Origin of the sequence: Zhongshania sp. R06B22 (genome assembly GCF_040892595.1) — a bacterium.
GTDB classification, from domain to species: Bacteria; Pseudomonadota; Gammaproteobacteria; order Pseudomonadales; family Spongiibacteraceae; genus Spongiibacter; species Spongiibacter arctica.
Genome location: NZ_JBFRYB010000001.1, coordinates 1093617 through 1151287 on the forward strand (window position 1 = coordinate 1093617; position 57671 = coordinate 1151287).

Below are 57671 nucleotides of genomic sequence, written 5' to 3' on the forward strand. Positions count from 1 at the left end.
GTAGAGTAATGAGCCAAAAGGCTTGCAGTGGCGTTGCGCCAAGGTCGCGAGCTGCCTCAATGAGACTTTGATCCATGCCTGATAGCCGGGATTGCACGGCCAGTGCAACAAAGCCGATGCAAAAACTGACATGGGCAAGAATGATGGAAGTCATCCCCAAGGTCATGTTAAGCAGAATAAACATAAGTAGCAGGCTGACACCGATTAAAATGTCGGGCATTGCTATGGGGCCAAGGACTAGCGCCGACAGCCATTTCTGTCGGAAGCGATAAATAGCGAGGCCAGCCAAGGTGCCTAATATGGTTGCGATGAGGGCACTGATACTGGCGATGATGAGCGAGTTAGCAGCCGCGTGAAGAATGTCACCGTTTGCAAATAACTTTTGATACCACTTCCACGTAAACCCCACCCACTCGGCATTGAGTTTAGAGTCGTTAAATGAAAACACCACGACCACTATAAGTGGCAGGTACAAAAACAGGTAAACCAGGGTGCCAACGCTGCGCAGTATTTTGCTGGGATAGGCATTACTTTTTACCATTGCTCTCTCCCGGAGGGCGACCTAGCTTAGCGGCTAAAAGCACCAATAGCAGCGTGATCGCAGTCAGAACCAGCGAGAGTACGCTACCGAACGGCCAGTCCCGAGATTCTACAAATTGCTGTTTTATCACATTGCCAATCATGATTCCGTTGGTACCGCCGAGTAGATCGGGAATCGCAAAAATACCTAATGACGGGATAAATACCAGTACTGCGCCGGCGTAGATGCCGGGTAGTGATAATGGCCAAGTAATTAGCCAGAAGCATTTAAACCGATTGGCGCCGAGGTCTTGTGCCGCTTCCAATAGGCGATGGTCGTGTTTTTCTAGATTCGCGTACAAAGGCAAAATCATAAACGGAAGATGGACATAAACTAAGCAGGTTACGACGGCCGTGGTACTGAACATCAGGGTAATGGGTTCCATTCCCAGACTGCTTGTGAGGGTGTTCAATCCGATAGTAAGTGCGCCCTGCGGACTGAAAATAATCATCCATGCGTAAATCCGCACCAGAAAATTACTCCAGAAGGGGAGTATCACCAATAGTAGTAATAAGTCGCGGTAGCGTTTGTTACTGCGAGCAATCATTAGCGCTAGCGGGTAGGCCATTGCAAGGCAGATTAGGGTCGTGATCAGTGCGTAGCTGAGCGATTTTATCAGTAGGCTCAGATAAATATCAGACTCAAATAGGCGCTGCCAATTCTCTAGTGTGAAGTCGAGGGTAACGCCGCCATCTTCAATGTAATACCAAGGCGCTAGACCGCCGTACTCGCCGGGAAAGCGGAATGAAGCAAATAGCATCATCAGGCTGGGGACAGCGAAAAACAGCAGCAGATAAAGCCCCGGTGGCAGAGACAGTAAAGCGCGAGTAAGGCGATCGCCGCGGCTTATGGTCTTGGTGCTCAGTGTGTTCACCGGCTAAGGCACCAGATGGCCGGCGTCGGTGCGCCAGGCAATTTGAACGGCATCGCCGCTGTCGAAAAGGCGTGTGCGACCGGGTGCGTCATTGGCGAGCATGGCTTCAATTAAAACGCCGTTGGCCAGTTCAATGATATAGACCGTGACGTCGCCTAAATACAACATATCGTGGACGCGGCCATTGAACTGGGCTTCTCCGGCGGCAGCATCCAATTGTGCGGCCAAGCGAATCTTTTCAGGCCGCAGCGTGAGAGCGCAGGAATCCCCTGGCGAGAGTGTAATTTCAGGATTGGTGCAAGCGTCCAATTCACCTAGACCCTGGATTGAAATGCGCAGGTTTTGGTCGCCAACGCTGATGACTGTAGCATCAAGCAGATTGCAGTGACCGATAAAGTCCGCCACAAAGCGGTTATCTGGGCAGCTATAGAGTATGGAGGGCTCATCAATTTGACTTATTTCACCTTTATTCATTACCGCAATGCGGTGGGAGAGTGCCAGCGCCTCGCCTTGATCGTGGGTGACATAAACGAAGGTGATGCCCACTTCTTTTTGTAAATTGATAAGTTCGATCTGCATTTGTTCGCGCAGCTTAGCGTCCAGAGCTGACAGTGGCTCATCCAGCAGTAATAGTCGCGGCCGATTTACCAAGGCGCGGGCGATAGCAATACGCTGTTTCTGGCCCCCGGAGAGTTCGTCCGGGTAGTGATTAATCTTGTCAGGCAGTCGAACGTCTTCGAGGATGCTGCGGACCATTAAATCGATATCCGGCTTGGCTATATTGGCCATGCGCAGCGGAAAGCCGATATTTTCGGCAACGGTCATGTGGGGGAACAGGGCGTAGCTCTGGAAAACAGTATGTATTGGGCGCTGCTCAGGCGTCAGGGCGGTGATGGATTTACCGTCCAGCAAAATTTCGCCCTGGTCAGCTTGGTCGAAACCGGCAATGAGTCGTAATAGCGTGGTTTTACCGCAACCCGAGGGGCCGAGTAGAGTGAAAAACTCACCTGACTGAATGTGCAAATTCACTTTGTTTAAAGCCACAAAGTCGCCAAAACGGCGCGAAACATCAATGATTTCTAACACTGTTCGGTGGGCTTCCGTGGCGGATGGCAATGCGTGCTATTTTTTACGCTGATGATTGCCGCGTCAATAGTTATTATCTCTCTAATTTGGCTTGATTATGGGTATATTGCAGGTGTTTTAACGCGGCATGGCGCGGCGGCGCAAAGACCGGTAAAATGGCGCTCTTTTTCATCCCGCAGGCATGGCGTTTTGCGGGGCTTCAGCGGAGTGTGTAATGTCGGATATCAACAAGGTTGTGTTGGCCTATTCAGGTGGCCTCGATACCTCAGTTATTGTCAGGTGGCTGCAAGATACCTATAAGTGTGAGGTGGTAACGTTTACCGCCGATATAGGTCAAGGCGAGGAAGTTGAACCCGCCCGCGCCAAAGCCAAGGCACTTGGTGTGCAAGAAATCTATATTGATGACCTTCGTGAAGAGTACGTTCGTGATTTTGTCTACCCTATGTTTCGCGCTAATGCGATTTATGAGGGTGAGTATTTGCTGGGTACCTCTATTGCGCGGCCACTTATCGCTAAGCGACTGATTGAAATTGCCAACGAGACCGGTGCTGATGCAATTTCTCACGGTGCGACCGGTAAAGGGAATGACCAGGTCCGTTTTGAGCTGGGTGCATACTCATTGAAACCTGGTATTAAAGTGATTGCGCCTTGGCGCGAGTGGGACCTAACCTCACGTGAAACCTTGATGACATATTGTGCAGAGCGCAATATTCCAGTGGATTTTGCCGGCAAAACCAAAAAGTCGCCTTATTCAATGGACGCCAATTTACTTCATATTTCCTACGAAGGCGGCAAGCTGGAAGACCCATTCTGGGAGCCGGAAGAAGATATGTGGCGTTGGAGCGTAAGCCCAGAGGCGGCACCAGATACGCCGACCTATATTGAAATTGGTTATCAAAAAGGCGATCCGGTTACATTGAATGGTGAGGCATTGAGCCCGGCTACTATGTTGGAAACCCTGAATAAAATGGGTGGTGATAACGGTATCGGTCGTCTAGACCTCGTTGAAAACCGCTATGTGGGAATGAAGTCACGCGGTTGCTATGAAACACCGGGCGGCACCATTATGCTTCGTGCTCACCGGGCAATCGAGTCGATTACTTTAGATCGCGAAGCGGCGCATTTAAAAGATGAATTGATGCCTCGCTACGCCAAACTGATCTATAACGGCTATTGGTTCAGCCCCGAGCGTCGTATGCTGCAGGCTGCCATTGATGAGTCGCAGGATTTCGTCAACGGGATCGTTCGCCTGAAACTCTATAAGGGCAATGTGGTCGTAGTGGGTCGCAAGTCAGATAATTCCTTGTTTGATGAGGCGATTGCGACCTTTGAAGATGATGCTGGCGCATATAATCAAAAAGACGCAGAAGGCTTTATAAAGCTTAATGCCTTACGCTTGCGCATCGCAGCGAATAAGGGACGGTCTCAGCTGTCTTAGTGGCAAGTAGCAAAAAGGCGCGCGGTTGCGCCTTTTTGTTTTAATGACAAAGAAACAATGACGGCCGGATTGTCTGGCCACTATGCTTAAGCTCCGGCGCACGTTTGTGCTGACTGTATTTGCAAAATGGGACGCTATTGATGACTTTTTTTGAACCGCAGAATTCCACGCGCAGCATTAAGACGCTGTCGCTCGCCATAGGTATCGTGACGCTTGCGGCCTGCGGTGGTAGCAATAATAACTCGTCGGGATTCTCCGGTACTGAGCCGAATTCTAGGCAGTTTACTATCACTGAAAGTTTAGCAGCTGTGTCATTTGCTGGCGGTTCAACGCTAGATCTCACTGAGAACTTTGGCAGCGGCGCATTTCGCCCCATCGGCGAATCGAATAATGTGTTTTACACCATTAGCGATCGCGGCCCGACCATTGACTGTGCTGATAGCCAGGCAGCCATTGGGGTGAGTAATTTCTGCGGCGCCAATAGCGGTTCGATTTTTGCGATTCCGACTTATACCCCTAAGATTGTTAAGTGGCAGCTAAGTGGTGTCGGTACGCAATTGAAACTGGAGCAAACTGAAGTCATCACCTTAAAGGGTGATAGCAACGGGCAGGCTCTAAACGGCTTGCCAAATACGTTTAGTAATTCAAGTAATGAGAAAGCCTTTGGACCTGACGGCGCAGAGTTAGCGGCATCGGCAAATGGTATTGATCCAGAGGCCCTGGTCAAACTCGACAATGGAAAATATTGGATTGCCGAGGAAAATGGCCCAAGTCTGCTGCTTGCCGATGAAGATGGTCGAGTTCTGCAGCGACAAGTTCCGGCGGGAGAGGCCAATGACCTCGGCGGTGCAAATTACGTGGTTAGTGACAGTATTTTACCGGGTATTTTTTCCCGTCGTAAAACGGGTCGCGGAATCGAAGCCTTGGCGGTGACTCCAGATAATTTGTATTTGTATTTTATTATGCAGAGTCCGCTGGCGAATCCTGACAATGCGAGCGCCGACAGTTCTCGTATAGTGCGTATTGGTAAAATTGAGCTTAATAGCGATGGCACACCGAACGCGATGGTCGGCGAATATTTGTACCGTCTTGACCCGGCGTCGAATTTTGGAATCAAATCGACTAGCACTGGCGATCTAGATGGCAACGGCGATTTTCTCGATCAGAGTGTGGTTACTATTAATGAAGCCATTGCACTCGCTGAAGATTACCTAGTCGTCGTAGAGCAAGCGAAAACCATCAGCAAGTACTTCCGAATTAACCTTGCCAATGCCGATAATATTCTCGGTACTAACTTCGATTCTGTCGGTACTGTGCCGAGCTTGGAGCAACAGGAAAGCCCGGCTGACATCAAGTTTGCCACCAAGCAATTGGGCTTCGATTCACTTACTATGCCGCTGCCTAGCACTATCGATCCATTAGCTGAAAATATTGAAGCGATGGCCTTGCTGGATACTAACTTCGCAGTGCTGCTCAATGATAATCAGTACGGTATTTATGGTGATGCGAGTATTGCTGCCGTTGTGCCTATCGGCGCGTTTGTGGTGCAAACTGCAGCGCCAGTAGCACCGTCGCTAGATTATGCGGATTCCGCGTCTTATGCGCGTGACGATGTCATCAGTGGTGCCAATGCAGCCACCTCAGTGGCTACGGATAGCACTAACGGTCAGATGTTTGTGGTGAATAATCAGGCCAACGTCGTAGATGTTTGGGATATTTCGACCCCGCTTATACCGCCCACTAGCAGTAGCCAGCTAAACCTGGCGGACGCAGCGAATGATGCCGGCATTAGTATTGGCGCACCTAAATGGGTGGCGGTTGGCAATAATTATGTGGCGGTGGCGATTGATAATGCTAATCCCCAAGCCAATGGTATTGTTGCGCTATACGCCCTTGAAGACCTGAGCTTGGTCAGCACCTACAGCGTCGGTGCGGCCCCTAAAATGCTAGTGTTTGGGCTTTTGTCTAACCGCATTTTGGTAGCCAATGAGGGTATTCCCAGTGATGATTACAGCGTTGACCCGGTAGGTTCTGTCACCGTTATAGATATTGCAGATGGTGTTGACGTGCCAACGATCACCACCATCGGTTTTGAAGATTTTAATGTCGGCGGCAGTGAAACATTAGATGCTGGAGTGCGGATTTTTGGGGCCAATAACCCCTCGGTTGCCCAAGATTTAGAGCCGGAACATATTGCGGTCTCACTAGACAACAGAAAGCTGTTTGTGACATTGCAAGAAAATAATGCGGTGGCGGTTATCGATTTAGCTAGTCTGAGTATCGACCGCATTGTTGCCCTTGGAAGCAAAAACTTTGGCGTTGCCGGCAATGAGCTAGATGTAAATGATAATGGCAATATCGACATTCGCACATGGGATGGCGTTTATGGCTTGTATCAGCCAGATGGTATTTCCGCTTACCGCTTTGGTAATAAGAATTATTTTGTGACTGCGAATGAAGGTAAGGTAAGAGCGAACGCCGCGTATACTGAAGCGGTACGAGCGCAGGAGCTGGATGGCGTTGGCGGTAACCCCAGTATTGATACTGCGAATCCAAGCTTTTTGGCGGCGCAAGATAGCGATCAGTTAGGGCGCTTGTTTGCTAGCACTAAAGCGGGCGATACCGATGACGATGGTGACATTGATCAGATTTCCGCCTTCGGTGCACGTTCATTCTCGATATGGAATGAAGACGGAGAATTGATGTATGACTCTGGATCCGATCTAGCCAAAGTTACCCAAGCTATCGCGGCTAGTGGTTTTAATGACGGCGATCAGGGCAGCGATGAAAGTGGCGCTAAGCCCAAGGGTCTGGCCTTGCTGTCTAGCCTAAGCCGTATATACGCTTTTGTAAGTCTTGAGCGTACTGGCGGCATTGCGGTTTACGATATTACCTCGCCGCTGGGCGTGCAATTTGTTCAGTACGTCAATAAACGCGAGGGAGTGGCGGATGTTGGTGAGTACGGCGCAGATGGTATTACTGCCTTCTTCTTGGATGGCAGCGCCTATCTAGCGATCGCGAATGCGGAGACCGGGAATGTTCGAGTTATTCAGATTGACCCGGGCCTAACGCAGTAAGTTTATAGGTTTATGATATAGAAACCGCGCTGTTTTGCAGTGCGGTTTTTTTTGGTCTGAAGCATTCTATTTGCAGTGCTTTATGACTTTACGGGACGCTTTTGTAGCTTGCGTTGCAGGGTACGGCGGTGCATACCTAGTTGACGGGCGGTTTCAGAAATATTGCCGGCGTTCTCTGTTAGTACCCGCTGGATATGTTCCCACTCTATGCGATCCAGGGAAGGGGGGCTAAGGGTGTCGACCGGTGCATCGCTATTTAGTACATTGCCATCAAAAGCCGAGAGAATTTCCCTCGTTCCTGCGGGTTTTTGTAAATAATTTTCGGCACCCATTTTAATGGCATCTACCGTGGTGGCAATGCTGGAATAGCCGGTGAGAACAATCATGCGCAGTTGGGGGAAGCGCTGGCGCAACACCGGAATAAGACTAAGCCCTGAGCGTGTTTCCAGCTTTAAATCGATCACGGCCTTATCGGGCTTGAACTCGTCGCAGCGCAACAGTGCTTCATCTACGCTATGGGCGACAGCAACCACGTATCCCCGGCGCTCCAGTGAGCGGCTTAGAGTGGTGCCAAAGGTGACATCATCGTCAACTAATAAAAACTTTTCTCCACTGTGGCTCATACCTGCCTCTGTACTTTATTTAGCGGCAGCCGCAGCTCTACATGGCTGCCGCCGCCCTCGCGTTGCCGCCAGCTTAAGGTGCCGCCGTAGCGATTCGCGGTAGCGTTGCTGAGAAACAAACCTAAACCCCGCCCCTTACCTTTAGTGCTGACAAAAGCTTTGGTCAGCATGGCCGCTTGCTCTGGGTTAATACCGGGACCACGATCCTTAATAGCAAATATCAGCTCACTATTCGTGTGGTGTAGTTTCATGTGTATCTTATGAGGGCTGACATCGGCGGCATTGTTTAATAAATTGAGGATAGCTTGGGCAACGGTGCCGTCGAGATTCAGCTCGATGGCGGCGGTGTCATCGTCGATTGTGCTAAGGAGTTCGCAGTCTGGGCGTAAGATTTGCCAGTGCGCTATTAATTCCGCCACGTATTGTCCCGCGTTGACGGTGATAAATTCACCTTCGCTAAGGTCGCGAGCGGTGATGACCAATTTATTTAGAATGTGCTTGCACTGATCAATTTGTTGCTCAAGTAAATGAATGTCTCCGCCACTTTCTGGATCTTGCTGGTCGGCCAAATCTTGAAGTATCACTTTCATGGTTGAAAGTGGTGTGGCAAGTTCGTGGGCGGTCCCTGCAGCGAGGGTGGCAACCGCGAGCAATTGCTCATCCTGAAGTCGGTGTTCGCGGCTAAGTGCTAACTCGTTCTCGCGTTGGCGCAGCCGATGAGCCATTTTAAATACGAAATAGCTAATAAGGAGGGCGCTGACCAGAAAGCTCGCCCACATTCCCAATATGTGTGTGTTTGGCGCCATGCCGTGCTGGTGATGAAGTGGTGATACTGCCTCCAGGGGAATGAAGAAAAATAACAGTAAGCTATAGGACAAGGATGCCAGCGCGCTCAAGGTCCACGCGTAGGCCCATGGCAGTGTTGCTGCAGAAATACACAGGGGCACCAGCAAGTAAGAAATGAAGGGGTTGTTGGCGCCGCCAGAAAAATATAGCACGGCACTAAAACCAATAATGTCGACACACAGGTGGACGAATAACTCGATATCAGTCACCGGCCAACTGCGAAAACTACGCCACCAACTGAATAGTGCGAATACCGAAATGGCGCCGAGTAGCAGCTTGAGCATCACATAAGGGAGTAGCCAACCTAGCTGGGATTCAGCGTAGAGTACCGCGCCGAACTGCCCCGCAATCACGAGACTTCTAATAATGCAGAGGCCGCGCAGATTAGCGGTGTTCGGGTTTAGGTCGGTTTTTCGTAATGCCATGTCGGGTCGCAAATATATTCAGTGTGTTATCAAATTCCAAGTATACGCGTGTATTGTGAGCAGCGCCGGAACCTTGATGCGACACTTTGTCGCATCCTCCCAGCGGCACCTGCTTGTTACACTTGCCGTCCTTAATATCATTGACCAAAAAGGCACGCTGTATGCGTAAGACTCTCATTGTGATGACATTTCTTGCCTCGCCATCATTGTTGGCTCACGAATCTACTACTAGTGCGTCATTGGCGTCTGGAGCAATATCGCACGCGCCGCTCGGCGTGATGGGAGATCATACCCACAAGACCGGTGAGTGGATGTTTTCTTACCGCTATATGCGCATGGAGATGGATGGCAATCTTGACGGTAGCCAAACACGTTCTGCCAGCCAGATTACTGGCACCATGATGAATCCGGGGCCTTACATGGTGGCGCCGCGCAAAATGACCATGGATATGCATATGTTTGGGGCGATGTATGCACCAAATGACAAGGTCACTATGATGGTGATGCTGCCTTTACTCAAAAATGAAATGGACCATGTGACCCGGATGGGGGCGATGTTTACGACCGAGTCAGAGGGCGTGGGCGACGCAAAAGTCAGCGCTCTGGTCAATGTCTATCATTCGCTTGACCGGCGTCATCGCGTGCACCTCAACCTTGGCCTAAGCTTGCCCACCGGCTCAATTGATGAGCGCGACGACACCCCTGCCATGAGCAATGCCTTATTGCCTTACCCTATGCAGTTGGGCTCGGGCACCTATGACTTGTTACCGGGAATAACTTATCAAGCCTATTCGAGCCAGTATAATTGGGGCGCACAGTTAATGGTGACTCATCGTCTTTCGGAAAATGATAATGATTACACGCTGGGTGACAGATACGAGCTTAATACATGGTTGGCGCGCAGCTGGTCGCCGTCGCTAAGCAGTTCGCTGCGCCTTAAGCACAGCAGCTGGGACAATATCGAAGGCCGCAACCCTGAATTAAATCCCATGATGGTGCCTACCGCCGATCCTAGCGCACAAGGTGGTGAGCGCAGTGATATAGCCATTGGTGCAAATTACTTGTTCACCGCTGGTAGCTTGAAGGGCCAGCGCTTGGCGCTGGAATACAGTGTGCCGTTTTATCAGGAATTGGATGGCCCGCAAATGGACGTTCAGTCGACACTAAATATTGGCTGGCAATACGCATTTTAAACCAGTTTTCGCGGTAAATTTGTTGCGAGGTATGGGTGCAACTAGGCGAGTAAACAGCGATAATTCAAGGCTATTTTCATTGCTGAGGGTATCGCCTGATGTCGCGCAAACTATTTGTATCTATTCATCTGTACCTAGCAGCTTTTTTCTCACCTATCGTTATTATTATGGCGGTGTCAGGTGGATTGTATCTACTTGATTATAAGGGCGAGACAAGCCGTACGGTGCTTGGGCAAATTACTGGCGCGCGCCTTGATGCTGACAGTGAGACACTCGAAGCCGATGTGGCTGCCTTATTAGCTTCCCTAAATATCGAAACCCGGGTTGAAGAGGTGCGCGCGCGCGGTGACAGCTTTAATACCCGTCCTTCAAGTCGAGTAAATTATACCTTGAGACAAACAGATACTGGTGTCGAGGTTGAAGAGCTTAATCCTAATTTGCAGGCCATTATGATGGAGCTCCATAAAGGCCATGGCCCTGCAATCTATGTGGTGCTACAGAGAATATTTGCGCTGGGCTTGGTGTTGATTATGCTGAGTGGTTTGTACTTGGGGTGGATGTCCCCCATGTATAGAGGCAAAACTCTGTTACTCAGCGGACTTGGCGTGTTGGTATTTTTCTCCTTAGTGTTGATTTAGTTGCTAAGCAATACCGGTCTAGATTCACTAATGACCTGCGCAGCCCCAGTGCAGGCTCCATAAGCTTAGGGCGCGCCAGGGGCTTATTTTTCACCTTCATGCTTTCTCTAGTTTGAGGGTGAACACAAATAATGCCGCCTGTCGTCCCGCAGCCCTCTTTCAATATGTTTCTTATTTTAATGCCTCGGTATTTTAATCTGCTAGGCTATCTATAGACCGCTGGATCCGTCTAAGCATAGATCCGGCAGGGATATTTTTAAACGTTTAAATATCCAATTACCGCCTATCTACGTACTGGAACGAGCGAAGTCTTCAGCGATTGTGGCAGTCAGTAGTCTGCACACAATAAAGAGGTATATATCGCGTTTCTAGAAACATTGAGTGCAGCTAAGTCAGATAGCGGTGGCTATACGCTCACACGGGAGGAGTGTGATGAAGGTATTAATAACAGGCGGAACAGGCTTGATCGGATCCGCATTGATAAGCAGTGCAGTGGGTTTTGAATTTACGGTGCTTACTCGGTCTATTGCTAAGGCAAAATCGATTCTGCCTGCGTCGGTGAAATATATAGACTCCCTCGCTAAGCTTCACAATTTAGATGGATTTGACGCTGTTATTAACCTCGCCGGTGAGCCCATCATTGGTAAGCGCTGGAGTGAGCAGCAAAAAGACCAGATCTGCCAAAGTCGCTGGCAGACTACTGAGGAGTTGGTTCAACTATTTGCTCACAGCAAGATGCCGCCCAAGGTCTTTATCAGTGGTTCCGCCATTGGAGTGTATGGAGACCGGGGGGATGAGTCCTTAACGGAAGTGTCTTCTATTGCAGAACGAGATTTCTCTACTATGCTATGCCAGCGCTGGGAGACTATCGCCAAGCAGGCAGAGCCTTATACTCGGGTGGTTTTACTTAGAACCGGTATTGTCTTATCGGCGCAGGGGGGAGCATTGGCAAAGATGCTGCTGCCTTTTAAGTGTGGTTTGGGTGGACGTATTAGTACTGGGCAGCAATATATGGCGTGGATTCATTATCGCGATCACATCAACGCTATCCACTTTCTGCTAAACGAAACTAATATTTCCGGGCCGGTAAACCTGGTTGCGCCGAATGCTGAAAAGAACATGGTTTTCACTCAAGTACTCGCCAAGACTTTACATCGTATGGCGATTTTCCCCATGCCTAAAATAGTCTTACGCGTGTTGTTGGGGGAGGCCTCAAGTCTGCTTCTGGATAGTCAAAAAGTATTACCGCAGACCTTGTTGAACCGAGGCTTTGTTTTTAAATTTAATAAGTTAAAACCAGCGTTGCTGGATTTAGTGGGCTAGAGCGATATGGAGCTGGCGCAAGAAGGCCGGAATTAAGCTCAATAATAGAACGTTTTTTTCTGAGCACATTACTAATTTTGGAAAATAAAGCCGATGAATGTTGAATTATGTTCCGATATAAGGGGAGAGTTATGAATGATAAATCGGCTCGACTGCCATGTAGGGGTTGTATGAGTAGCTGCATAAATTATGAAATTTGCGATGGCCGCCTATGGCGGATGGGCCTAGGAAATAATGTTTCCAATAAAACTGCTACGGATAAATCAGGGGATGCCGAAAAAGGGAAAAAGGCGGCACAGTAAACAGTGCCTCATCCACCGACGCCCATGATCGCGCAGGTTTAAGTGATTGATACAAGATGTTGGCTAATATCTTCGCTATCAATTCAAGTCAGAAAATTTTGCCATAAAGCGTCGATCTATGGCGTCTTTCCATAGCCACACCCAGCGCCCGTGTATGGCTGGCCAGAATCGTCGATGGGCGATGGCGTCTTTATCGCCAAGGGCGAGTATCCCTAAAAAATGGCGCTGCGGACGATGTGATTCTAGGTGCTGATTTTTTAATTTATTCTGTAAATTTCGAAACAGTACGGGCCCTTGCCTAACAGCGAAAACGCCGGCGTGGGGCCTTGGGTGGTTGTATTGCTGGGCAATGTCTCCGGCGGCGAAAACAAAGTCATGGCTGCGAGATTGCAAGGTGTCATCGACGCTAATAAAACCGCGATTATCGGTCTCCAGTCCAGATGTCTTAGGCCATGCCGCGGCGTTGGCGTTCGTACACCAAAATATATGGTCACTTTTTATGCTCGGCATTGCATCGCAATGTATTGTGCCGAGACTTAATTTCGAAACATCACAGTTTGTCTTGAGTTGAATGTCTGCATTTGACAGTGCCGAGAGAACTCGATTACGAATACGCGACGGAAAATTTGATAATGGCTCCTCGCCGCGATATACCAGCTGCAGTTTTACTGGGACCTTAATGTCGGGGCGTTGAGATATAGCATACTGCATCGCTAAAACCAGCTCGACGCCGGCAGCACCGCCACCGACTACGGCGATAGATTTTTCCGTGCTGGCAGTGCTGAGTTCTTGCAGGGTATGTTGCCAGCGTGGGTAGAACTCACTGATAGGCTTTACCGCCGTAGAAAAATCCTTGGCGCCGGCAATATCCAAGTTAGGGGTGATGCCGCTGTTTATAGATAATAAGTCAAACTTGATGGGCTGTTCACTATCATCTACCTGTAGTTCTTTTTCCTTAAGATTGATCTCAGTCACACTGCCTTGAATAAACGTCGCACCAGCAAATTTACAGAGCCCGACCAAATCAATGTGAGCGTCTGGTACCGTGTAATGGCCGGCGACGAGGCCTGGCAGCATACCGGAGTAAGGGGTTTGTTGCTGGGAGGATATCAAGGTGATCTTTACACCTGCAAGTGGATTTAAGCCCCACAGCTTAAGGACAAAGACGTGAGCGTGACCACCGCCGATAAGAACCAACTCTTGCGACTTCCTCATTAGTTTGGCGTTTTCCATAAGCTTGTTTTTTCGGCCATAGTGAGTTTAAACAAATTCAGTGGCTTAAGGTCATACTAGCTTGCCTTGGCTAAATGCCTGCCATGGGCTTAATATTCACCACAGCGGCAATGTCCAAGACAGACAGTTTTACTGATTTTTCAATTCCTGCGTCATCAACGCGGCAGCGATAAGTATAAAGACGTATTGGTGTTGCCCGAATGATGAAACTCGCTATATTCACAGGCATTTACGCAATTATTTGTCGCCAGTGATAACAAGGAAATCTGCGACTAAACGACCCAATGCTAAGGGGGCGGCGGTGTTTTGTTCGGATAATCACCTATTGTCGTGACGGCGCCCGCCCAGCATCATAAAGCTTGTAGTGATAAAGGGCTATTGTCTTGATGTGACAAAAGCGTGCTTTTAGCAGAATTGTCTATACTGGAATTTAAGAGGTATTTTGGTGTCAAGGTCGCAGCTGGCATGGTGATGTTTTCGCAGAGCAAGCTAGCGCTGGGTAAAGTAAAACAAGGTCCGGACGAACTTATGTCTATATAGCGACGATCAGTCTGCAGCGAGAATATATTTTTTATTTCTTAAATTGTAATAAAAAAGATAGTATTTGACGCCTCGGGGAGCCATTGTGGGCCAGCTTTGAAAGGGATCTCTTTCTTTTATGTAAAGGCCGTCACGACGGGATGGAATCCTCAAGCGAGTAGCTGGAGATGAAATTCGCCAAATCTTTAAATGGTATGAATAGAAATTTTGATCAAGGCATCGACACGGAGTAGTTGTGTGAATGCCACTGCAGGAGCAGTTGTGAAAAATATCGAAACTTCAGCATGCGCTAAATCATGCAAGTCACAAGTAGCCCCCTTATTAATGTGTGCCTTATTGGCGTCATTTTCTTGCTATAACTACGCCGACGTTACCCTCACCGCCTTTAATGACGGCGATATCGTTGTCTTAACGCATGCAGATGTAAAGACTGGCGAACTTAATTTAAGTAATCTGAGGGCCATATTTTCAATACGTAAAAGAAGCTGGGATAACAAGATTCCGATAAAGGTCTATGTGCTTCCAGATAAAAGCGAAATTCATCAAAAGTTTTGTAAAACCATTCTCAAAGTATATCCCTATGTGCTTCGAGAGCAATGGGATAGGTTGATATTTAGTGGTACTGGGATACCGCCTACTACTGTCGATAGTGAAGATGAGCTGCGGGAAATGGTTGATGCGACCCCAGGCGCCATCGGATATGCCATTATCAATTCTCCTGCGCTTGCCTCAAATCTCGAAATCCGGTCGCCAACAGTCTCAGTTATTGAATCCGCAGGGAGTGCACAATGATGCCAATTATATTCAAACAATATCTTCGGAGCCTGGTGCTGGGAATAGTAGTTTTCTTTATATCCAGCGGGGCACTATCCCAGGAAGATAATGACTTGCAGTTTCACGGATTTCTATCGCAGGCCTATCTGCTAAGTAATGGTAATAATTTCTATGGAGACAGCCTGCGTGGGAGTACGGATTATAGAGAGATGGCCCTTACCAGCACCTGGCGGGTCACTCCTGCTTTAAATTTTGCTGGGCAATTAATAAGTCGAGACGCGGGAAGTGCCGACAACGGTGATGTGAATATAGACTTTCTTTTTGCCGATATTAAAGCCATAGAGAATGACATGTCTGGGCTGGGTTTTAGAATTGGGAGGGTGCGCAACGCCTACGGATTCTACAATGACACCCGCGATGTACTGTTTACCAGGCCAAGCATTTTAATGCCTCAAGCAGTCTACTTTGAAGGCAATGGCTTGCGTGAACTACTTTTTGCCAGCGATGGCGTGCAGCTTTATAGCTACTGGGATGCAGAAGAAAATTCAACGACATTCAATTTTACCATGGGGCGCAATAAGAGTCTTTCAGCAGATGTGCTTAAAAACCTATTTGGCCCCAGTGCAGCTATTATTCATACGGCAGAATTTAAAACGCCAATATTTGCGCAAATTCTTCACTCCAGGAATGGCGGCGATAGTAAGATAGCGTTTTCCATGCTTAATGTTCATCTAGACTTACGTTCTAGTTCTGCGGCCGTCGCCGATATCACGCTAGATGCCACTGGTTATGTTATCTCGGCACAGAAAAATATGGCTACTTGGACGCATACCGCCGAATACAGTTTGATCACTACGGATTTCCGAACGTCGCAAGGCGCTCAGACTACGGAGATTGAATCCGCTTATATACAAACACAGTATCGAGTGCGGCCAGATATTATCTTGACCGGCCGTTATGAGTACATTGTGCTTGACCGTGATCTACGCAATGAAACGGATAGCCATCATTTGGTAGTGGGTGCGCGGTGGACGCCAACACCAAATTGGATTATTGACGTTGATGTCTACGGCATAAGAGGTATCTCAGGCATACCCGGAGTTGATAATGCCAACAATATGCCGCTTGATCAGCGGACTGAAATTTTTGCTGTGATGCTAGGGTATCGTTTTTAGGAATGTTAAAGCGGATTCAAGATTTATTCGCGCAGCCTGCTAATTCTGCGGTTAGTTTTGGTCTGCAGCGAAAATTAAGTATCGTCCTTGTCTTAGGCATGACTTTGGTGATGGTTGCGCGCGGTTATATAAGTTTTGTGCAAATTGTTGATTCGCAGAGGGAAAAGATAGAGTCGGATTTGCTGAAGTTGGAAGAGACCTTTCTCGCTGTAAATGAGCGCTCTAGTAAAGAGCTGTTTCGGCTTGCCGACCAAAAAGTAATCCCGAGTGATGATGAAATCAGTAATGGCGACATTGCTGCTCCGTCACTGATGTCGGGAATTGAGTCAATATACTACATAAGTAATAGTGGGGCCATTTTAGGGAGGTCAGTGCAAGATGGATCTAGCATTCGCCCTAGTGAAAGCCAAATTTATGATGCAGCGAACACATTAAAAACTCGTCAGCGTCCGATTGCTACTTTAAGTTGTGTTTTTCAGTGTTTCCAGAGCGTGTTTATTCCTATCATTGCTGATGACGGGCGCGAACTCATTATCAATATTAATCGCTCCGCTACCCTACTCGTTCAAGATTTTTATGAAATTACTGGTGCTGATATTGCGTTATTCTCATTCGATCCGTCTAGCGATGTGCTGGCTGTAGAAAAGATTTATGCAGCCAGTAATGCTAAAGATGTTCGTTTAGTATTGATGGATATTCTAAATGAAAATAAATTCCCTTCATTAGGTAGCCATAGCTTTTTTGATTCGACGTTTAATGGATATTACAGCGCGCGATTCTTTCGGCTGAGCAATACTGATGGTGTTATTTCCTATGCGGCAGTTATAGAAGATCAAAGCCATATTAGACAGTTACTTAATCACGCAATTAAAAATATTGTATTTTCCGCTTCAATAACCCTCGCACTTATTATTCTGCTTATAAGTCTTGTTCTAAAGCCATCTCTCGATCGACTTATGATGCTGGCGAAGATTCTTCCTATGCTGCCGAGTGGGAAATTTAAAGGTGCGCGGGAAATTCTAGAGCAGCGAATAAGAAAGACAAAATTTTCCGATGAGATAGACGTCGTTCAGTATACCGTGGGTGAAGTCATTGAGTCCTTAGAGGAAATGAATGAAAGTGTTGATCAACATCGAAATCAACTTAGATCAAAGATTGAAGCTCTCACTGAGGCTCAGATTTTTAACGACCTCATATTAGATACTTCACCTCTTGTTGTAATAATCCATGATGGAAACGGAGAGATCCGTAACATCAATAAGTTAGGGCGAGATCTCAGCGGTTTGCGATCAAAAAATCCAGATAACGCGAATATAAATACCTGGGTTAGAAATGAGTATCGTAGTAAAACGCTGTCAGCTTCCCTGCATAATTTAAGTGATGTCGTTGGTAAAAAATTACAGGGACAAATGCCGTTTTTTACTGATGATGGTCGCAAGCTGTACTTTTTATGGACACACGCAAGCTTATACATCAACGCGGAGCCCCACATACTATCGATGGGTGTTGATATCACTGAGCGTAAAGAGGCAGCGGAGAGCTTGTATTGGTTAGGCCGGCATGATCGGATCACAGGTTTATTAAATCGCAGCAGTTTTATTGAGGCGGCGGGCGATACTATAGCAAAACACTGCGATCTAAACGTCATCGAGTTGGCCATGTTTGATGTCGATGATTTTGCTTCATTAAATGATCGTTTTGGTTTTGATTCAGGTGATCGGCTACTGAACGAATTGGCTGCGCATTTGGTCGTTACTCTGCCTCAGGATTGCATTGTTGGCAGCACTGGACCTGGTGAGTTCTGCGCGCTTATTCATCACAGGAAAGATTCGCAGGAAAGTGTTAAAGATCTGGGGCTCGAGAGATTGACACGTTACACCTTTATCAAGGACGTGGTGAAGGAAGAGGTTTGCATTTCTATTGTGGTTGCTAGCTACGATGATACTTTAAGTGGAATAGATGAGTTGATGTCTAATACGACTTCGACAATGGCAAAGGTGAAGCGCAAAGTTAGAGGTAGTTTGTATTGCGCAGCCGACTCGGATGATACTAGTCGGCAGTTGCGCCAAGAAAAATATCGCATGCGAGAGCAATTACAATCTGCGCTGAGTAATAATCGCCTAGTTCTTTTTTATCAACCGATTTTGGATTTGAATACCAATAGTATTAGTCATTGCGAATGTTTAGTGCGAATGCTGGATGATGAGGGGGAGTTTATTTCGCCAGTTCATTTTTTGGGTATAGCTGCTGAATCTGGGTTAATGCCGCAGTTGGATTTTTCTGTTATGGAAAAAGCGATGCGGCAGCAGCGTATTTGGGAGGACGCAGGTATCGATGTTGGCTTAAGTATTAACATTACGGCAATTACTTTGGAGCAAGTTGACTTTGAAACGCGTCTCGCCGACGTTATTACACGTACTGGTGCTAACCCGATTCGCCTTATCTTTGAAGTTCTAGAGACTGATGCCCTAGAGAACTTAGGGCAAGCTCAGCGTCTACTCAATAACTTTAGGAAAGTCGGCGCGAAAGTGGCTCTCGATGACTTTGGGATTGGTTTTACGTCGTTTCAGTATGTGCGGGAATTGCCGGTAGATTACATAAAGATAGACCAGTCATTTATCCGATTTATTCATGAGCGTGAAAGCGATCAGGTTCTGGTTAAGTCGATGGTAGAGATGAGCCATAATCTCGGTAAAAAAGTCATTGTGGAGGGTGTGGAGACCCTTCAGGCGCTTGAGATTGTTCGCGATCTCGGTGTGGAGTGTGTGCAGGGATATTATGTGTGCAGGCCTATGCCGATTAGCGCCCTTGACCTTTCCCTGTCAATTCGTGATTTTGAGCCATCGTCCTAATGTTAGTATTCCGTCTTCGCAACTAGGCATTTCACCGCTTCGCTATCACCTGGCCACTTGATGGCTTGTTCATCATTGAGAGCCTCCTGCCAAGGGCCATGATCGGCCGAAAAGGCTTCGGGTCACGGTATGGTTTATGAGTGCATCTCAGCTAAATATTCTCACCTTGATTGGTAAGTAAACGGACAGGCAGACGGCCCTACTTGATATAAATCAAAATTGGTCTTAATTCTTTTTTTTATTTCTGTCTCGCCATGCAGGTTTTCCAAAGCTGACTATACTTACCGAAAGTTGTCCCCCCTAGGGTATGAGTTCCTAGCGTCTTCGGAGCCATAACACTCGCGTCCTGGGGGTTTAGCGGGTTCGATACAGTAAGTTGAGGAAGCAAGTATGGTGTACTCACGAAGTGATAAAAATCATGCATTGAATCTGGTATTGGGAGCGCTGACAGTTGGGCTCACGATGCCGGCACATGCGGTCAATTTCACGTGGGGCGATATCGAGGGTACTTTCACCTCGAACTTTTCGGTCGGGGCTAGCATGCGAACGGAAGAGGCCGAAAACGATTACTTGAGCCCTGGTAATACCAATGGTGAGGGGCGCGCCTCTGTCAGTACGACCGATGATGGCAACCTAAACTATGACAAGGGCGATTTTTACTCAATGCTCTTTAAGGGCGTTCACGATCTTGACCTCAATGCCGGTAACTACGGTGCATTTACCCGTCTTAAATACTGGTATGACTACGCCCTGACGCAGGACGTCGATCACGGCCATGTTGCTAATAACTATACAGCCGGTAGCTCCTTAGAGACGTCTGGATTTGAGAATCTCGCGCAGGACTCTGGCGCGGAGTTTTTGGATTATTACGTCTATGGTAGTTTTGACTTAGCTAGCGTTCCCTTAGAACTTCGCGCCGGTAATATGGTGCTGAGCTGGGGGGAGAGCACCTTCATCCAAAATGGCATTAATACCATCAACCCCTTCGATGTTACGGCTTTGAACCGCCCCGGCGCCGAAATCAAAGAGGCCTTACTGCCGGTGGGTATGGTTTATGCCAACGCCGGTCTCACCGCCAATTTAAGCTTGGAATTGTTTTACCAATACAAATGGGATCGCACCGTATTAGATGAGTGCGGCACTTACTGGAGCAGTGCCGACGTCTACGGCGGAGGTTGTGACAAACTAACCTTGTCGACGGCGGCTCCAGATGGCGCGCAAATCGGCGCTGGCGCCTTTATGTCGCGGGCGGCTGATGTTGAGGCGTCTGACTCTGGACAGTGGGGGCTTGCTGCACATTATTTCGTTGACTCACTAAATTCTGCGGAACTCGGTGCGTACTATATTAATTATCACAGCCGTACGCCGATCTTAAGCGGGGTGAATGCGACCTCTTTTGCGCCAACAGGTCAGCCAATCGATCCTAAGTACTTCTTCGAATTTCCTGAAGATATAGAAGTGTTCGGGGTGAGTATTGCCACCAATGTTGGCTTGTGGGCAGTCTCTGGTGAAATCAGCTATCGTCCCGAGTATCCGCTGCAGATCAATTCGGTTGAGGTGAGTCAGGTCGTGGCATTGGGAGCACTCAATGAGTGGTCAACCCTCAGGGCGCGAGGCGCTGCCGCTGGCCCTGGCGGGGTAGTACAGGGATATGACAATGTTGAATTCACTCAGGCACAAATGACCTTCATCCGCTTCTTCGACCAAGTTCTGGGCGCGAACCGCTTGTCCTTCGCTGCCGAGATCGGTGCCGATTTCTTGGGCGGTATGGACGACGCGCAAAATTACGGTCGCTCAGGCACCTTTGGTATCGGTTATTTTGAACCCTTCGATAGCCAGTTGGCGGGTCCTGTTCCAGGCTTAAGAGTGACCTGTTCTTCGCACGCCATCTTAGGTTTACAGGGAATAGTGCCCAACACCCAAGCTCAGAATTGCACCAGCGATGGTTTTACCGAGGATTTTTCTTGGGGTTACCGTATGCGCGCCGGACTGGACTACACCGATGCCTTTCTTGGGATCAATCTGACGCCCAATATAGCGTGGTCACATGACGTTAAAGGGTACTCGCCACAACCAAGTTTTATCGAAGGTCGCAAGGCTGCCAGCGTTGGTGTGACTGCGGATTATCTTAATACTTATAAAGCCGACTTTTCGTACACCAATTACTTTGGTGGCAAATACGATGACAAACAAGACCGTGATTTTGTTTCACTCAGTTTCTCCGTGGCATTTTGATAGGGCTGCCGGCCCCAGGGATCAAACATGAAAATAAACCAAGTTAGCATCGGCCCAATCAAGGCTAAAGTTCTCTTTGCCGCAATGGCGATGATTGTTGCAGCATCCGCTGCCACCGCGAAGATTACACAAGAGCAGGCTAATCAGCTGGGTGGTTCAACACTGACGCCGGTAGGTGCCGAGCGCGCCGGCAATGCAGACGGCACAATTCCAGCTTGGGATGGTGGCTTAAAAATCTTGCCGCCAAGCTATAAACCTGGTGGTCGGTTAGTAGATCCTTACGCCAGTGAAAAGCCCCTATTTTCGATTGATGCGAAAAATTACAAACAGTACGAGGACAAACTTAGCCCAGGGCAGGTGGCCCTATTAAAGCGCCATCCCGATAACTACCGGATGAATGTGTACCCAACACATCGCAGTGCAAGGCTTCCAGAATCCGAATACAAATTGATAAAAGAAGGGGCGACCGCAGCCGATATGGTGAAGGGTGGCAATGGCTTGGTGAATTTCTCTGCCAGTGTTTCCTTCCCGGTCCCTCAGAACGGTCTTGAGGTGATTTGGAATCACATCACCCGTTATCGTACGGCCTTGGGTCTTGAGCGACGCTATACCCAAATCCCGGTGCAAACCAATGGTAACTTCAGCCCAGTGGTGTTTAGCGAAAACATCATATTCGCCAACCGGGTTCCTAATAACCCCTATCCTAATCGTCTGTTTGTATTCCTTCAGCGGATACTCGCCCCTGCGCGCCTGGAAGGTGACGTATTGCTGGTCCACGAAAACATTGATCAGATTAAAGAGCCGCGGGCTGCATGGGTTTACAACGCCGGACAGCGGCGTGTGCGACGCGCCCCGAATATTTCTTATGATGGCCCAGGCACTGCTTCCGACGGACTGCGGACTGCGGATGACTTGGATATGTTTAATGGCGCGCCAGATCGCTACGAATGGACGCTAATGGGAAAACGAGAAATTTATATTCCCTATAACAGCTACAAAATGCGCAACGAAAAACTCAAATACACTGACATCATTCAAGCCGGACACCTCAACCCAGATTATCTTCGCTATGAGCTGCACCGGGTGTGGGTGGTAGAGGCCAAACTGAAAGACGGTGAGCGCCACATCTATGCGCGTCGAACCTTCTATGTCGATGAAGATACTTGGCAGATCGCAGTAGCCGATCATTATGATGGCCGCGGCGAGTTGTGGAAAGTGAAGGAAGGCCACGAAATGATGCACTATCAGGCCGCAATTCCTTGGCTAGCCGCCGAAGTATTATACGATTTACTCTCTGATCGCTATGTCGTTATTGGTCTAGACAACGAGGAAGATGGCTATACCTACGACTTTAATTACAGCGGCACCTTTGAAGACTTTACCCCTGCGGCGCTTCGCCGCGCCGGACGCCGCTAAAAAGTGGCCGTGGGCGGGTGGCGGGTAGCGGCGTATAGAGCTGTGGCGATGCGATTGCTCGCCACAATGTCCGTTTGTCTTTGGGCATCAATGACAGTAAGTGCGGCGACGCCGGACTATGAAAGAAGTCCAGCGCTTACAGCGGCAGCTGCGGCAAGTAGTGTGCTATTAGACATTACTCAGGCCGGCGACAAACTGCTTGCTGTTGGTGAGCGCGGACTGATTATTTATTCCGACGACGGGCGTTCTTGGACGCAGGCTCAGGTCCCGCTCAGCGAAACGCTGACCGCAGTATCTTTTGCCAGTGCCGAGCAGGGCTGGGCTGTTGGGCATGGAGGCACCATTTTACACAGCAGCGACGGCGGAAAAAGCTGGCAGCTGCAGTTTGATGGTGATCAGGCTAACCAGCAGTGGCTTAGCTATACCAAGGCAAGACAGGCCGCACTAGATACGCAGATAGAAAACCTTGAGCAAACTAGCTCGGGGGAGGACTCGGATCTTCTTAGCGATCTTAGGATTGAGGCGGAGGATGCTGGGTTCGCGGTGGAAGATGCTGAGTTAGCCGTGACCACAGGTCCAGCCGATCCGTTCTTGGATATCTGGTTCGGCGACGTGAATAACGGCATAGCTGTCGGTGCTTACGGAATGATCTACCGCACTGATAACGGTGGCAAAGACTGGAAGCTTGCCGCAGCGGGCATCAAAAATTCTTACCGCTACCACTATTACAGTCTAACCGCGGACACCGCTGGCCGGCTTTTTCTCAGTGGTGAAGCGGGGCTGATGTACCGTTCTTTGGACGGTGGTAAGCAATGGCAATTACTAGGCCCATTTTACGACGGTAGCTTGTTCGGCGTGCTAAGTCACGGCGATGAAATACTGAGCTATGGTCTGCGCGGTAATGTGTTTCGCAGCAGTGATGGCGGTGACAGTTGGCAGACCTTAAATGAAGATATTCCCTTTAGCCTTTATGGTGGCTCTACCCTGAGCAATGGCAACATTGTGTTGGTAGGCAGTGCCGGTGGTATAGCGATAAGCGAAGATGGTGGCGACACCTTTACCACTCAAGATCATCCAAGTCGCAGTAGTTTTTCTGCGGTAACCGGTGATGCTAGCAATGCAATATACGTCGTCGGCATGTCCGGTGTTGTTTCCATCATTAAGCGAGAAGCGCCGTGAGCGAAAATGAAAACATACAGCTGAGTGCAGAGGACGGTAAGCTGCGGCCGGCGCTTGGGCGAGTGCTTATGCGCCTACGGACGCCTCTGATTGCTCTGTTTGTGATCTTGACGGTTATTTTTGCTTGGCAAATGACGCAGTTGCGGCCGGATGCCAGTTTCGAAAAAATGATACCGGTATCCCACCCCTACATCGTTAATTTTTTGAAAGACCGTGATGATCTGTCGGGTCTTGCCAATTCAGTGCGTATCATTGTCGAGACTACCAAGGGTGATATTTTTACTCCCGAGTACCAGGAGACGCTTCATCAGGTCACTGATGCGGCATTTTATATCGACGGCGTAGATCGCTCCGGATTGCAGTCATTGTGGACTCCGAATGTCCGTTGGCTGGAAGTCACGGAAGAGGGTTTTGTCGGCGGTTCGGTTATTCCTGACGACTACGACGGCTCGCCCCGCACGTTGGCCAAGTTGCGTTCTAACACGCTTAAATCAGGACAAGTTGGTCGCCTCGTTGCCAATAACTTTCAGTCTAGTATTATCGTTGCGCCCCTCACCGAAACTGACCCGGTTACCGGAGAGCGACTGGATTACCAGAAGCTGTCAGCGGATCTAGAGCTCCAGTTACGAGATAAATTTCAGTCAGACGATATAAAAATCCACATTACGGGCTTCGCCAAACTGGTGGGTGACCTTGTTGATGGTGCAAATTTGGTAGCCACGTTTTTTGGTGTGGCATTTGTTATTACCGCCGTTATGCTGTTTTTCTACAGTCGCTGCCCCTGGCTTACGCTCGGGCCACTGCTGTGCTCCACCATCGCGGTAGTATGGCAGCTGGGGTTATTGCGGCTGCTCGGTATGGGACTGGATCCCTATTCCATACTGGTTCCCTTTCTCATATTCGCCGTCGGTATCAGCCACTCTGTTCAAATCATCAACCGCTTCGGTCAATACTGTCACGATGGCATCGACAATAGCGAATCGGCATTTCTCGCTTTTGTGCGCCTTAGCAAGCCCGGTGGTATTGCTCTCTTAAGTGACGGCGTTGGCTTCCTCACTCTGCGAGTGATCGACATTCCGGTTATCAAAGAACTCGCCGTGGTTGCCAGTATTGGCATTGCGGTATTGGTGCTAACGAATCTTATTCTGCTGCCACTGGTGCTGTCTTATACCGGTATCAGTAAAACCTGCCGACGCTATCTTGATCGCAAGGCAAACAGCAAATATTCGCATTGGTGGTATTTATCTGCAGTCACCAAGCGCGCACCGGCGATGACCATCATTGCGGTATGTGCAGTGCTGTTTGTTGGTGGTAGCTGGTTTGGTCAGCAGCAAAAAATTGGCGACCTTGACCCTGGTGCCCCAGAACTGCGGCCTGACTCACGCTACAATCTAGACAATGCATTTTTAACCAGCAACTACTCGACCAGTACCGATGCGTTTGTGGTTATGGTTCACACCGACCCACAGCAATGCGGCAACTTTGCCGCATTGTCGGCCATCGACTACTTTCAGGGCACAATGGAAAATGTGGCTGGGGTACAGTCCGCCTTGTCACTTGTTGATGTGTCCAAACTGGTCATCATGGGCATGAATGAGGGCAGTCCAAAGTGGCATGCCATTAGTCGTAATCAATTGATTCTTAATAACTCACTCGGCCGTGTACCGAATAATCTGCTCAATACCGACTGCTCCATGGTGCCGGTGATTCTGTTTTTGGAAGATCATAAAGCTGACACCCTGGATCGCGTTGTTGCGGCAGCGGAGCGCTTTGCCAAGGAAAACGATAGTGATCAGATTCAATTCAAATTAGCCGCCGGTAACTCAGGTGTTGATGCTGCAACCAACATCGTCATACGTTCCGCGCAATACCGAATGTTGTTCTGGGTTTACGGTGTTGTTACCTTGCTTTGTTTATTGACCTTTCGCTCAGTCAAAATCACCGCCTGCATCATTGTGCCCCTGATGCTTACATCTATCTTAGGTCAGGCTCTAATGGCGGTATTGGGTATCGGCGTTAAAGTGGCAACTCTGCCGGTCATTGCCCTCGGTGTGGGCATTGGCGTCGACTACGGTATTTATATTTACAGCTCGCTGGAGCATTACCTGCGCCAAGGGCATAGCCTCCGCCAAGCCTATTTCTCAGCATTGAAAGCCAGCGGCACTGCAGTCGCCTTTACCGGCCTTACCCTCGCGGTTGGCGTGGGTACCTGGATTTATTCGCCAATAAAATTCCAGGCTGATATGGGCTTGATGCTAACTTTTATGTTCTTCTGGAATATGCTTGGAGCGCTGCTGCTGCTTCCCGCGCTTGCCTGGCTATTGAATGCGAGAGAGACGGAGTTGAAGAAGGTATCTTCATAGTCGTCAACATCCCCGCAGCGAGGGCTGTGGGGATGTTGGATAGGTCGCAGCATCTTCAGCTAGTGCGTGGCCTCGCTCCCGCACTATTAAAAGCCCGTTATAAATTAATTATTGCCATGCAGTGTTTGAGCTCAATGCTAGGTATGAGGTGGCTTAGTTAGTGGTTTGCGCGTTCGCGTATTTTTGAATGCATAGCGAGAGATTTGTTGTTACTAATTTGGGATTAAGAGCAGACTACTACGTTATGGGGGGATCAGCTTTACTTTTGATGACGTTTATAACGCTGGTAATATTTTGTTAAAATAATAATGAGAGAATATTCACGCAGCGCGGGTATCAAAACTGACTCACAATTTATGCATTTCAGTATTGCGAAAGAAGTGGTTTTCGTTGCTAAGATGTTGTGAAATAAGGTTTTATTTGGTGCCCAGGAGAGGACTTGAACCTCCACCCCCTTGCGAGGACTAGCACCTGAAGCTAGCGTGTCTACCAATTTCACCACCTGGGCAGGAGATGCGCGGCTAGTATACCGAGGCGCGCAATTTACTGATACAAAGTATTTTTGTCAACGGTTACGTTACACTAGACAATAAGTTTTTAAATCCCTTTTAAATAGGAAGTTTCACTGAATGGCTAAACGCCGCAATGTCCCAGATCCCCATGCTGAGCGCGAAGCTTCGCGTTATGAAAATCCCGTCCCAAGTCGCGAGTACATTCTTGAGCAGCTTAAGGATGTTGAAAATGGTTTGAGCCTTTCCCAGTTGCGTCGGCAATTAGATGTGGATGGCGAGGATCAGGAGGAGGGCTTGCGCCGTCGCGTTAAGGCCATGCTGCGTGATGGTCAGATAATAGAAGGCCGTCGTGGTAGGTTGCGGGCGATAAGCAGTGGCGATGCGATGCTGGGCAGGATTCAGGGGCATCGAGACGGCTACGGTTTTGTCATTATTGATGGCGAGGATGAAGATGTATATCTGGCAAATCGCCAGATGCAACAGGTGTTTGATGGCGACTTGGTGAAAGTGGAAGTAACCGGCGTTGATCAACGTGGTCGCCGTGAGGGCGTGATTGTCGAGGTTGTTGAGCACAATACCCTGCAGCTGGTGGGCAAGCTAATGATGCATCGCGGCTTACCGCAGGTTGTTCCTGAAAATACTCGTATTCAGAATTGGTTAGCATTGGAAGATGCTGATGTTGGTGGTGCCCAAGAGGGCGACTACGTGATGGTTGAGATTACTCAGCAGCCGGGTGCGCGTCAGCAAGCCCGTGGCAAGATTACCGATGTTTTGGGTGATCGTCGCACTGTCGGTGTTGCCACTGAGCTCGCGATTCGCAGCCACGATATTCCCTTTGAGTGGCCTGAAGCAGTTGATGAGGAAGCGCGTCGCTTTGGTTCTGAGCCCTTAGAAAAAGACAAAAAGCATCGAGTGGACTTGCGTGAGTTACCACTGGTGACTATTGACGGAGAAGATGCCCGCGATTTTGATGACGCGGTGTATTGCGAACCGAAAAAATCCGGTGGCTGGCGTTTGTGGGTGGCCATTGCCGATGTCTCCCATTACGTTCAAGTGGGCTCGGCTCTGGATGAAGAGGCAAATAAACGCGCCACCTCGGTCTATTTTCCCGATCGTGTTGTGCCCATGTTGCCGGAGGCGCTCTCTAACGGCTTGTGCTCTTTAAAACCGCATGTTGACCGCTTGACCATGGTTTGTGAGATGACTGTCAGTGCCACAGGTAAGCTTAGTGGTTATCAGTTTTTTGAAGGCTTGATTCGTTCTCATGCGCGCCTAACTTACAACGAAGTTGGCGCCTTGCTGAAATTAGAAGACGTGGATCCCAGCTACGATACCGGTAAAAATCACGCGATATTGCCGCATTTAAAGAATTTACAAGCGCTCTATCACGCGCTGCGTAAAGCACGCTCTGAGCGTGGCGCCATCGATTTTGAAACCGTTGAAACGCGTATCATGTTTAACGACGAAAAGCGGATTGAGGCCATTGTCCCAGTCCGTCGTCATGATGCTCATAAGATTATCGAAGAGTGCATGCTGTGCGCGAATGTGGCGACGGCGAAGGCTTTAGATCGCGCCGGGCTAGAGGCGCTGTACCGTGTTCACAATGGTCCAAGCGAACAAAAGCTCACTAACCTCCGCGAATTCTTGCAGGAGATTGGCCTGGGTTTACGTGGTGGCGCAGAGCCAAGCCCCAAAGATTATCAGTTGTTGTTGTCGAGTTTGGATGGGCGTCCGGATGCGGCTGTGATTCAAACGATGTTGCTGCGCTCTTTGAGTCAGGCGATGTACCAACCTGATAACCAAGGTCATTTTGGTTTGCATTACAGTGGTTACACCCACTTTACGTCACCGATACGTCGTTACCCCGACTTACTAGTGCATCGTGCGCTTCGGTATTTGGTGCGCAGCGGCGGCGGTGAGGCTGCCAAGTGCTTCCTTAAAGTCGAGGGCGCGCCGGCGCTCAGCCGCAAAAAAATCTATCCCTATGATATGGAAGCGCTGGTTGCTCAGGGTATGCATTGTTCGATGGCCGAACGCCGCGCCGATGATGCAAGCCGCGACGTCATGGCATTTTTGAAGTGCGAATTTTTACAAGAGCATGTTGGTAGTGAGTTTGATGGCGTGATAGCCGCCGTGACCGGTTTCGGCATGTTTGTTGAGCTTAAAGATTTATATATAGAGGGACTGGTTCATATTTCCGCCTTGCCGCAGGACTACTATCAGTTTGACCAAGCCCATCAGCGTCTTATTGGTGAGCGCACTCGCCGTACTTTCCAGTTAGGTGACACCCTGCGTGTTCAAGTGATGGGGGTTGATCTAGATCAGCGCAAAATCGATTTAGCTCTACCTGCCGGTGAGCCTGCCAAACGGCAGAAGCCCTCAGTTCGTGAAGCTTTGGCAAAGGGCATGGTGCCTCCGGCCTCAAAGAAGAAAGCAAAGACTGGTCGCGGCAAAGAGCCGGTGGGCAAGGCCGCAGTGGCTAAACGCCGTAGTGAAAAACCTAAGTCAGAGGTGCCCAAGAAATCGTCGTCGACCGCTAAAAAAGCACCTGCAGCGAGCGGAAAGAAAACCGGGGTAGGGGCTAAAAATGCTGCTGCGCGGAAATCGGGCGCTATTAGTAAGCGCCGTGGTCGATAGAGCGAAATATTGTGACAGAGAAAATATTTGGTATACATGCCGTACAAGCGGTGTTGGCTCGTAGCCCTGAGCGAGTAGTCAATCTCTACGTTCAAAATGGTCGTGCGGATAAACGGCTGAAAGACGTATTGAGTTTGGCCTCTTCCTCCTCAACCTCAGTGACTCAGCGGTCTCGAGAAGAGTTGGACAAAATGGTGGAAGGGCGCCATCAGGGTGTGATTGCCTTGGTTGAGCCGGCGCCAGAGTTTCGTGAACAGGATTTGCCTGATTTAGTAGCGGCGGCAGGAAGTGCCGCGCTTATATTGGTGCTTGATGGGGTAACGGATCCGCATAATTTGGGTGCGTGTTTACGCAGTGCTGATGCCGCTGGTGTCACGGCCGTTATTGCGCCAAAAGACAACTCGGTTGGTTTAGGTGCAACGGTGTTTAAAGTTGCCTGTGGTGCGGCGGATGTTGTGCCCTTTATTCAAGTGACCAATCTTGTCCGCAGTTTGCAACTAATGCAGCAGGCCGGTATTTGGGTGGTTGGAATGGCTGGTGAGGCAGATGCATCTCTGTACGAGCGCGACCTGAGCGGGCCTATTGCGCTGGTAATGGGCGCCGAAGGTGCAGGCATGCGCCGGCTGACTCGTGAAAACTGTGATTACTTGGCTAAGCTGCCTATGGCTGGGTCGGTTAGCAGTTTAAATGTCTCTGTCGCGACCGGAGTTTGTCTGTTTGAGGTTGTACGCCAGCGTCAATCTTCATGAATTGGCTAATAATTGTGCGAATTGCTTGCATCTGACGCGCCCCTTGCCTAAAATCCGCGCTCTTGATTTATGGTAACTCCGTCTAATATAAAGTCTGAGTTGTCCTCCTTGTCACACCGTAAAGGGTGACTTAACCCGTAAGGAGCGTTAAATGCGTCACTACGAGATTGTGTTCTTGGTCCATCCAGACCAGAGCGAACAGGTTCCAGGTATGGTTGAGCGTTATACGCAAGCCATAGAAAAAGACGGTGGTAAAGTTCATCGTCTAGAAGATTGGGGCCGTCGTCAACTGGCTTACCCTATCAACAAAATCCACAAAGCACATTACGTGCTGATCAATGCTGAAGCGTCTGCTGAAGCAGTGGAAGAGTTGACTACTAACTTCCGTTACAACGACGCTGTACTGCGTAACCTCGTTATCCGTTGCGATGAAGCGGTGACTGAAGAGTCTCCGATCATGAAATTGGAAAACGAGAGCCGCGAGCGTCGTAGCCGCAGCGAGCAACGTGTTGAGCGCAGCCGTGATGACTCAGAGTCAACAACAGCTGATGACAATAGCGAATCTGATGCCGATAAGGCAGACGAGAGCGCTGAATAATTGCGGACTGAGTTAGGAGAATAGTTATGGCACGTTTTTTCCGTCGTCGTAAGTTTTGCCGCTTTACAGCGGAAGGTGTTAAGCAAATCGATTATAAAGATTTGGACACCTTGAAAGCCTATGTTTCTGAAACAGGCAAAATTGTACCGAGTCGTATCACGGGTACTAATGCTAGATACCAGCGCCAATTGTCTACGGCAATTAAGCGCGCGCGTTTCTTGGCGTTGCTGCCTTATACAGACAGTCACCAGTAAGATAACGACCTTATACCATGCGCGCCTTAGCTGAGTTCGTTATGAAAGGGCGCTTGCAGGCGGTAGCCGTCGCAGGCTTGGGCGTTGGTACGCTCATATTTGCCTGGGTCGGTGTCGCAGCAGCGGTGTTGGTGCTGCTACGCAAAGGTGTAACTGAAGGCGCTTATGTTGTTTTTTGGGCGCTTTTACCGGCAATTGCGGTAGCAACAATAGGGGCGGATGTTGGTCCTCTGACTATGCTTCTTGGGGCTTCCGTAACCGCCCTTGTGCTTCGTAGCACGCAGCAGTGGGCTAGTGCATTAAGCACTGCGGCAGCGGTAGGCTTGTTTTCGGCCTTGCTGCTTACGCAATTCGCCAATGGCTATTTGGTGTCGCTGCTTGAGCTGGTGCAGCCTATGTTGCAGAGCATGCGGGCATCGGCGCCAGGAGCGTTGCCGGAAATCACTACCGGCGATGTTGCTGCACTGATCGGTGTGAGTACTGTGTTGTGGAGCACGTTGGCAGTGATGTTGGCGCGCTGGTGGCAATCCTTGCTGTACAATCCTGGCGGCTTTCGCTTGGAAATGTGGCAGCTAAGATTGTCTCCGACAATAACCATCGGCCTTGTGGCGGTGATGTTGTTGTTAAGCAAAGTCGGCGGCGATTATCGGTTTTGGGCAGTGATGTGCGTAATGCCTATAGTGATTGCTGGTTTGGCTTTGGTGCATGGTGTTGTTGGTCGATTAGGCTTAGGCCGCGCTTGGATAATAGTTTTTTACGTAGCGTTGTTAATATTACAGCCACTTTGGGTGGCGCTGATACTGGCAGCGATTGTGGATAGTTGGATTGATATTAGACGGCGTTTGCCGGTTCGTCCTACACCGTAGGACAACGCAAATGTCGGCGTATTTGAGAGGGTAAGAACCATGCAAGTGATTCTGCTGGAGAAAATTGGCAAGCTTGGCAATTTGGGCGATCAGGTTAATGTTAAATCTGGTTATGGACGTAATTTCCTGATTCCTTTTGGCAAAGCTGTTCCTGCCACTAAAAATAACGTTGCCGAGTTTGAAACTCGTCGCGCGGAATTAGAAGCTACTGCTATCGAAAAGCGCAGTGCTGCTGATGCACGTGCTGTGAAATTGGCTGCCTTGGCTGTCACTATCGGCGCAAATGCTGGTGATGGCGGTAAATTGTTTGGCTCTATCGGTACTCGCGATATTGCTGATGCAGTGTCTGCTGCCGGCGTTGAAGTGAACAAGAGCGAAGTTCGTATGCCAGAGGGTCCAATTCGCGACCTAGGTAGCTACGACGTTGCAATTCAAGTTCACAGCGATGTAGTACAGACAGTCAGCATTTCTGTTGTTGCTGAGTAAGACTGTTTCGCAATATAGCTAAATTGGCCGCAGTGAAGTAACTCTGTGGTATCGCACATGTTGCGTATATAGCTATGTGAGTAAAAAGCACCACCGCTGTTTGTAGCGGTGGTGCTTTTTTTTTGCCACAATGCTCGATCTTTTAATACTTAGTGACGGTCCCGTGCATCCCGACGTATACCCAGAATCACCGCCAGACTTCGCTGAAGAGCGGGAGTTTGCCCAGCTGAAATTGCCCCCGCACTCGGTAGAGGCTGAGCAGTCAGTTCTTGGCGGCTTGATGATTGCCAATGAAGGCTGGGATTCGGTCGCGGATGTTGTTAGTGAGGGTGACTTTTTCCGTCCGGAACACCGCAAAATTTTCGCCCAAATGACGCGGCTGGTTCAGCTTCAGCAACCTATAGACGTTGTCACACTTGCGGAGTCGCTTGCTAAGTCCGGTGAGCTAGAGGCAGTAGGTGGCGCAGCGTATCTGGCTGACATCGCCAGCAATACCCCTTCAGTCGCAAATATTCGCGCCTACGCCCAGGCGGTGCGCGAGCGAGCGACCTTTCGGTCCTTAATCAGCGCCGCCAATGCGATTGCGGACAATAGCTTTAATCCCGAAGGTCGCAATAGTGATGAGATTCTGGATGAGGCCGAACGGGCCATCATGCAGATTTCTGAGGAGCGCCCTAAAGTCGGTGGCCTCACACCCATTAATCCCTTGCTTAAGGAAGCCGTCGATAAAATCGATGAGCTTTTTAGTAGTGAAGATGCGATCACGGGATTAACTACCGGCTTCGAAAAACTGGATGAAATGACCTCAGGCTTGCAAAAGTCGGATCTTATTATTGTTGCGGCTCGGCCCTCGATGGGTAAAACCGCCTTTGCAATGAACTTGGTCGAAAACGCATTGATGAAGAGCGATTTACCCATGCTGGTGTTCAGTATGGAAATGCCCGCAAATCAGCTAATGATGCGATTATTGTCGTCGGTTGGGCGCATAGCCCAAGACCGGGTGCGCAGTGGCAAGCTTGAAGAAGAGGATTGGCCAAAGCTCAGCGCGGCAGTGACTAAGCTGAAGGACCGGCCCTTATTTATTGATGATACGCCGGCTCTGACGCCCACAGAAGTTCGTTCGCGGGCAAGAAAAATTGTCCGTGAGCACGGTGGCATTGGCATGATCATGCTCGATTATTTACAGCTGATGAAGGTTGCCGGCGCTGCGAGTGAGGGGCGGACCGCCGAAATTTCTGAAATTTCGCGCTCACTAAAAGGAATCGCAAAAGAGTTTCAATGCCCGGTTGTGGCGCTATCGCAGTTAAACCGAGCCTTGGAGCAGCGGCCAAATAAGCGGCCAATTAACTCGGATTTACGGGAGTCGGGCGCAATAGAGCAGGATGCCGATGTCATCATGTTTATCTACCGCGACGAAGTGTATAACGAGGAATCGGCAGACAAGGGTATGGCGGAAATCATTATTGGCAAGCAGCGGAACGGCCCAATTGGTACCGCGCGCTTGAGCTTTATTGGTAAGCACACCCGCTTTGAAAATCTGGCCTTTGGCTACCAGGGTTCCGCCGACGAGCAATGATGTTTTGCGCCTTATTGCTGCTCGTCGCTATCAGTTCTTTTCTTCTTGACCAGCCTGCCAAAAATTATTCCAATCTCAAATAGCAGCCACATCGGTCCAGCCAATAATACTTGCGAGATCACATCTGGCGGTGTCAGCAACATACCTACAACAAAGCAGGCGATGATAATGTAAGGACGTTTTGCAGCGAGTTCATTGGCAGTAATGACGCCCGATGAGATGACCAGCACTGTGGCGATGGGAATCTCAAAAGCCACTCCAAAGGCTAAGAACAGCTTTAGGGCGGTATCGAGGAAGCGCGCGATATCCGGTGTATAGTTCACGCCTTCAGGGGTGATGCCACTGAAAAAGCCGAATACCAGCGGAAATACCACGTAATAGGCAAAGGCTAAACCCGCGTAAAATAACACCACGCTAGAGGCTAGCAGGGGTGCTGCTATGCGTTTTTCGTGGCGGTACATACCGGGTGAAATGAACTGCCATACTTGGTGCAAGATGACCGGCATCGCCAGGCAGAACGCTGACACCAACACCAGCTTGAATGGCGTGAGGAAGGTTGACGCGATCTCGGTCGCGATCATGCTAGTGCCTTCAGGTAGCAAGCGCTGCATGGGTTCAGCAACAAAACTATAAATCGTGTTGGCGAAGGGAAATAAGGCCAGGGTGCAGACGAGCACGGCTAAAACAATACGCAACAGGCGGTCACGTAGCTCAGTTAGATGAGCGAGTAGCGGCTGGCCTTGATCTTGTTCTGCATCACTCATGGTTTGTTATCTTGGTCGTTAGCGGCCGGCGATTCTGCTGCTCTTGTATTGTGTTCAGGCTCAGCAGTGGGTGTGCCAATGCTATGCTCGGAATGAATAGTATTTGTTATCTCTGAAACCTGCTGACCGGCCTGATTAATATCGTTGCTTATCGAGTTTTTGGTTTCTTTGAGGGAGGCGAGCACTGACTCATTGTGAAGTTGGCGGCGAATTTCGTCTGCGCCGACTTCTTTTTCTATCTCGGCGCGAATGTCGTTAAAACTGCGACGCAGTCTTCCCAGCCAAAGCGAGCTTGTGCGAATGGCGCCGGGCAAGCGTTCCGGACCAAGAATTAGTAGGCCAAGAACTGCAATCACTAGCAGTTCAGCAAAGCCAATATCAAACATTTATAGCTTGGACTCGTCTTTTTTCTCAGTATGCTGTTGCGCAGTGTCGGCGTCTTCTTGTTCTTTCTTTTCGATGTTCTTAGCGTCGTCATCACCTTGCATACTGTCTTTAAAGCCTTTTAATGCGCTGCCAAGATCGCCGCCCATGCCCTTAAGTTTTTTAGTGCCAAAAAGTAAAACCACTATGGCGAGGATGATTAAGAGTTGCCAGATACTAATGCCACCTAAGCCCATAATATATTCCTCATTCGCTATTTATTTTAATTCAAATTGAATTAAGACTGATTGTCTCTCGCCGCTTTTTCGTCTAATCCCGACAGTCCAAAGCGACGTGCGAGTTCATCGAGTACTTGCTGATGGTTGCTGCCGAGATGTGAAAGCATAACCAAGCTATGAAACCATAGGTCGGCGGTTTCATAAATAAGCTTGCTATTGTCACCATCAAGTTCGGCATCTTTTGCTGCGAGGACCGTTTCTACCGCTTCTTCGCCCACCTTCTCAAGGATCTTATTCAAGCCCTTATGGTGTAAACCGGCGACATATGAGCTGCCGGGGTCGCCATCTTTGCGTGAAGATAATACGGCATCGAGTTGTTCCAGAATAGACTGTGTCATGATTTATCTACGTTTTGATACATGGTAGCCGGATCTTTCAATACGGCTTCTGTAGTTTGCCAATCACCGCTATTAAGTCTGCGATAAAAGCAGCTTTGGCGGCCCGTGTGGCAGGCGATATTACCGAGCTGCTCGACTTGAAGTAACAGGGCGTCGCCATCGCAATCTAGCTCCATGGCATGAATTTTTTGTACGTTTCCAGAGCTTTCACCCTTGCGCCACAATTTTGCTCGTGAGCGCGACCAATACACGGCATCGCCCGTATCAACGCTGAGTTGCAAAGACTCAGCATTCATCCATGCCATCATCAATACGCGCCCGCTACTTGAGTCTTGGGCAATGGCTGCCACCAAACCGTCGCTATTCCATTTGATGTGTTGGAGAAAATCAGTATTCATTTATTGGCACAACATAGTTTTTTGTGAGGGTATTACTTTACCTTAGCGACTGCGGATAAAGAAATAGAAAGCGATACCGAATAGCACGATGCTGCTGTCGGGCAGGTCTCGCAGCACCTGTCTTAAATCGGGGTTTGCGATGACTGCGGCACATATCAGCGCGACAATGGCGATGCGCTGATTCCGAGCGCGGGCCGCTTGCTCGCGAACAATAAGGCCGATCTCGCCTTTATGACGAAGATCATCGCCGGCGTTGTGTTTGCTTGGTGTTCCTCGCTCCAACAGGGTTTCTGGCAGGTGCGGGAGTTGCTCTAACCAGCCGGGTAGGCGATGGCTGACGCGCTTCAACATACTCTGCGGTGAATAGCGATCTCGCACCCAGCGCTCTAGGAACGGCATTGCTGTCGCCCATAAGTCCAGCTGGGGATATAGCTGTCGGCCTAAGCCTTCGATGTTCAATAAGGTTTTTTGTAATAGGACTAGCGACGGCTGAACTTCCATATCGAAACGTCGTGCGGTTTGAAATAAGTTGAGTAGCAATTTACCGAAAGAGATTTCAGATAGTGGCTTTTCGAATATTGGCTCGCTTACACTGCGGATGGCAGCCTCAAATTCGTGGACGCGGGTTTCCGGTGGTACCCAGCCGCATTCAACATGTAGCTCTGCCACTTCGCGGTAATTGCGTTGAAAAATAGCGAGTAGATTGCGTGCTAAATAATATTGATCAAAATCACTTAAGCTGCCAATGATAGCGCAGTCAATGGCAATATATTGTGGCGATGCGGGGCGATTGTGCGCCACAAAAATATTACCTGGGTGCATGTCTGCATGAAAGAAACTGTCGCGAAACACCTGCGTGAAAAATATTTCAACACCGCGTTCTGCGAGTTTTTTCATGTCGGTTCCCTGCTCGCGTAGGGCTTGAATATCGGTAACGGGCGTGCCGTGGATACGCTCCATCACTAGTACATTGCGGCGGGTGTAGTCCCAATATACCTCGGGTACGTAAAGAACCTCAGAGTCTTTAAAGTTACGTCGAAGCTGAGACGTATTGCCACCTTCGCGTTTAAGATCGAGCTCATCGAAAATAGTGTGGCGATAATCTTCGACAATCTCGACCGGGCGCAGCCGACGGCCGTCAGGGACATAGCGCTGAACAAGAACAGCAATTGTTTGCAGCAGGCGAATATCTGCTGCAATGGTGCGTTCTATACCGGGCCTTACTACTTTCACGACGACGTCGATATTGTTGTGCAAGGTCGCGGTGTGGACTTGTGCGATTGAGGCAGAGGCCAGTGGTTGGTGATCAAAGGCCGCGAATAATTCCGCTATCGGTTTGCCCAGCGCGGATTCAATGGCGGCAACCGCTACGTCGCTCGCAAACGGTGGGACCTGATCCTGTAGCTTAGCTAACTCTTCAGAAATATCGTCTGGCAGGAGGTCGCGCCGTGTCGACAAAACCTGCCCGAACTTAATGAAAATCGGACCTAAATTTTCCAGAGCGCAGCGCAGCCGTTCGCCGCTGTTATAGTGCCGGCGGGGAAATAATCGCCATGGCCCGCAGCGCAATAGAAGACGAACTCGCAGCGGTAATTTCTCGGCGGGAATCAATGTATCTAAGCGGTATCGACAAATAATCCAGCAAATAGCGACAAGGCGACGCAGCCCCATATTTATGTCCTTAATTTTTATTAGATGTGGCTATGCGTTGTTGCAAGCGCCGGATTTTGGCTTCTAGGCGCTCACTGCGAACTTTCAGCTCGTCGACTTCGCTGTAAAAATCATCAGCTTGGCAGGGGTGGGGGACGAGCTGACTTTCTTCCACAATAAACTCACTAAATTGGCGGTGTAAGTTTGCGCGGGTGCTGTTGAACCAGCGCTGTCCTGCGCGCAGACCATTGCCGAGTTGATGTGCGGCGACGTCTCCGAAGGCATCTGCCAGGGGCTGCTCCCAATCGAGGTCTAATTCGGCGAGAATTTTGCGTAATTCTAATAATGGGCCAGTGTCGCCACTAATGCTGATGTCACCGTTGATAAGTGCAGCGGCGGGATCAGTGGCAGTGGCCACCTTGGCGAATTCGCTCCAGCGCCCGCTCAGCCTAGTTGTGACCTCATCATTGTGCTGCCCTAAAATTCGCAGGCGTTTGCCGCTAATGCCGATGCCAATATTGAGGTCGGGTTCTTTCAGTTCTAATGAAAAGCGCTGCCCGTTCAGTGCCTGTAATTTGGCACTGGTGGCCGGATCAAGCTGCAAGGCCTTGTTGACTAAATTTTCTAGGCTAGATAAAGCAGCGCTTTGCAGGACCGGCGGAATCACGGCTTCACGCCTCGGTGCACGGCGACAACGCCGGCAGTCATATTATGGTAGCGAACGTCGACAAAACCGGCCTCGGTCATCATACCTTTGAGTGTTTCTTGATCAGGGTGCATGCGAATACTTTCAGCTAAATAGCGATAGCTGTCTTCGTCGTTGGCAACCAGCTGGCCCATTTTTGGCAGAATATCGAAGGAGTAGCGGTCGTAAAGTTTGGCAACGACGGGGTTAACGGGTTTAGAAAACTCTAAGACTAACAGTCTGCCACCCGGTTTAAGAACTCGGTTCATTGAGCGCAGTGCAGCGTCTTTGTCGGTGACATTCCGCAGACCAAAGGCAATGGTGATGCAATCAAAGCTGTTGTCGGGAAACGGCAGGCACTCGGCGTTGGCTTGAACGTATTCAATGTTGCCAACGATGCCTTTATTGGTGAGTTTTTCACGGCCAACGGTGAGCATGGAATCATTAATGTCGGCAAGAACAACGCGGCCACTAGGGCCGACTAAGCGGCTGAACTTGGCTGCTAGGTCGCCGGTGCCACCGGCAATGTCGAGTACTGCATTTCCGCTGCGCACACCCGAAAGCTCAATAGTAAAGCGCTTCCATAGACGATGAACGCCACCGGACATTAGGTCATTCATCAGGTCGTATTTGGCGGCAACGGAATGGAAGACACCCGCAACCATCTTGACCTTATCGTTACTATCTACTGTTTTGTAGCCGAAGTGGGTGGTTTTATCGTCTGCCATAAATTTGCCTGTTCTTTGTCTTCAGCCGCGCTGGACTGGTTTGAGAGGGCACTATTGTAGCGCTTGCGCGGGCGCCCTGCACGATTGCATTAACGTGTTTAAATTTAAGAGATAAGGTGCGTACTAAATATCCAATTCATCACGCATTTTCTGCATGCGTTGACGCTGTTCGTCGGGAGAAAGGGGTTTGCTAATGGTTTCGGGTATTGCTTTTTGTGACGGCATGATGAGGGTCTCGCCGTTTTTTACACGCTCGCAAATATCGTCGTAATGACGGCGAAAGACCGGATAGGCGCTATGTTCGACGGTGCCAGCTAGGTAAAACCAATCGCTGGCTCGGCCCGCATGGTATACCGCTGGATGCGACCAGTGGTACTCGGCTTTTGGTTGAGGTGCACGGCAGGCTTCTAAATAGGCGCTGTGGCTGTCTGGCAGGCCGAGTTCGTTATTGTCGGGTTCGCAGTATTTGAGAATCCCTTTGATTGTCGGCAAAAACTCGGATTCGCGAATAGCGCGGTGGGTTGCGGCGACAATCCGATCTGGCTGAATATGCCGTAAATTACTGAACCACAGTTTTTTGGCGTAACTGAGTTTCTCAGGATTGGAGAACGCCTTGTTGTACTGGTTGTGGTAGACCAATTCAAATTCGGCAAACATGCGGTTTAGGGCATCGATGACCGCATCTCGATCTGGCTCGGGCTCAGAGTTCGTCTGCCCAGCTGCGGTCGGTGTGTTTTTCGATGAAGCCAGTTGCCTTCTGGTTTGTTCCAGTAGCTTGTTGCTGTCGTGCATTGCTCTGCCCCAGTTGATGACTGTGTGCCCAACGGTATTTTACATGTTGGAGAAATTTTGTGTTCCAAGAGCGGTGGGCGGTACCGCTGTCTTGCCAAAACAAGATGAATTCTGCCACCTGCGCCTTGGCAAATTCAGGGTCGATGCGGGCCATATGAAAGATATCAAATACCGCATCATTGGGTTGCCAGTCCGATTTAATAGGTGCAATCTCGTTCTCATTGCTGACTGTATTGGTGTACCTCGCCCACTGCAAACGAATATGCTGTATAAAGCGTGAATTCCAGTTGCTGTCCGGGGTGCCGCGCTCGCGCCAATACAATATAAATTCGGGGATGGCATCTTCAATAAAATGACGACTGACATGGTCGCGCTCCAGTATTTCTAAGGCGTCGTGACTTGGTTTCCAGCTGCCATCGATGGGCTGGGTGCGAGACTCTTCGATTTTTGCATATTGCCGTTTCTTCCAGCGTCGACTTACGTATTGGCTGAAGGCGCTATTCCACGAGCTCCGGGTCTCGCCGGTTTCTCGGTAGTGGGCGATAAATTCGGGCAGCACGGCGGTAATAAAGGCGGGGTCCACTTGATTGAAGCGGGTTAAATAATCAAGGCCGGCTCTATCGGGTAACCACTCGGCCGGAATAATACTATTGCCGGGAACGGGGTGGCTAGGTGGCGCGCTTGTCGGTTTTTCAGCCAGCGGTTTTGCGATGTGATGTTGCTGAGTGCTGGCTGGGGCTGCCTCCGAAGCTCGGCTGCTGCTAGCGACTTGTTCTGTTTGTTGGTGTCGCGGTAGGGCGAGGCGAATATTTTGTGCATTGCTCATTAAGGCTGCGCCGATAATAATGAGGCCCTGGTCATGAAGAGTACGCAAGACGTCTTCTATCTTGTCTAAATCCCAGAATGGCAATTGTTTTACGAGCTGGTCTTTATCAATGAGAAACCAGTGTTGCCCTTGGCTGTCTCTGCCGGTCAGTAAAGGCAACCATTCTGCGAGTAATTGATATAGCAGCGCTGCCTCTAGCCCCAGAGTGGCGGCGAGGGAAGGAGAGACAAGCAATGGGCGTTCTACAAGTGCGGCTGACATCTCAGGTACTCTAATAATAGCGGGTCATTGTACGGTGTTGGTGGGTCGGCTGTCAGCCCTGTGTCAGGGCGAATAGGCCTCCATAAATGGTTGGGGCTTCAATAAAAAGGTTAAGGGCATTTTAGGTAGTTCTATGGCAAAACAAAAAACAGCGTTTGTATGTGTAGATTGTGGCTCTGAGCACAATAAATGGCAGGGGCAGTGTCAGGATTGCGGGGTTTGGAACACCTTGTCGGAAATACGGCTAGGCCCGGCAAGCTCGACTAAGATTACATCGTCGCGGCAAGGCTATGCTGGTGCTGTGGGCGGTGAAGTGCAGATGTTGGCGAATGTCAGTATTGAGGCTTTGCCGCGACAGCCTACAGGCTTTGATGAGTTTGATCGTGTGCTCGGAGGCGGCTTGGTGCCGGGCTCGGCGGTGCTGCTGGGTGGGCATCCTGGTGCGGGTAAGAGCACCTTATTGCTGCAGGTGCTATGTCGCTTAGCGGAGCACTGTGAATGTTTATATGCAACGGGTGAGGAGTCTCTGCCGCAAATTGCCATGCGGGCGCAACGCTTAGGTTTAAAGGCACACACCTTAAAATTATGTGCAGAAACCAGCCTCCACCGATTACTTAGCCAAGCGGCGGCAAATAAGCCCAAGGTCTTGGTTGTTGATTCTATACAGGTGCTACATAGCGACGATGTGAGCTCTGCGCCGGGCAGTGTGTCCCAGGTACGGGAGTGCGCGGCGGTCTTGACCCGATTTGCCAAAGAGACCGGCACCGTGTTGATTATGGTTGGCCATGTGACTAAAGACGGCGGCTTAGCGGGACCAAAAGTACTGGAGCATATTATCGATTGTTCGATTATGTTGGAGGGCAGTAGTGATAGTCGTTATCGAACCTTGCGTGGAAGCAAGAACCGTTTTGGCGCGGTGAATGAGCTCGGTGTGTTTGCCATGACTGAACAGGGTCTGAAAGAAGTAAAAAACCCATCGGCAATATTTTTGAATCGCGGCGATGTAGTCACCTCAGGCAGCACGGTCATGGTGGTTTGGGAGGGCACAAGACCCCTTTTGGTAGAAATTCAGGCGCTGGTAGATAGCTCTGGGTTTGGAAATCCGCGCCGAGTGGCGGTGGGCTTGGAGCAAAATCGCTTGGCGATGCTGCTGGCGGTATTGCATCGCCACGGCGGCTTGCAAGTCGGCGACCAAGATGTATTTGTGAACGTTGTTGGTGGCGTTAAGGTGCTAGAAACAGGCTCAGATTTGGCCTTGCTGTTTGCGATTGTGTCCAGCTTTCGCGACCGGCCTCTACCTGAGGATTTGGTGGTGTTTGGTGAGGTCGGTTTGTCTGGTGAAATTAGGCCAGTGCCCAGCGGGCAAGAGCGTTTGCAAGAAGCGAGGAAGCATGGTTTTAGGCGCGCTATTGTGCCCCACGGCAATATGCCGCGCGGCGATTTAGGGATGACCGTGACTGGCGTGAAAACCTTGGCGGAAGCTTTAGAGGCCATATAAAGAACAGGCTCCGCCGAGCTCGAGCTCGACCTCGGCGGAGCTTAAATCGCTTTAGAAAATTTCTATCGGATCGTCGCTACCGGGACCGTAGGGATTAGTCGCTTGATTGGGGTCTTCACTGGGCGCATTGTCCGTTCTGAAATATTCAAAAATCGCGTTGCTTTGCCCGGGGTGAGCGAGGCTGCCGGTATCTGGATCGATGCGAACAGAAATAATACTGTCAGGTTGTTTAAGTTGGCGTTCAGGGCGGTCTTTTAGCGCCTCGCGCATATAATCGATCCAGATGGGCAACGCCACAGACCCGCCGTATTCGCGGCGACCGAGATTAAGGTTTTGATCGAAGCCCACCCACGTTGAGGTCACAATGCCGCCGCTGTAACCGGAAAACCAGGCGTCGGTTGGGCCGTTGGTGGTGCCGGTCTTACCTGCGGCATCTCCGCGTTCTAAGACTAAGGCTTTGCGGCCGGTACCTCGGGTAATGACATCCTGCAGAATACTATCAATAAGAAAGGCGACCTCTTCGTTGAGTACGCGCTTGGCGAGCCGCGGCTGCAAGGCATCATCGCCGGCAGAAATAATGTCATCAAGAGTATCGGCTTCGACGCTTCTAAGGGCTTGGGCGCTGTCTTCCTCAATGCAGCTGCGGCAGACAATGTCTGGGTCTGCGCGGTAAATGGTATTGCCGTCGCGGTCGATAATCCGGTCGATGAGGTAGGGCGAGATTTTGTAGCCGCCGTTCGCAAAAACCGCGTAACCACTTACGATATCTAGCGGGGTTAAAGAGTGACTGCCCAGTGCTAGGGAGAGGTCTCTGGGGAGTTTACTTGGGTCGAAACCAAAGCGGCCAACATAGTTAATCGCTTTGCCTATGCCAAGATCGCGTAATACTCTGATAGAAACCAAGTTGCGAGATAGATAGAGCGCTTGACGCAGTCGCATCGGTCCATTAAAGCGACCGTTGTCATTGCTGGGGCGCCAGGTATTCCCTAGGGCATCGTCATCAAAGACGATGGGGGCATCGTTAATAATGGTTGCTGGTGTAAAGCCATTGTCTAGCGCGGCGGTGTAAATAAACGGTTTAAAGTTTGAGCCGGGCTGACGTTCAGCTTGAGTGACGCGATTAAACGCGCTTCTTTGGTAATTATAGCCGCCAACCAAACTTAGAATAGCGCCGCTGTCGGCGTCTAAAGATACCAGGGCGCTCTGAACCTTGGGTAGTTGTGATAGTTCCCAGTGCCTTGGGCTGGTGCTACTCATTTTTACGCGGATAACGTCGCCGGCCTTTAAAAGCTCTGAGGCCGATTCGGCGGCGTAACTTACGCGATCTTCGCTGATATAACGCACAGTCTTAGCAAGTCCGTGCTCCCATTCGAGTGTGGTTTGCAGCTCTCCCGAGAGTAAAATTGACGCGCTTTTTTCTGCTACTTCTAATACTAATGCCGGATGCCACGGACCAATATTACCAATTTCTTCCAGTTTTTGACTGAGATCCCGACGGTTTTCTGGGTCTATTTCTGCAGGTAGCACCCATTGACGTTCAGCGCCGCGGTAGCCGTGGCGAGTGTCATATTCGATCACGCCGTCGACAAGTGATTTATTGGCGGTTTCTTGCAAAGTAGCCTTTACTGTCGTGATGACGGTGTAGCCTTCTTCGTAAGCTGAGCGACCGAATCTCTTCAGCATATTGAGACGCACCATTTCTGCGACGTAGGGAGCGTCAACGTCGAACTGGGTGCCGTGGGCCTTGGCGCTAATGGGTTCTAGCATGGCGTCTTTATAATCGGTGTCGCTGATATAGCCTAGACTAAGCATTCGACCGAGTATCCAATCCCTGCGCACTTTTGCCCTTGAAGGGTTGGCCACGGGGTTGTAGGCAGAGGGGGCTTTGGGTAAGCCGGCAATCATTGCCATTTGTGCTAGATTTAGTTCACGTATGGGTTTTCCGTAATAGACTTGTGCTGCAGCTTCTATACCGTAGGCGTGATTGCCGAGAAAGATTTTGTTTAAGTACAGTTCTAAGATATCGCCTTTGCTGAGTGCGCGTTCAATTTCGATCGCGAGGAAGATCTCAGTAAATTTTCTGGTGAAGGTGCGCTCTTGGCTGAGAAAATAATTTTTTGCTACCTGCATTGTAATGGTAGAGCCGCCGGATTGGATGCTGCCACTGGTGACTAACTGGGAAGCGGCTCGGAGTAAACCGCTGATGTCAACGCCGCGGTGGGTGTAGAAATGGTCGTCTTCGGCTGCGAGGAAGGCATCGATGAAGAGTTCGGGAACTTCTTGAATGCTGATCGGTGACCGACGCTTCTCGCCAAACTCCCCAAGTAATTTACCGTCGGCGCTAAAAATACGCAGCGGGGTTTGTAATTGGGTGTCTTTTAGCGCCTCGATAGAGGGTAGCTTGGGACTGATGTAAAGGAACGCGGTGGCAAACACCATCAATGCACCGCAGCAGGCGAGGATGATTAGGCCTGCGAAAATACGAAGATAGTGCGTCTTACTGGACATATTGTTCCTTTGAATAGATGTGGAAATTACAGTTCGAACGATAGGATAACGAAAAGTGTGGATTTTCGATGTCTTTTTTTTCAGAACTATTTGCGCATTGGTATACACTGGTATTTAATCTTGTATATAAGAGTTCGCCCTAAGTCCACGATGTAAATAGGAAAATTACAGTGCTAGATGGCTTGTTTGGCGGTCGCGGTTCCCGCAGTTTGCTAGGTATAGACATTAGTTCCAGTGCCGTAAAATTGCTGGAATTAAGCCGTAATGGCGAGAAATATCGTGTAGAAAGTTACGCGGTTATGTCTCTGCCAGCGCAATCTGTGGTGGAAAAAAATATTGCCGAGGTTGAGGCGGTCGGTGAAATTGTGAGAGCAGTTCACGCGCGCTCAAAGTCGAAATTGAAGCGGGCTGCCGTGGCAGTGCCCGGCTCCGCCGTTATTACTAAGATTCTTCACATGCCTGCGGGCATGCATGAAAACGCGCTGGAAACACAGATCTCCTTAGAGGCCGATCAATATATTCCATATCCCTTGGATGAGGTCGCGCTCGACTTCGAAGTACTAGGTGAGCTTGAAGACAACCCAGAAGAAGTCGAAGTGATGTTGGTTGCTTGTCGGCGCGACAATGTCGACACCCGCGTTGAAGCCTTAGACATTGCGGGGATTGAGCCCAAAGTCGTCGATGTAGAAGCCTATGCGATAGAGCGCAGTTATGACTTGATTTCGCAGCAGATTGGCGCAGACGAAAACACTGTAGTTGCCATAGTGGATGTGGGTGCCAGTATGACCTCGCTCACGGTCATTGTGGCAGGCGAAACAATATATACCCGCGATCAAATGTTTGGTGGCCGCCAGTTAACAGAAGAGATCCAGCGTCGCTACGGATTAACGGTGGAAGAAGCCGGTTTAGCTAAAAAGCAGGGCGGACTGTCCGATGACTACGATAGCGAAGTTTTAGCGCCTTTCCGAGAGGCAGTTATTCAACAGGTTTCACGCTCGCTGCAGTTTTTTTATTCAGCTAGTCAATATAGCAGTGTCGATATTATTTTACTCGCCGGCGGTGTGGCCGCAATGCAGGGGCTAGCAGAATTGGTGGAAGAGCGTGTCGAGGTTAGCACGGTTATAGCGAATCCATTTGCCTCCATGTCTGTCGCACCGGGGGTGGACGCGATGAAGCTGACTAGCGATGCACCGGCGATGTTAATTGCCTGTGGCTTGGCGCTTAGGAGTTTTGATTAATGGCAACTATTAACCTATTGCCTTGGCGTGAAGAGCGCCGCCAGCTGATTAAGACTCAGTTTTTGGTAGTCTTAGGCGGGTCCGCATTGTTGGCCGTATTGTTGGTGGTGCTGGCTATGTCGGTCGTTAACAGTGCCATCAGTCATCAAAACGGTCGAAACGCCTATTTAAACGGGCAAATTAAGAAAATAAACAAAGAAGTGGCGGAAATTAAAAATCTTGAAGCGCGTCGCCAGCAGTTACTAGATCGAATGACCATTATTCAAGATCTCCAGGGTACCCGACCATTAATTGTTCGTGTCTTTGACGAGATGGTAAGAACCTTACCCGACGGCCTGTTTTATACCTCGGTAAGTCGCCGGGGCGGACGTATTGATGTTCAGGGGATTGCAGAGTCGAATAACCGCGTGTCCAGCTTGATGCGTAAGTTAGATGCTTCACCGTGGTTTGCTGATCCAAATCTGACGGCGGTAAGTGCCGCATCAGCTTATGGCGAGCAGGCGAGCAGTTTTAAACTGTCCTACAAAATCAGTGCGCCTGCGCCTGATGACGAGAAATAGGAGACGATGGCCGTGGCAGCGTGGCAAGAGCTGGTAGACGAGCTAAAGAGCTTCGACCTTAGCGAACTCAATGTCGATAATATTGGTGCTTGGCCGCAGTTAATCCGGGTCGGCGCCTGGGTCGGTGTCTTCATTTTATGTATCGTTGGTGGGTATTTTTATGTCATCGCAGATTTGCGTCTAAAGCTAGACAGTGCTGAGGCCAAAGAGCTGAAGCTTAAAGGTGACTTTGAGAAAAAAGCGTTTAAAGCCGCTAAACTCATACCTCTGAAGAAGCAAATGGCCGAAATGGAGGAGTCCTTTGGTATTCTTTTAAGTCAGCTTCCCGCCGACACTGAAGTGCCAGGCCTGCTCGAGGACATGACTGAGAAAGCGGTGTCTAACGGTTTGGACATAAGTAGTATCCAGCTGCAGTCGGAGCGTGTGAAAGAGTTTTATGTGGAATTGCCGATTGCGATTAGAGTTAGTGGTAGTTACCACGATCTTGCCGCGTTTGTGAGTGGAATTGCCGGCTTGCCACGAATAGTTACGCTGCATAATTACACGATTAATTCTGATAACAAGTTAAGTCGACAAACTATGTCGATAACGGCCAAGACCTATCGATATAAAGATCAGGGGGGAGGCAGCTAATGATGAACTCTCGTTTGGCCTTAGTCGTTATGACTGCATTGTTACTTGTTGCCTGTAGTGGCGGTAATCAATATGCCGATTTAGATGCTTTTGTTGCCGAGAAGCGTGCGTCGCCATCTGGACAAATTGCACCGATCCCTGCTTTAAAAGCCTATCGCGCCTTTAGCTATACGGCCTCCGGTTTGCGGGCACCGTTCAATCGGCCGGTAGATGTGAAAGAGATCGCTCGACTGGAGTCGGGTGGCAATATCAAGCCTGATTTAAAGCGCGAGAAAGAGTTCCTAGAGCAGTTCTCGCTGGACTCTATAACCGTGGTCGGAACCGTGCGCTTAGATGGTCTATTGTGGGCCTTAGTAAAAGATCCCGATGGTGGCGTTCACCGAGTGCGGAAGAATAACTATCTTGGCCGTAATTTCGGAAAAATCATTGGCGTTGCTGAAAATTACCTGACAGTGGTGGAAATTGTTTCTACCGGCGGGGATGGTTGGGTTGAGAGACCTCGCTCCCTTGAATTGAGAGTCCGTAAGTAAGAAATATAAAGGCGGAGAAGTACATGAATACCCGAGTGCAAATACAGTGCGAAAGTCCTTGCCGTCAAAGCGGTCTGGGACGACAACTCCTTACCGGAATATGTTTGCTCTTGGCATCAGTGACTGCCATGGCCGCTAATTTAAAAGATGTGCAGTTTAATTCGCTGCAAGGTGGCAGTTTTGAGGCTCGATTAACGTTCGATGGCCCAGCGCCTGAGGTGAAAGGCTACACGATTGAAAAGCCCGCCCGGATTGCCCTAGATTTAGTGGGTGTGGGTAATATGCTCAAGCAGAAAAAATTTCCTCTGGCCTATGATAATGCCAGCAGCGCCGTAGTCTTAGAAGGTCGTGATCGCACGCGCGTGGTGCTAAATTTGATCAAACTGGCGTCATATCAAACGCGCCAAGAAGGGAATGTATTAATTGTTGAGGTAGGGAGTGGCGGCAGCCAAGCTTATCTTAAAGAGAAGTATAACAAACCTTTAACCTCCACTGCGCCGGCAGTAAGCGCCGTGAACAGTATTACAGATTTGGATTTTCGTCGGGGTGAAAATGGCGAGGGGCGTTTAGTCGTTCAGCTCGCAAATGCCAATGCGAATGTAAATGTGTTTGTTGAAGGGGCAAAAATCAAAGTTGATTTTGGTGGTGTTAGCTTGCCGCAGAATTTGCAGCGTCGTTTTGATGTTGGCGATTTTGCGACGCCGGTGAAAAGTATTGATGCGCGTATGGGTGACAAGGGCGCCAAATTGGCTTTGGAAGCCAGCGGTGAGTACGACTATTTAGCCTATCAGACTGATACTGAGTATGTTGTTAGTGTTAAGCCGCTAACGAAAAGAGAGTTGGAAGATCGTCGTCGTGAGTTTGCCTTTGTTGGTGAAAAACTGTCTTTGAATTTTCAGGATATTGAAGTTCGCTCGGTACTCCAACTTATAGCTGATTTTACCGAATTAAACTTAGTTGCCAGCGACACGGTGAAGGGCAATATCACCCTGCGTTTGCAAAATGTACCCTGGGATCAGGCTTTGGAGCTGGTATTAAAAACCAAGGGCTTGGATAAGCGTCAAGTTGGCAATGTATTAATGGTGGCGCCTGCCGCCGAAATAGCGGAGCGCGAGCGTCAGGAAATTGAAGCTCAGAGACAGGTGGAAGAGCTTGCGCCGCTGCAAAGTGAGTTTATTCGCGTTCGCTATGCTGACGCAGCAGAATTATTTAAGCTGTTTAGGCCAAGTAGAAACCGAAATGGTGAAGAAGACGAAAACTCGACCGGTAGTATTTTGTCGCCCCGAGGCAAGGTTATCGTCGATGAGCGCACAAATTCTTTATTGATCACCGAAACCGCCGAGCGGTTAGAAGAGTTTCGTCGCTTGATCGCGTTAATTGATGTGCCGGTCCGCCAGGTTCAAATAGAGGCGAGAATTGTGCGCGCCAGCTCTGACTTTGACCGTTCGCTCGGTGTGAAGTGGGGTGGTGCTTATGTTAAAGCTGATGGCGACAAAGTCTATTCTGCAAACGGTGATATCGCTAGCGATCAAGCCACTCAGAATAATTTCTTAAGCGCTTTGGCTGCGGGTTCGCCGACATATACCGCAGTACCAGGTTTAGTGACTGATTTGGGCGTATCGGGTGCTGCGGGTTCGTTTGCGCTTGGCTTCATTAGCTCGGATGTCCTTTTAAACTTAGAGTTATCTGCGCTAGAGTCTAAAGGTCGCGGTGAGATTGTATCGCAGCCGCGGGTTGTGACCGGCGATAAAGAGCCAGCCATTATCAAATCAGGTACTGAGATTCCGTATCCAGAGTCTTCTGCTAATGGCGAGACGACGATCGCCTTTAAAGAGGCTGTTCTAAAACTGGACGTCACGCCTATTATTACCCCCGACGATCGTATTATCATGGACTTAACGATTAACCAGGATACGATTGGCTCCTTAGTTATAGCCACTGGTTTGGGTGGGCAAGTACCGACTATCGACACCACCGAGCTTAAAACTCGGGTCTTGGTCAGCAACGGTGAGACCGTTGTATTAGGTGGTGTATATGACCAGTTGGATATCTCATCTGAGACCAAAGTCCCCTTCCTCGGTGATATTCCGTTTATAGGGCGTTTATTTAAGAGTACGACGGTGTCGCGTGAAAAACAGGAAACGCTGATATTTATTACTCCGCGTATTCTGGCCGACAGTTTGGTAGATTAATGTTGTGATGATGAAGTCTGGAGCGGTATTTTTGGTCGGCCCTATGGGTGCTGGAAAAAGTACAATAGGCCGTTTGCTCGCCGATACCCTGCGTTTTGATTTTAGCGATGTTGATCGTGAGATCGAAGAGCGCAGTGGCGTCGATATTCCGTGGATTTTTGATATGGAAGGCGAAGAGGGTTTTCGCGACCGTGAAGAATCCATGTTAGCTGAGTTAAGTGATGCCACTCAGGTTGTTATTTCAACTGGTGGTGGTGCGGTTTTGCGTAGTGATAGCCGAAAGCTTATGGTCGCTAAAGGCACGGTCATCTACCTAAAAACGTCTGTTGATGAGCAAATTAGGCGGACTGCGCGTGATCGCAAGCGGCCTTTGCTACAGACCGGCGACCCCGGTGCAACACTGCGTAATTTAATGGCTTTGCGCGAGCCATTATATGAGGAAATAGCAGATTATACGGTGCTGACCGACAACCGAACGCCCAAATCTGTCGTACAGGAACTATGTTCTCAGCTCGGCGCTGACGACCTGAGCGCGCAATATTGATATACTGGCCACCTTGGTCAATATATTAATCTTTTCCCGGATACATCTTTGATGAAAAACCTCGAACTCGATTTGGGAGAGCGTAGCTATCCCATTTTTATAGCGCGTGATCTTCTCGGCAAGGCCGATCTGTGGTGTAAATATATTGCCGGCCGACAAGTGTGTATTGTAACGAACGACACTATCGCGCCGCTGTATCTGGAGAAATTGAAAGCTCAGCTTGGTGACAAAGAGGTTTGTGAGGTGGTTCTGCCTGATGGCGAGGCATACAAAACCTTGGCGACGCTTGAGCAAATTTTTGACACCTTGCTAGAGAAAAACCATAACCGGACTACAACCCTGATCGCACTGGGCGGCGGAGTGGTTGGTGATATGTGTGGTTTTGCTGCGGCGTGCTACCAGCGGGGCGTGCAATTTATTCAAATTCCAAGCACCTTATTGTCGATGGTCGATTCTTCCGTCGGCGGTAAAACAGGGGTTAATCACCCGCTTGGTAAAAATATGATTGGTGCATTTCATCAGCCTAATTGTGTGCTCGCCGATTTGAGCTTGCTAGACACCCTGCCGGATCGTGAGTTTGCAGCGGGTATGGCGGAAGTCATTAAATACGGCTTGATCTGTGATGCGCCATTCTTTGAGTGGTTGGAAAAAAACATTGCAGGCTTGATGAGCCGCGATAGCGATTTACTTGCCGAGGCCGTCTATCGGTCTTGCGTCAATAAAGCCGGCGTGGTCGCAGAGGACGAGCGGGAAGGCGGTCGCCGTGCTATTTTGAACCTTGGTCACACCTTCGGTCACGCCATTGAAACAGCTGAAGGCTACGGTAACTGGCTACATGGTGAAGCAGTTTCGGCGGGCATGGTGCTGGCGATGGCACTATCGGTTGAGCTGGGTTGGTTGAGCTCCGATATCTTAGTTCGCGGAGAAAAGCTGCTAAAAATCGTCGGCTTACCGATTTTGCCGCCAGAAAACATGGATGTGGATCAATTTTTGCAGCTAATGGGGCGTGATAAAAAGGTCTTGGATGGCCGATTACGTCTGGTGCTGTTAAAGGGCTTGGGAGAATCGGTGGTGAGCAGCGAGGCAAAGAAAGAGACCATTGCTGTCGTGCTGCGCGCTGCGGGTGTTCGCCCATAGCTATTTGCGGATTGTGTAAAAATTGAGCGTTATTGGGGCGGCGTTTGTTGCTTTTGCTGCATCCGTGTAGAATGTCACTCCTTTTTTCGGGTATGTGTAAAATCCCCGAAACATTCTTTTCGACTATCTTTTTGTTTTCCTTAGTAATTTTGCGAGAGTCGTTTTATGAGTACAGGCCTGTACAGACCTGAAGATGTGCGCGACAACTGTGGATTCGGCCTGATTGCCCATATGCAGGGCGAGCCGAGCCATAAATTGTTGCAGACCGCAATCGAATCGCTGACCTGCATGACGCACCGTGGCGGCATCGCTGCCGACGGTAAAACAGGGGACGGCTGTGGCTTATTGCTTAAGAAACCGGACGGCTTCTTGCGCGCCATGGCGAAAGAGTCATGCGGTAGCGAGCTGAGTGAAATATACGGGGTTGGTCAGATTTTCCTCGGGCGGGACGAAAAAACGGCCGCCGCCGCTCGCGCTGGCTTTGAAGCCGTGCTGGTCAAAAACGGCCTCCAACCTGCTGGTTGGCGAGTAGTCCCCGTGGACGAAACAGTGTGTGGCGAGATCGCGCTTTCAAGTTTGCCGCGCATAGAGCAAGTATTTATCAATGTTGACGGTATGGATGCGCAACAACTACGCACCTGCCTATTTGTTGTTCGGCGTGAGGCCGAAATCGCGTTGACCGATGATCCTGATTTTTATATTTCCAGTTTATCGGCTGATGTTATTGCCTATAAAGGCCTGGTGATGCCGGTGGACTTACCGCGTTTCTACCTGGACCTTGCTAACCCAGCGCTAGAAACCGCAATTTGTGTATTCCATCAGCGATTTTCTACTAATACCATGCCGCGCTGGCCACTGGCTCAGCCATTTCGGATGCTGGCCCACAATGGCGAAATTAATACCATTGAAGGTAACCGCAATTGGGCGGAGGCGCGTACCCGTAATTTCACTAGCCCTTTACTTCCCGACGTCGCTGCACTGGCGCCATTGGTTAATCGCACCGGCTCCGACTCTTCAAGTCTAGATAATATGCTTGAATTGCTTGTTGCTGGCGGAATGGATTTATTCCGCGCCGTGCGGATGTTAGTGCCGCCAGCTTGGCAAAACATTGAGCATATGGACGCTGATTTGAAGGCGTTTTACGAGTATAACTCCATGCATATGGAGCCTTGGGATGGCCCCGCCGGTCTAGTGCTAACCGACGGTCGTTACGCGGTTTGTGTCCTAGACCGCAACGGTCTTCGCCCTTCACGCTGGGTCATTACTAAAGATGGTTTCATCACGGTTGCCTCAGAGATAGGTACCTATGGCTATCAGCCAGAAGATGTGGTTTCCAAAGGCCGTGTTGGGCCTGGCCAGATTTTAGTGGTGGATACCGAAAAAGGCGAAGTCCTGCACACTGAAGAAGTGGATAATCGCCTTAAATCCGCTCATCCCTACAAAAAGTGGTTGCGAGAGAATGGCAACCGTCTGCAGGACCAGCTTGGCCAGGGCAACCGTCCTGCGCTACCTGAAAGTGAGACCCTGGCTGCATTCCAGAAGTATTTTCAAGTTAGCTTTGAAGAGCGCGAGCAAGTACTGTCCGCATTGGCAGACAGTGGCAACGAAGCTGTGGGCTCGATGGGTGACGACACGCCGATGGCGGTCTTATCGCGCCAGAAGCGTTCGCTTTACGACTACTTCCGCCAGAAGTTTGCGCAGGTCACCAACCCACCGATAGATCCGCTGCGCGAAACTATCGTGATGAGTTTGGAGACTTTGCTGGGCGCGGAGCAGAATGTGTTTGAGCAAACTGCGGATCACGCCGACCGACTTATTTTAACCAGCCCGGTGTTGTCTCCAGACAAGTTTGACCGTTTGATGAGCGTAGATTCACCGCGCTATCCGCTCGCCCGTATTAACCTGGCCTATGATCCGGCGCTGACGTCTCTGAAAGAAGCCGTTGCGGAGGTCACGTTGGCGGCTGAGACAGCGTTGCGCAATGGCAAGGTCATTCTATTACTGAGTGACCGCGCCGTAGAGCCCGGTCTGCTGGCGGTGCATAGCTTGCTGGCAACGGGTGCGGTTCATCACCATCTGATTAAGCAAGGTTTGCGTTGCGGCGCAAATATTGTGGTTGAGAGCGGCAGTGCCCGCGATTCGCATCAGATGGCGTGTTTATTTGGTTTTGGCGCCACTGCGGTGTACCCGTATATGGCTTTTGCGGTCATCAGCGATATGTTGAGCTGCGGCGAAATTTTGGGTGACGAGCAAACTGCCCATACCAATTATATTAAAGGCATTAACAAAGGCCTGCTGAAGATCATGTCCAAAATGGGCATATCGACTATCGCATCGTATCGTGGTGCGCAGTTATTTGAAGCTATTGGCTTGGCGACTGACGTTGTTGATACCTGCTTTAAGGGCGTCGCTAGCCGTATTGCCGGCGCCGGATTTGCAGAATTACAGCGTGACCAAGAAGCCTTGGCAACCATGGCATGGCTGCCGCGTAAGCCGCTTGATCAAGGCGGTTTGCTGAAATATGTGCACGGTAAGGAGTATCACGCGTTTAATCCCGATGTGGTCGTCACCCTGCAGCAAGCAGTAAAAAGTGGTGATTACGCCCACTGGAAAAAATATGCCGATCTGGTGAATACCCGGCCGGTTGCGACTATTCGGGATTTACTTGGCTTTAAAGATGACGTTAAACCGATTCCCTTAGATGAAGTTGAGCCGATCGAAAGTTTATTCCGCCGTTTTGACTCTGCGGGCATGTCGCTGGGTGCCTTGAGCCCCGAGGCACACGAGGCATTGGCTACCGCCATGAACCGTCTTGGTGGTCGCTCTAACTCGGGTGAGGGCGGTGAAGACCCTGCTCGCTTTGGGACTGAGCGGGTGTCGAAAATTAAGCAGGTAGCATCTGGTCGTTTTGGTGTTACCCCGCATTACTTAGTGAATGCAGAAGTATTGCAGATCAAAGTGGCGCAGGGCGCTAAGCCCGGCGAAGGTGGGCAGTTGCCCGGTGGTAAAGTTAACGCCCTGATTGCCAGGTTACGTTATTCAGTGCCTGGTGTAACTCTGATCTCGCCGCCACCGCATCACGATATTTATTCTATTGAAGATTTGGCTCAGCTGATTTTCGATCTCAAACAGGTTAATCCCTCGGCGCTGGTATCAGTAAAACTGGTATCTGAACCCGGTGTTGGCACCATCGCAGCGGGCGTGGCCAAGGCTTATGCCGACTTGATCACTATTTCTGGTTATGACGGTGGTACAGCGGCGAGTCCGATTACGTCTATTCGCTACGCGGGATCACCGTGGGAGCTGGGTCTTTCTGAAGCGCAGCAGACACTGCGTGGCAATGGCTTGCGCGGCAAAGTGCGCGTACAGACTGACGGTGGCTTAAAAACCGGCTTAGATGTTGTTAAAGCAGCGATGCTGGGTGCGGAAAGCTTCGGCTTTGGTACCACCCCAATGGTGGCGCTGGGCTGTAAGTATTTGCGGATATGTCACCTGAATAACTGCGCCACTGGAGTGGCAACTCAGGATGAGCGTCTGCGGGACGAGCACTTTATCGGCACGGTTGAAATGGTGATGAATTTCTTCACCTTTATCGCCATGGAAACCCGTGAGTGGATGGCCAGTATTGGTATACGCACCATGGAAGAGCTTATTGGCCGTACCGACTTGCTCGCTCAGAAGGCGGGCGAGACCGAGAAGCAAGCTTTACTCGATTTGTCGCCGATCCTTTTCAAAGATCCTGCGGCGAAGGATCAACCAGAGTTTTGCCAAGTTGACCTGAATGCACCGTTCGATAAAGGCGAGAAAGCCGAGGCCATGGTTGCCGCAGCGCTACCAGCCATTGAGTCAATGTCGGGTGTGGATCTGGAATTCAACGTAACAAACTGTGACCGGTCGATTGGCGCCCGTTTGTCTGGAGAAATCGCCAAACGTCATGGCAATCTGGGTATGGAAGATGCGCCGGTTACTCTGCGTATGAAGGGTACCGCAGGCCAGAGCTTTGGTGTGTGGAATGCTGGCGGTTTGAATATGTACCTTGAAGGCGACGCCAACGATTACGTTGGCAAAGGTATGGCGGGTGGCAAGCTGGTGATATATCCGCCAAAAGGTAGCGTGTTTAAAAGCCAAGACACCACGATTATTGGTAATACCTGTCTCTACGGTGCTACTGGCGGCAAGCTCTTTGCAGCAGGTATTGCGGGTGAGCGTTTCGGGGTTCGTAATTCTGGTGCACACGCTGTTGTTGAAGGCGCTGGCGATCATTGCTGCGAATACATGACGGGCGGCATTATCACCGTTTTGGGGCCGACGGGGGTCAATTTTGGTGCAGGCATGACCGGCGGCTTTGCTTACGTGCTGGATCAGGCAAATCGTTTCGTTGATATGTATAACAGCGAACTAGTCGAAATGTGTCGGATAAACTCCGAGTATATGGAAGCATACCGAGCAAACTTACGTGGCAATATCGTTGAATATGTTGCGGAAACAGGTTCGGCTTGGGGGCAGCATATTCTCGATAATTTTGACGATTACATTGGTAAATTCTGGATGATCAAGCCGAAGGCGGCCAGCCTCAGCCGTTTGCTTGACTCCACCAGAAGACGTCCGGAATAAGCCCGCCGAGTAGCAATGAGGTAATTTTAATATGGCAGAGCGTTTACAGAATTCATTCCAGTTTCTCGATGTGGGTCGTCAAGACCCCGGCAAGAAAGACATTGTTGAGCGGCGTACGTCCTTCGTAGAAATTTATGAGCCGTATAAAGAGGAAGAGGTAAAACACCAGTCTCACCGCTGTTTGGGTTGTGGTAATCCATATTGCGAGTGGAAATGTCCGGTGCACAATTACATTCCCAATTGGCTCAAACTAGTTGCCGACGGCAATTTGTTTGAGGCTGCAGAACTGAGTCATCAAACTAATAGTCTTCCCGAAGTGTGTGGCCGAGTGTGCCCACAGGATCGCCTTTGTGAGGGAGCGTGTACCTTAGAAGATGGCTTCGGCGCAGTTACCATAGGCTCTACTGAGAAATATATCACCGACACAGCCTTAGCTATGGGCTGGCGTCCAGATATGTCTAAGCGAGTTTGGACAGACAAGAAAGTTGCGGTTATCGGTGCTGGTCCTGCAGGTATCGGTTGTGCTGACATTCTAGTCCGCGCTGGTGTTAAGCCCATTGTTTTTGATCGTTACCCAGAAATTGGTGGCTTGCTGACCTTTGGTATACCCGAGTTCAAATTAGAGAAGTCAGTCGTTCAGCGCCGTCGTAAAGTACTTGAAGACATGGGTGTTGAGTTTCGCGTTAACGTTAACGTCGGTGTCGACATTAGCATGGCGTCACTGCTCGAGGAGTACGACGCGGTGTTCCTGGGCATGGGTACTTATAAATATATGAAAGGCGGTTTTCCTGGTGAAAATCTGCCCGGTGTTTACGATGCCTTGCCGTTCTTAGTTTCAAATGTAAACCGGAATATGGGCTGGGAAGACAACGCCGCCGACTTTATAGATGTAAAAGGCAAGCGTGTAGTGGTGTTGGGTGGCGGTGATACCGCGATGGATTGTAACCGTACCTCTATTCGCCAGGGCGCAGAAAGCGTGGTGTGCGCATATCGCCGTGATGAAGAGAACATGCCGGGGTCGCGTAAAGAAGTGAAGAACGCGGGCGAGGAAGGTGTTCAGTTTTTCTTTAATCGCCAGCCAATCGCCATTGTTGGTGATGACAAGGTTGAAGGTATTAAAGTTGTTACGACTAAGCTTGGCGAGCCAGACGAAAATGGACGTCGCCGTCCAGAGCCGGTTCCGGGTAGTGAAGAAGTGATTCCTGCGGACATAGTATTGGTTGCCTTTGGCTTTCAGCCTAACCCACCGTCTTGGCTGACTGA

Annotated in this window: 47 protein-coding genes and 1 tRNA gene (2 of these 48 cut by a window edge); 29 read left to right on the forward strand and 19 right to left on the reverse strand. The window is 49.8% G+C overall.

Going from position 1 to position 57671, the window contains the following annotated elements; translation table 11 throughout:
* The 3 genes in view from AB4875_RS04960 to AB4875_RS04970 are tightly spaced (at most 3 nt apart) and all read right to left on the reverse strand, a layout consistent with a single transcriptional unit that may run on beyond the window.
* Positions 1 to 541: the 5' portion of an ABC transporter permease gene (locus AB4875_RS04960; protein ID WP_368374945.1), read on the reverse strand. The gene continues 242 nt to the left of window position 1, outside the view; the window shows 541 of its 783 coding nt (coding positions 1–541); it begins with the start codon at positions 539 to 541; its stop codon lies beyond the left edge, outside the window.
* Positions 528 to 1454 carry an ABC transporter permease gene (locus AB4875_RS04965; RefSeq protein ID WP_368374946.1) on the reverse strand — a complete coding sequence of 309 codons (927 nt, stop codon included), beginning with the start codon at positions 1452 to 1454 and terminating at the stop codon, positions 528 to 530. Before AB4875_RS04965 ends, AB4875_RS04960 begins: the two co-directional genes overlap by 14 nt.
* Positions 1455 to 1457: 3 nt before the next feature.
* Complete coding sequence (locus tag AB4875_RS04970; protein ID WP_368374947.1) at positions 1458 to 2540, reverse strand: ABC transporter ATP-binding protein; 1083 nt, start codon at positions 2538 to 2540, stop codon at positions 1458 to 1460.
* Positions 2541 to 2754: 214 nt separating this feature from the next.
* Between AB4875_RS04970 and AB4875_RS04975 the strand changes: the two genes are divergently transcribed.
* Together AB4875_RS04975 and AB4875_RS04980 are read left to right on the forward strand one after the other, a co-directional pair.
* The gene (locus tag AB4875_RS04975; protein WP_368374948.1) at positions 2755 to 3978 is read left to right on the forward strand and encodes an argininosuccinate synthase; all 1224 of its coding nucleotides are present in this window, start codon (positions 2755 to 2757) and stop codon (positions 3976 to 3978) included.
* Between the two features lie 140 nt (positions 3979 to 4118).
* Positions 4119 to 7055, forward strand: a complete 2937-nt coding sequence (locus AB4875_RS04980) for a choice-of-anchor I family protein (RefSeq protein WP_368374949.1) — start codon at positions 4119 to 4121, stop codon at positions 7053 to 7055.
* A gap of 80 nt (positions 7056 to 7135) precedes the next feature.
* Here the strand turns inward: AB4875_RS04980 and AB4875_RS04985 are convergent, their stop codons facing one another.
* Positions 7136 to 7678, reverse strand: a complete 543-nt coding sequence (locus tag AB4875_RS04985) for a response regulator transcription factor (protein WP_368374950.1) — start codon at positions 7676 to 7678, stop codon at positions 7136 to 7138.
* A complete protein-coding gene (locus AB4875_RS04990) occupies positions 7675 to 8949 on the reverse strand; it encodes an ATP-binding protein (protein WP_368374951.1) in 1275 nt (424 codons plus the stop codon). Before AB4875_RS04990 ends, AB4875_RS04985 begins: the two co-directional genes overlap by 4 nt.
* Before the next feature lie 161 nt (positions 8950 to 9110).
* Here AB4875_RS04990 and AB4875_RS04995 point away from each other — a divergent pair, with 161 nt between their 5' ends.
* The 3 genes from AB4875_RS04995 (at position 9111) to AB4875_RS05005 (ending at position 12103) form a co-directional block, all read left to right on the forward strand.
* Entirely contained in the window at positions 9111 to 10142 is a 1032-nt protein-coding gene (locus AB4875_RS04995; RefSeq protein ID WP_368374952.1) for a transporter, read from the forward strand.
* A 98-nt stretch (positions 10143 to 10240) separates the two neighbouring features.
* Positions 10241 to 10780: a PepSY-associated TM helix domain-containing protein gene (locus tag AB4875_RS05000; RefSeq protein ID WP_368374953.1), complete on the forward strand. Its 540-nt coding sequence runs from the start codon at positions 10241 to 10243 to the stop codon at positions 10778 to 10780.
* A gap of 432 nt (positions 10781 to 11212) precedes the next feature.
* Positions 11213 to 12103, forward strand: coding sequence for a TIGR01777 family oxidoreductase (locus tag AB4875_RS05005; protein ID WP_368374954.1), 891 nt, complete (start codon positions 11213 to 11215; stop codon positions 12101 to 12103).
* A 380-nt stretch (positions 12104 to 12483) separates the two neighbouring features.
* Here AB4875_RS05005 and AB4875_RS05010 read toward each other — a convergent pair whose 3' ends face one another.
* Together AB4875_RS05010 and AB4875_RS05015 are read right to left on the reverse strand one after the other, a co-directional pair.
* Positions 12484 to 13620 (reverse strand): FAD-dependent oxidoreductase, encoded by a 1137-nt coding sequence (locus AB4875_RS05010; protein WP_368374955.1) that lies wholly within the window; start codon positions 13618 to 13620, stop codon positions 12484 to 12486.
* 88 nt (positions 13621 to 13708) lie between these two features.
* Positions 13709 to 13867: a hypothetical protein gene (locus AB4875_RS05015; RefSeq protein ID WP_368374956.1), complete on the reverse strand. Its 159-nt coding sequence runs from the start codon at positions 13865 to 13867 to the stop codon at positions 13709 to 13711.
* Positions 13868 to 14439: 572 nt separating this feature from the next.
* On the opposite strand from AB4875_RS05015, the gene AB4875_RS05020 reads away from it, so the two are divergent.
* From AB4875_RS05020 to AB4875_RS05050, 7 genes are all read left to right on the forward strand, one after another.
* The gene (locus tag AB4875_RS05020; protein WP_368374957.1) at positions 14440 to 14970 is read left to right on the forward strand and encodes a type 2 periplasmic-binding domain-containing protein; all 531 of its coding nucleotides are present in this window, start codon (positions 14440 to 14442) and stop codon (positions 14968 to 14970) included.
* A complete protein-coding gene (locus AB4875_RS05025; RefSeq protein ID WP_368374958.1) occupies positions 14967 to 16127 on the forward strand; it encodes a hypothetical protein in 1161 nt (386 codons plus the stop codon). Before AB4875_RS05020 ends, AB4875_RS05025 begins: the two co-directional genes overlap by 4 nt.
* Before the next feature lie 2 nt (positions 16128 to 16129).
* A complete protein-coding gene (locus AB4875_RS05030; RefSeq protein WP_368374959.1) occupies positions 16130 to 18979 on the forward strand; it encodes a putative bifunctional diguanylate cyclase/phosphodiesterase in 2850 nt (949 codons plus the stop codon).
* Between the two features lie 390 nt (positions 18980 to 19369).
* A complete protein-coding gene (locus AB4875_RS05035; RefSeq protein WP_368374960.1) occupies positions 19370 to 21214 on the forward strand; it encodes a DUF1302 domain-containing protein in 1845 nt (614 codons plus the stop codon).
* 27 nt (positions 21215 to 21241) lie between these two features.
* Complete coding sequence (locus AB4875_RS05040) at positions 21242 to 22630, forward strand: DUF1329 domain-containing protein (protein ID WP_368374961.1); 1389 nt, start codon at positions 21242 to 21244, stop codon at positions 22628 to 22630.
* Positions 22631 to 22720: 90 nt separating this feature from the next.
* On the forward strand, positions 22721 to 23809 hold the full coding sequence (locus tag AB4875_RS05045; protein WP_368374962.1) for a WD40/YVTN/BNR-like repeat-containing protein: 1089 nt from the start codon (positions 22721 to 22723) through the stop codon (positions 23807 to 23809).
* Positions 23806 to 26172: an efflux RND transporter permease subunit gene (locus AB4875_RS05050; protein WP_368374963.1), complete on the forward strand. Its 2367-nt coding sequence runs from the start codon at positions 23806 to 23808 to the stop codon at positions 26170 to 26172. Before AB4875_RS05045 ends, AB4875_RS05050 begins: the two co-directional genes overlap by 4 nt.
* A gap of 421 nt (positions 26173 to 26593) precedes the next feature.
* Here AB4875_RS05050 and AB4875_RS05055 read toward each other — a convergent pair.
* A tRNA-Leu gene (locus tag AB4875_RS05055) sits at positions 26594 to 26680 on the reverse strand.
* Positions 26681 to 26801: 121 nt separating this feature from the next.
* Here AB4875_RS05055 and rnr point away from each other — a divergent pair.
* From rnr to dnaB, 7 genes are all read left to right on the forward strand, one after another.
* Positions 26802 to 29321: a ribonuclease R gene (gene rnr, locus AB4875_RS05060; protein ID WP_368374964.1), complete on the forward strand. Its 2520-nt coding sequence runs from the start codon at positions 26802 to 26804 to the stop codon at positions 29319 to 29321.
* Between the two features lie 8 nt (positions 29322 to 29329).
* Positions 29330 to 30070, forward strand: a complete 741-nt coding sequence (gene rlmB, locus AB4875_RS05065; protein WP_368377046.1) for a 23S rRNA (guanosine(2251)-2'-O)-methyltransferase RlmB — start codon at positions 29330 to 29332, stop codon at positions 30068 to 30070.
* A gap of 151 nt (positions 30071 to 30221) precedes the next feature.
* Positions 30222 to 30668, forward strand: coding sequence for a 30S ribosomal protein S6 (gene rpsF / locus AB4875_RS05070; RefSeq protein ID WP_368374965.1), 447 nt, complete (start codon positions 30222 to 30224; stop codon positions 30666 to 30668).
* Positions 30669 to 30694: 26 nt separating this feature from the next.
* Entirely contained in the window at positions 30695 to 30922 is a 228-nt protein-coding gene (gene rpsR / locus AB4875_RS05075) for a 30S ribosomal protein S18 (RefSeq protein WP_368374966.1), read from the forward strand.
* Positions 30923 to 30939: 17 nt separating this feature from the next.
* Positions 30940 to 31788, forward strand: a complete 849-nt coding sequence (locus AB4875_RS05080) for a hypothetical protein (protein ID WP_368374967.1) — start codon at positions 30940 to 30942, stop codon at positions 31786 to 31788.
* A gap of 39 nt (positions 31789 to 31827) precedes the next feature.
* Positions 31828 to 32274 carry a 50S ribosomal protein L9 gene (rplI, locus tag AB4875_RS05085; RefSeq protein WP_368374968.1) on the forward strand — a complete coding sequence of 149 codons (447 nt, stop codon included), beginning with the start codon at positions 31828 to 31830 and terminating at the stop codon, positions 32272 to 32274.
* Positions 32275 to 32404: 130 nt separating this feature from the next.
* On the forward strand, positions 32405 to 33850 hold the full coding sequence (gene dnaB / locus AB4875_RS05090; protein ID WP_368374969.1) for a replicative DNA helicase: 1446 nt from the start codon (positions 32405 to 32407) through the stop codon (positions 33848 to 33850).
* Positions 33851 to 33861: 11 nt separating this feature from the next.
* On the opposite strand, the gene tatC is transcribed toward dnaB, so the two are convergent.
* The 10 genes from tatC to AB4875_RS05140 form a co-directional block, all read right to left on the reverse strand.
* Positions 33862 to 34614 (reverse strand): twin-arginine translocase subunit TatC, encoded by a 753-nt coding sequence (gene tatC, locus AB4875_RS05095; protein ID WP_368374970.1) that lies wholly within the window; start codon positions 34612 to 34614, stop codon positions 33862 to 33864.
* Positions 34611 to 35000 carry a Sec-independent protein translocase protein TatB gene (tatB, locus tag AB4875_RS05100; protein WP_368374971.1) on the reverse strand — a complete coding sequence of 130 codons (390 nt, stop codon included), beginning with the start codon at positions 34998 to 35000 and terminating at the stop codon, positions 34611 to 34613. Before tatB ends, tatC begins: the two co-directional genes overlap by 4 nt.
* Positions 35001 to 35234 carry a Sec-independent protein translocase subunit TatA gene (gene tatA, locus AB4875_RS05105; RefSeq protein WP_368374972.1) on the reverse strand — a complete coding sequence of 78 codons (234 nt, stop codon included), beginning with the start codon at positions 35232 to 35234 and terminating at the stop codon, positions 35001 to 35003.
* 41 nt (positions 35235 to 35275) lie between these two features.
* A complete protein-coding gene (locus AB4875_RS05110; RefSeq protein ID WP_368374973.1) occupies positions 35276 to 35614 on the reverse strand; it encodes a phosphoribosyl-ATP diphosphatase in 339 nt (112 codons plus the stop codon).
* On the reverse strand, positions 35611 to 36012 hold the full coding sequence (gene hisI / locus AB4875_RS05115; protein WP_368374974.1) for a phosphoribosyl-AMP cyclohydrolase: 402 nt from the start codon (positions 36010 to 36012) through the stop codon (positions 35611 to 35613). Before hisI ends, AB4875_RS05110 begins: the two co-directional genes overlap by 4 nt.
* Before the next feature lie 42 nt (positions 36013 to 36054).
* Positions 36055 to 37683: a ubiquinone biosynthesis regulatory protein kinase UbiB gene (gene ubiB / locus AB4875_RS05120; RefSeq protein ID WP_368374975.1), complete on the reverse strand. Its 1629-nt coding sequence runs from the start codon at positions 37681 to 37683 to the stop codon at positions 36055 to 36057.
* Positions 37684 to 37693: 10 nt separating this feature from the next.
* On the reverse strand, positions 37694 to 38329 hold the full coding sequence (locus AB4875_RS05125) for a ubiquinone biosynthesis accessory factor UbiJ (protein WP_368374976.1): 636 nt from the start codon (positions 38327 to 38329) through the stop codon (positions 37694 to 37696).
* A complete protein-coding gene (gene ubiE / locus AB4875_RS05130) occupies positions 38326 to 39075 on the reverse strand; it encodes a bifunctional demethylmenaquinone methyltransferase/2-methoxy-6-polyprenyl-1,4-benzoquinol methylase UbiE (RefSeq protein WP_368374977.1) in 750 nt (249 codons plus the stop codon). The genes AB4875_RS05125 and ubiE overlap by 4 nt, the downstream gene beginning before the upstream one ends.
* Before the next feature lie 123 nt (positions 39076 to 39198).
* Positions 39199 to 39867, reverse strand: a complete 669-nt coding sequence (locus AB4875_RS05135) for a replication protein P (protein ID WP_368374978.1) — start codon at positions 39865 to 39867, stop codon at positions 39199 to 39201.
* The gene (locus tag AB4875_RS05140; RefSeq protein ID WP_368374979.1) at positions 39776 to 40954 is read right to left on the reverse strand and encodes a DnaT-like ssDNA-binding domain-containing protein; all 1179 of its coding nucleotides are present in this window, start codon (positions 40952 to 40954) and stop codon (positions 39776 to 39778) included. Before AB4875_RS05140 ends, AB4875_RS05135 begins: the two co-directional genes overlap by 92 nt.
* A 133-nt stretch (positions 40955 to 41087) precedes the next feature.
* On the opposite strand from AB4875_RS05140, the gene radA reads away from it, so the two are divergent.
* Positions 41088 to 42452, forward strand: coding sequence for a DNA repair protein RadA (radA, locus tag AB4875_RS05145; protein ID WP_368374980.1), 1365 nt, complete (start codon positions 41088 to 41090; stop codon positions 42450 to 42452).
* A gap of 51 nt (positions 42453 to 42503) precedes the next feature.
* Here radA and AB4875_RS05150 read toward each other — a convergent pair whose 3' ends face one another.
* Positions 42504 to 44960, reverse strand: coding sequence for a penicillin-binding protein 1A (locus AB4875_RS05150; protein ID WP_368374981.1), 2457 nt, complete (start codon positions 44958 to 44960; stop codon positions 42504 to 42506).
* Between the two features lie 170 nt (positions 44961 to 45130).
* Here AB4875_RS05150 and AB4875_RS05155 point away from each other — a divergent pair, with 170 nt between their 5' ends.
* From AB4875_RS05155 to AB4875_RS05195, 9 genes are all read left to right on the forward strand, one after another.
* On the forward strand, positions 45131 to 46198 hold the full coding sequence (locus tag AB4875_RS05155) for a pilus assembly protein PilM (RefSeq protein ID WP_368374982.1): 1068 nt from the start codon (positions 45131 to 45133) through the stop codon (positions 46196 to 46198).
* A complete protein-coding gene (locus AB4875_RS05160; protein WP_368374983.1) occupies positions 46198 to 46758 on the forward strand; it encodes a PilN domain-containing protein in 561 nt (186 codons plus the stop codon). The genes AB4875_RS05155 and AB4875_RS05160 overlap by 1 nt, the downstream gene beginning before the upstream one ends.
* A 6-nt stretch (positions 46759 to 46764) precedes the next feature.
* Positions 46765 to 47391: a type IV pilus inner membrane component PilO gene (locus AB4875_RS05165; protein WP_368374984.1), complete on the forward strand. Its 627-nt coding sequence runs from the start codon at positions 46765 to 46767 to the stop codon at positions 47389 to 47391.
* The gene (locus AB4875_RS05170; protein WP_368374985.1) at positions 47391 to 47921 is read left to right on the forward strand and encodes a pilus assembly protein PilP; all 531 of its coding nucleotides are present in this window, start codon (positions 47391 to 47393) and stop codon (positions 47919 to 47921) included. Before AB4875_RS05165 ends, AB4875_RS05170 begins: the two co-directional genes overlap by 1 nt.
* Before the next feature lie 23 nt (positions 47922 to 47944).
* Positions 47945 to 50113: a type IV pilus secretin PilQ gene (locus AB4875_RS05175; RefSeq protein WP_368374986.1), complete on the forward strand. Its 2169-nt coding sequence runs from the start codon at positions 47945 to 47947 to the stop codon at positions 50111 to 50113.
* 7 nt (positions 50114 to 50120) lie between these two features.
* Positions 50121 to 50657 (forward strand): shikimate kinase AroK, encoded by a 537-nt coding sequence (gene aroK, locus AB4875_RS05180; RefSeq protein WP_368374987.1) that lies wholly within the window; start codon positions 50121 to 50123, stop codon positions 50655 to 50657.
* Positions 50658 to 50708: 51 nt separating this feature from the next.
* Complete coding sequence (gene aroB / locus AB4875_RS05185; protein WP_368374988.1) at positions 50709 to 51794, forward strand: 3-dehydroquinate synthase; 1086 nt, start codon at positions 50709 to 50711, stop codon at positions 51792 to 51794.
* 165 nt (positions 51795 to 51959) lie between these two features.
* Positions 51960 to 56408, forward strand: coding sequence for a glutamate synthase large subunit (gene gltB, locus AB4875_RS05190; protein WP_368374989.1), 4449 nt, complete (start codon positions 51960 to 51962; stop codon positions 56406 to 56408).
* A gap of 31 nt (positions 56409 to 56439) precedes the next feature.
* A protein-coding gene (locus tag AB4875_RS05195) for an FAD-dependent oxidoreductase (protein WP_368374990.1) crosses the window boundary here: on the forward strand, positions 56440 to 57671 show its 5' portion. 187 nt of this gene lie beyond the right edge of the window; only the first 1232 of its 1419 coding nucleotides appear in the window; the start codon lies at positions 56440 to 56442; its stop codon lies beyond the right edge, outside the window.

Excerpts from the sequence above, each read along its gene's own strand:
- AB4875_RS04975 (WP_368374948.1), top strand. The coding sequence starts at position 2,755 with ATGTCGGATATCAACAAGGTTGTGTTGGCCTATTCAGGTGGCCTCGAT.
- AB4875_RS04980 (WP_368374949.1), top strand. The coding sequence starts at position 4,119 with ATGACTTTTTTTGAACCGCAGAATTCCACGCGCAGCATTAAGACGCTG.
- AB4875_RS04985 (WP_368374950.1), bottom strand. The coding sequence starts at position 7,678 with ATGAGCCACAGTGGAGAAAAGTTTTTATTAGTTGACGATGATGTCACC.
- AB4875_RS04990 (WP_368374951.1), bottom strand. The coding sequence starts at position 8,949 with ATGGCATTACGAAAAACCGACCTAAACCCGAACACCGCTAATCTGCGC.
- AB4875_RS04995 (WP_368374952.1), top strand. The coding sequence starts at position 9,111 with ATGCGTAAGACTCTCATTGTGATGACATTTCTTGCCTCGCCATCATTG.
- AB4875_RS05000 (WP_368374953.1), top strand. The coding sequence starts at position 10,241 with ATGTCGCGCAAACTATTTGTATCTATTCATCTGTACCTAGCAGCTTTT.
- AB4875_RS05005 (WP_368374954.1), top strand. The coding sequence starts at position 11,213 with ATGAAGGTATTAATAACAGGCGGAACAGGCTTGATCGGATCCGCATTG.
- AB4875_RS05010 (WP_368374955.1), bottom strand. The coding sequence starts at position 13,620 with ATGAGGAAGTCGCAAGAGTTGGTTCTTATCGGCGGTGGTCACGCTCAC.
- AB4875_RS05015 (WP_368374956.1), bottom strand. The coding sequence starts at position 13,867 with ATGCCTGTGAATATAGCGAGTTTCATCATTCGGGCAACACCAATACGT.
- AB4875_RS05025 (WP_368374958.1), top strand. The coding sequence starts at position 14,967 with ATGATGCCAATTATATTCAAACAATATCTTCGGAGCCTGGTGCTGGGA.
- AB4875_RS05030 (WP_368374959.1), top strand. The coding sequence starts at position 16,130 with ATGTTAAAGCGGATTCAAGATTTATTCGCGCAGCCTGCTAATTCTGCG.
- AB4875_RS05035 (WP_368374960.1), top strand. The coding sequence starts at position 19,370 with ATGGTGTACTCACGAAGTGATAAAAATCATGCATTGAATCTGGTATTG.
- AB4875_RS05040 (WP_368374961.1), top strand. The coding sequence starts at position 21,242 with ATGAAAATAAACCAAGTTAGCATCGGCCCAATCAAGGCTAAAGTTCTC.
- AB4875_RS05045 (WP_368374962.1), top strand. The coding sequence starts at position 22,721 with ATGACAGTAAGTGCGGCGACGCCGGACTATGAAAGAAGTCCAGCGCTT.
- rnr (WP_368374964.1), top strand. The coding sequence starts at position 26,802 with ATGGCTAAACGCCGCAATGTCCCAGATCCCCATGCTGAGCGCGAAGCT.
- rpsF (WP_368374965.1), top strand. The coding sequence starts at position 30,222 with ATGCGTCACTACGAGATTGTGTTCTTGGTCCATCCAGACCAGAGCGAA.
- rpsR (WP_368374966.1), top strand. The coding sequence starts at position 30,695 with ATGGCACGTTTTTTCCGTCGTCGTAAGTTTTGCCGCTTTACAGCGGAA.
- AB4875_RS05080 (WP_368374967.1), top strand. The coding sequence starts at position 30,940 with ATGCGCGCCTTAGCTGAGTTCGTTATGAAAGGGCGCTTGCAGGCGGTA.
- rplI (WP_368374968.1), top strand. The coding sequence starts at position 31,828 with ATGCAAGTGATTCTGCTGGAGAAAATTGGCAAGCTTGGCAATTTGGGC.
- dnaB (WP_368374969.1), top strand. The coding sequence starts at position 32,405 with ATGCTCGATCTTTTAATACTTAGTGACGGTCCCGTGCATCCCGACGTA.
- tatC (WP_368374970.1), bottom strand. The coding sequence starts at position 34,614 with ATGAGTGATGCAGAACAAGATCAAGGCCAGCCGCTACTCGCTCATCTA.
- tatB (WP_368374971.1), bottom strand. The coding sequence starts at position 35,000 with ATGTTTGATATTGGCTTTGCTGAACTGCTAGTGATTGCAGTTCTTGGC.
- tatA (WP_368374972.1), bottom strand. The coding sequence starts at position 35,234 with ATGGGCTTAGGTGGCATTAGTATCTGGCAACTCTTAATCATCCTCGCC.
- AB4875_RS05110 (WP_368374973.1), bottom strand. The coding sequence starts at position 35,614 with ATGACACAGTCTATTCTGGAACAACTCGATGCCGTATTATCTTCACGC.
- hisI (WP_368374974.1), bottom strand. The coding sequence starts at position 36,012 with ATGAATACTGATTTTCTCCAACACATCAAATGGAATAGCGACGGTTTG.
- ubiB (WP_368374975.1), bottom strand. The coding sequence starts at position 37,683 with ATGGGGCTGCGTCGCCTTGTCGCTATTTGCTGGATTATTTGTCGATAC.
- ubiE (WP_368374977.1), bottom strand. The coding sequence starts at position 39,075 with ATGGCAGACGATAAAACCACCCACTTCGGCTACAAAACAGTAGATAGT.
- AB4875_RS05135 (WP_368374978.1), bottom strand. The coding sequence starts at position 39,867 with ATGCACGACAGCAACAAGCTACTGGAACAAACCAGAAGGCAACTGGCT.
- AB4875_RS05140 (WP_368374979.1), bottom strand. The coding sequence starts at position 40,954 with ATGTCAGCCGCACTTGTAGAACGCCCATTGCTTGTCTCTCCTTCCCTC.
- radA (WP_368374980.1), top strand. The coding sequence starts at position 41,088 with ATGGCAAAACAAAAAACAGCGTTTGTATGTGTAGATTGTGGCTCTGAG.
- AB4875_RS05150 (WP_368374981.1), bottom strand. The coding sequence starts at position 44,960 with ATGTCCAGTAAGACGCACTATCTTCGTATTTTCGCAGGCCTAATCATC.
- AB4875_RS05160 (WP_368374983.1), top strand. The coding sequence starts at position 46,198 with ATGGCAACTATTAACCTATTGCCTTGGCGTGAAGAGCGCCGCCAGCTG.
- AB4875_RS05165 (WP_368374984.1), top strand. The coding sequence starts at position 46,765 with ATGGCCGTGGCAGCGTGGCAAGAGCTGGTAGACGAGCTAAAGAGCTTC.
- AB4875_RS05170 (WP_368374985.1), top strand. The coding sequence starts at position 47,391 with ATGATGAACTCTCGTTTGGCCTTAGTCGTTATGACTGCATTGTTACTT.
- AB4875_RS05175 (WP_368374986.1), top strand. The coding sequence starts at position 47,945 with ATGAATACCCGAGTGCAAATACAGTGCGAAAGTCCTTGCCGTCAAAGC.
- aroK (WP_368374987.1), top strand. The coding sequence starts at position 50,121 with ATGATGAAGTCTGGAGCGGTATTTTTGGTCGGCCCTATGGGTGCTGGA.
- aroB (WP_368374988.1), top strand. The coding sequence starts at position 50,709 with ATGAAAAACCTCGAACTCGATTTGGGAGAGCGTAGCTATCCCATTTTT.
- gltB (WP_368374989.1), top strand. The coding sequence starts at position 51,960 with ATGAGTACAGGCCTGTACAGACCTGAAGATGTGCGCGACAACTGTGGA.